This window comes from Kitasatospora sp. NPDC054795 (assembly GCF_053611565.1).
Genome location: NZ_JBSHAP010000058.1, coordinates 1 through 55383 on the forward strand (window position 1 = coordinate 1; position 55383 = coordinate 55383).

Here is a 55383-nt window from a genome sequence, read left to right on the forward strand (position 1 = left end):
GGGGGGCGGCCTGCTGGGCGCGGCAGCGGGGCAGTAGCCCGGTCCGGGCTCGACCCCGACGGGGGGTGGCGGTCCTCCTGGGAGGGCCCCCACCGCCGTTTTCGTCCGGATCACCGCGGTGTCCGGCCCGCCCGTCGCGCCGTGACCGGCGGCTCGCCCGCCGGGCGGGGGCGCGGACCGTTGCGGGGGCCTCCTCGTCCCGACGGGATCGGTGCGGCAGGATGTCCGGCATGACGTCGAGCGATCGTGACGAAACCGCCGGCCCGGTCGGGTCCGGCGCCGCCGCAGGGCCCCTCCCGGCAGCCGTCGCCACGGCCGCGCCACCGGTCAACACCGTGGTCGTCCCGGCCGACGAGGACCCGGTGGCGGCGGCCGGCAGCGAGGTGTTCGGCGGGCCGCCGGGCCGCCGTGCGCTGCTCGGCGTCTCCTGGTGGATCCCGGCGCGCTTCCTGGCGCTCGCGGTGATCGTGGTGTCGGTGCTCGGCATGGTGCAGAAGCTGCCCTGCTACGAGCAGGCCTGGTTCCAGCCGGGCTCGCCGCAGTACATCCACGCCTGCTACAGCGACATCCCGCACCTGTTCTCCGGACGCGGCTTCGCGGCCGGGCTGCACCCGTACGTGGACCGCATCCCGGGCTCCTCGGGGGATCTCCAGTACCTGGAGTACCCGGTGCTGACCGGCCTGTTCATGCAGGTCGCGGCCTGGCTGACGCCCGGCGGCGGCGACCAGCAGAGCCAGGAGCAGTGGTTCTGGGCGATCAACGCCGGGCTGCTGATGGCCTGCGCCGTGGTCGCCGCGGTGGCGCTCTCGCGCACCCACCGGCGCCGCCCGTGGGACGCGCTGCTGTTCGCGCTCGCCCCGGTCCTGCTGCTCAACGGCACCGTCAACTGGGACCTGCTCGCGGTCGCCCTGGCCGCCGTGGCGATGGCCTGGTGGGCCGGTGCCCGGCCGGGCTGGGCCGGTGTCTTCATCGGTCTGGCCACCGCGGCAAAGCTCTATCCGCTGCTGCTGATCGGCCCGCTGCTGGTGCTCTGCTGGCGGGCCGGCAAGTGGCGCGAGTTCCGGGTGATGCTGGGCGGCGCGGTCGGCGCCTGGCTGGTGGTCAACCTGCCGATCATGCTGGCCAACTGGCGGGGCTGGTCGACCTTCTACGTGTTCAGCAAGCACCGCGGCGAGGACTACGGCTCGTTCTGGCTGATCCTGATGCAGCGCCGCGGCGCCGGGCTGGCCGACCTCGACGTCTACATCGGCGTGCTGATGGTGCTGGGCTGCCTGGCCATAGCGTGGCTCGGCTTCTCGGCCGCGCGCCGGCCGCGCTTCGCCCAGCTGGCCTTCCTGGTGGTCGCGCTCTTCGTGCTGGTCAACAAGGTGTACTCGCCGCAGTACGCGCTCTGGCTGCTGCCGCTCGCGGTGCTGGCCCGGCCGCGCTGGCGGGACTTCCTGATCTGGCAGGCCTGCGAGGTGCTCTACACCCTGGGCATCTGGTCCCACCTGGGCCTGGTCACCGGCTCCAAGCAGCACGGGATCAGCGAGGGCTGGTACCACTTCGCGATCGGACTGCACCTGCTGGGCACGCTCTACCTGGTCGCCCTGGTGGTCCGCGACGTCCTCCACCCGGACCACGACCCGGTCCGCTGGGACGGCAGCGACGACCCCTCCGGCGGGGTGCTGGACCACGCCCCGGACGTGTCCGTGCTGGGCACCGCCCGTCGGCTGCGCGAGGAGGAGAGCTACGCCGCGTACGCGCCGGCCGGCCCCGGGCAGTGGCTCGACGAGCCCGAACTGCCGGAGCCGGCCGAGAAGCCGTAGCTCAGCGGTCCACCACGCGGTCGAAGTGCGTGGTGGTGTGCCGGACCTGGAGACCGAGCTCCTCGCCGATCGCGGGGGGCGTGGTCTCCCCGTCCAGGAACAGCAGCGAGACCTGCATGTGCGGCGGCTCGGCGAACCACAGCTGCTTGCCGGCCCAGTGGAACGGCGACTTGGTCTTGTTGACCGTCGCCAGGCCGGCCCGGGCGATGCCCTTGGCCCGCGCCCCCATGCTCTGGACGTACTTGGGCGCCTCCAGGCCGATGCCGTGCGCGGTGCCGCCGGCGACCACCAGGATGTGGCCGTCGGAGGGCGCCGGGTGCTGGCGGTAGCCGTAGCGGTCGCCCTTCCGCAGCTGGGTGACGTCCAGGACGGTGGCCCGGACCTCCAGCGCGGCGTGGTCGCCCAGCCAGAGCCGGGTGCCGATCCGGGCCCGGAAGACCGTCTGCGGGTAGCGCTGGGCCAGCTGGTCCAGGCCGGCCGCGCCGAGGTGGCTGACGAACACGGTGTGCACCGGGATGCCGGCCGCCCGGGCGGTGTCCACCCAGTACGCGACCTCCTCGACGGGGCTGGAGCCGTCCGGCCGGTCCATCGGCAGGTGCAGCGCCAGGCCCTCGAAGCTCACGCCCTCCAGCTCGGCGGCGACGGTGCGCAGGTCGTCCGCGCTCACGCCGTGCCGGCGCATGGTGGTCATGCACTCCAGCACCACCCGGGCGCCGTGCAGCGCGCGCAGCGCGTCCACGCTGGCCACCGTCCGGATCACCCGGGCGTGCGGCAGCGGCAGCGCCTCCTCGCCGACCCGGTACGGGGTGAGCACCAGCAGCTCGCCGCCGTACCACTCGGCGGCGTCGGCCGCCTCGTACGCGGTACCGACGGCGAGCACCCCGGTGCCCAGCAGCGTCGCCTCCTCGGCCAGCCGGTGGTTGCCCAGGCCGTAGCCGTTCCCCTTGGCGACCGGCACCAGGCCGGGGAACTCGGCGAGGACGGAGCGCTGGTGGGTGCGCCAGCGTTCGGTGTCGAGGTAGAGCGACAGCGTCATCGGGGCAGCCTCCTCAGCGGCGGGACATGTAGAGGTCGAGGGCCTTGTGCAGCAGCTTGTTGAGCGGGAAGTCCCACTCGCCGAGGTACTCGGCCGCCTGGCCGCCGGTGCCGACCTTGAACTGGATCAGACCGAACAGGTGGTCGTCCTCGTCCAGGGTGTCACTGATGCCGCGCAGGTCGTACACCCCGCCGCCGAGGGCGTAGGAGTCGCGCATCATCCGCCACTGGATGGCGTTGGACGGCTTGACCTCGCGCTTGTGGTTGGCCGAGGCGCCGTAGGAGTACCAGACGTGCTCGCCGACCACGAGCATCGTGGTGGCGGCCAGCGGCTCGCCCTGGTGGTAGGCGATGTAGAGCCGCATGCGGTTCGGGTCCTCGGCCACGAGGGCCTTCCACATCCGCTGGAAGTAGGCCAGCGGGCGCGGGGTGAACTTGTCGCGCTCGGCGGTGACCAGGTAGAGCTGGTGGAAGATCGGCAGGTCGTCGTAGCCGCCCTGGACGACCTCGACGCCGCTCTTCTCGGCCTTCTTGATGTTGCGGCGCCAGAGCTGGTTGAAGTTCTTGTGGATGTCGTCCAGCGAGCGGTTGGCCAGCGGCACCTGGAAGACGTAGCGGGGCTGGACGTCGCCGAAGCCCGCGCCGCCGTCCTCGCCCTGGAGCCAGCCGGCCTTGCGCAGCCGGTCGGCCACCTCGAAGGCGCGGGCCTCGTACCAGTCGGCCTCGACGTCGCGCAGCCGCTTGGCCTGCTTGGCGGCGATGGCCTCCTTGATGGTGGGGGCGTTCCAGCGGCGGATGACGATCGGCGGGCCCATCTTCACCGAGAACGCGCCCTGCGACTTGAGGTGCGCCAGCATCGGGGAGAGCCAGCGGTCGAGGTCGCGGTCGAACCAGTCGATGACCGGGCCCTCGGGCAGGTAGGCGAGGTAGCGCTTGAGCTTGGGCAGCTGGCGGTACAGGACCAGGCCGGCGCCGACGAGCTGGTTGGCCTCGTCGAACCAGCCGATCGACTCGGACCGCCACTCGGCCTTCACGTCACCCCACGACGGCACCTGCATGTGGCTGGCCGAGGCGCGGCTCCTGATGAAGGCGAGGTGCTCCTCGCGGGTGATCGTCCTCAGGCGCAGGCTCATTGCTCGGTGCTCCTCGTCGGTCGGGCTGCGGTGGCCCCAGTTCTCGGGCTGACCCTATCGTCCGGGGCTCGGGCACCCGTCGTGGTGGGCACGACGGCGCCCCCGCCGGGTACCTGTCTCCTCTGCAGATACGCGACGGGGGCGGCGAGGGTTCCGGGCGGGCCCTGTGGGCTCGGTCCCAGTGGGGGTGGCGCGGGGCGGGCGCGGGGGAGGGGTCAGCCCCAGAGACCGCCCCGGGCGATGCCGAGGTAGAAGCCGAGCGCGGCGGCGCCGAGCGAGACCATCAGGACGAAGCGCTCGGCGGTGGTGACCGAGACGAACATGCCCCACAGGCCCGTGACGATGCCGAACAGGCCGGTCCACGAGGTCAGCAGGTGCAGGTTGTGGAAGAACGAGGTGGTGAACGCGATCACGCCCAGCAGGGCGGTGACGCCCACCAGGGTGTTCTCGCGGGGGTGCGGGTGGCCGTCGGTGTTCAGCGTGAGGGCGGGCATGCGGTGGACGGACTGGGCCATGGGTCCCACCTCCTGGCGTGGAGACGAACGGGCAGGAATCCCGTTCCGTCCAGATTGCGGTGCTTGGGTCGCTCTCACAACCCCTATGCGTTTTGTTCGGCCGTCCGGGTGCAGGTAGGCTGTGCCGTCTGCACTGGTGTAGTTGTGCCCCCTTTGCGTCCGCTTCCGGGCGACGACCACTTTCGGGTGGAGCAGGGGGTCGACTGTCCGACCCGGCCGCTACGGTGGGCCGGAGTCGTCACTGCTCCGGTGCCGACGCTACGCACAACCCTCCTGCCACGGAGAGACCGTGGCCGCTGAGTCCAAAGGAGGTGGGTTACTCATGCGTCACTACGAGCTGATGGTCATCCTCGACCCCTCGGTCGAGGAGCGCGCTGTCTCCCCCCTGATCGAGAACTTCCTCGCCGTCGTCCGCAACGCGGGTGGCAAGGTGGAGAAGGTCGACACCTGGGGTCGCCGCCGTCTGGCTTACGAGATCAACAAGCAGTCCGAGGGCATCTACTCGGTCATCGACCTCAAGGCCACGCCTGAGGTCGTCAAGGAGCTCGACCGCCAGCTGGGCCTGAGCGAGTCGGTTCTGCGGACCAAGGTCCTGCGCCCGGACACCCACTGAGCCACCTCTGAGGCCTTCGGGTCTCGGGTAGCTCGCGTCCGCTGTTTCACGTGAAACAGCGGCGAACGGACATCTTCCCGAGAGGTCATCACCACCATGGCAGGCGAGACCGTCATCACCCTCGTCGGCAATCTCGTCGACGACCCCGAGCTGCGCTTCACCCCGTCGGGTGCGGCGGTCGCGAAGTTCCGCATCGCGTCCACCCCCCGCACCTTCGACCGTCAGACGAACGAGTGGAAGGACGGCGAGAGCCTCTTCCTCACGTGCAACGTCTGGCGGCAGCCGGCGGAGAACGTGGCCGAGTCGCTGCAGCGCGGCATGCGCGTCATCGTGCAGGGCCGACTGCGCCAGCGGTCTTACGAGACCAAGGAAGGCGAGAAGCGGACGGTCTTCGAGGTCGAGGTCGACGAGGTCGGTCCGAGCCTGCGCTCGGCGACCGCCAAGGTCACCCGGGCCAACCGGTCCGGCGGCCCCGGTGGCGGCTTCGGCGGCCAGCAGGGCGGCGGCCAGCAGGGCGGCGGTAACTGGGGCGGCGGCGGTGGCGGCCAGCAGGGCGGCGGCAACTGGGGTGGAAACTCCGGTGGCGGCCAGTCCGGTCCCTCCGACGACCCCTGGGCCTCCAGCGCCCCGTCCGGTGGAAACCAGGGCGGCGGCTGGGGTGCCCCGTCCGGTGGTAGCGGTTTCTCGGAAGAGCCCCCGTTCTAAGAGCTGACAGATTTCGTGCGGCCCGGCGGCCGGCGTCCCCGGACGCCCGCCGGGCCGTGAACCCCAAATGGAGCACACAATGGCGAAGCCGCCTGCTCGCAAGCCGAAGAAGAAGGTTTGCGTCTTCTGCAAGGACAAGGTCAACTACGTTGACTACAAGGACACGAACCTGCTGCGGAAGTACATCTCCGACCGCGGCAAGATCCGTGCCCGTCGGGTGACCGGCAACTGCACCCAGCACCAGCGCGACGTCGCCACGGCCGTGAAGAACAGCCGTGAGATGGCGCTGCTGCCCTACACCAGCACCGCGCGCTAAGAGAGGGTGACCAAGTAATGAAGATCATCCTCACGCACGAGGTGCCGGGTCTCGGCTCCGCCGGCGAGGTCGTCGAGGTCAAGGACGGCTACGCCCGCAACTACCTGGTCCCGCGTGGCTTCGCCATCCGCTGGACCAAGGGTGGTCAGAAGGACGTCGACGCCATCCGTCGCGCCCGGAAGATCCACGCCATCCAGACCCTCGAGGCCGCCAACGAGGTCAAGGGCAAGCTCGAGGGCGTCCAGGTCAAGCTGGCCGTCCGCTCGGGCGAGGCCGGCCGCCTGTTCGGCTCGGTGACCCAGTCCGACGTCGTCGAGGCCATCAAGGCCGCCGGCGGCCCGGCCGTGGACAAGCGCGCCGTCGCGATCGCCTCGCCGATCAAGACCGTGGGTTCCCACAAGGTCTCGGTCAAGCTGCACTCGGACGTCGTGGCCAACCTCGACGTCGCCGTCGTGGCTGCCTGAGCTCCGTAGCCAAGGCCCGAGGGCCGGACTCCTCCGGGAGTCCGGCCCTCGGTCATGTCCGGACGGGACCCCCGCGGGAGTCCCGTCCGGAGGCGTTTCAGCCGCGCACCGCCCCGGTGACCAGCCACTTGCCGCCGCGGGCGCGCCAGGCCAGGAAGCCGGCCCGCAGCAGCATGAACAGGTTCATCGCCCACCAGAGCCCGGCCAGTCCGGTGCCGGTGGCCGGGACCGCCAGGGCCACCGGGACGAATACCGCCAGGGTCGCGAGCCCCGCCCACGCCAGGTACGGCCCGTCCCCGGCGCCCATCAGCACGCCGTCCAGCACGAATACCAGGCCGGCCACCGGCTGGGTGAGCGCGAGCAGCAGCAGGGCCGTGTCCAGCTGGGCCCGGACGGCCGGATCGGGCGTGAACAGCGGGACGTACAGCGGGCGGGCGAGGACCACCAGCAGGCCGAGCACCAGCCCGGAGACGATGCCCCACTCGACCATCCGGCGGGTGGCGGCCCGGGCGCCGGGGACGTCCGAGGCGCCGAGGTAGCGGCCGATGATGGCCTGGCCGGCGATCGCGATGGCGTCCAGCGCGAAGGCCAGGAAGTTGAACAGCGCCATGGTGATCTGGTGGGCGGCCACCTGGTCGTCGCCGAGCCTGGCGGCCACCGCGGTGGCGGTCATCAGCACCGCGCGCAGGCTGATCGTCCGGACCAGCAGCGGGCCGCCGGCCCTGGCGCCGGCCCGGATGCCTGCCGTGTCCGGCCGCAGCGAAGCCCCCTCCCGGCGGGCGCCGCGGACCACCACGACCAGGTAGGCGGCGGCCATTCCGGTCTGGGCGAGTACGGTGCCCCAGGCCGACCCGGCCACCCCGAGTCCGGCGCCGTACACCAGGCCGACGTTCAGGCCGATGTTGGCGGCGAAGCCGGCGACGGCCACCACCAGCGGTGTGCGGGTGTCCTGGAGTCCGCGCAGCACACCGGTGGCGGCCAGCACCATGAGCATCGCCGGGATGCCCAGGGAGCTGATCCGCAGGTACGTCACCGCGTGCGGCGCGGCGGTCGCCGAGGCGCCCAGCACGTCGGCCGCCCAGGGGGCCAGCAGCAGGGTGAGGAGCACCACCGGGACGGCCAGGGCCAGGGCGAGCCAGATGCCGTCGATGCCCTGCTGCACGGCGCCCCGGCGGTCTCCGGCGCCGATCCGGCGGGCGACCGCCGCGGTGGTGGCGTAGGCGAGGAAGACGAACACGCCGGTCGCGGTGGAGAGCGCGGCGGAGGCGACGCCCACCCCGGCCAGCTGGGGGGTGCCGAGGTGGCCGACGATCGCCGAGTCGGCCATCAGGAAGAGCGGTTCGGCGACGAGCGCGCCGAAGGCCGGGACGGCCAGGGCGAGGATCTCCCGGTCGTGCCGGCGTCGCGAGGGGGCCGGGGCCGGGGTCGTGGGCGAGGCGGTCATGGGCTCCAGGCTACTCATCCACAGGTAATGGATGTAAGTGCTATGTGACCATTACTCGAAATCTTGAGCGGCGCGGTTCGCCCGCTCTGTGCCCACAGCCGTTCGGAGGTGTGTGAAGAATTTCTCATGCACAGGCCCGGAACGAGGTAATCCCAGGTCAACAGGTTGACGGTGGATCGATGGTCCGGTTGTCCACAGGAACGTCCACAGGGGTGTCCACAGCTTTGCGGCAGTTCTCCACAGGAGAGGGCCGGTCATCCACACCCCCTGTGGATAACCGCCTTGGCGCAACGGCGTCCGGCGCCTTAGCGTGGGCCCTCCGCCCGACACTCCCGCCGCACCGGCGTCCGATTTGTCGGAGCCGTGGCGTACAAAGAGGAGCGGATCCGCTCCATCCAGCCACCGGCAAGCCCGCTCCAACTTCGCACCACTCGCTGATCGGGGAACACGCGTGACCGGCCCCCAGTACGACGACCACGACGCCCCGCCGCCGGAGGAGGACTGGCAGACCGCCGAGGACCCCTTCCCGGCCGGCGCCTTCGACGACGCGCCCTTCCCGGACGGCCCGGGAGACCGGCTGCCGGTCTCGCGCGGCCGCGGCGAGGGACGTCAGGGCGGTGGCCGCGACGGCTTCCAGAAGGGCGGCTTCCAGAAGGGTGGCAAGGGCGGCCGGTCGGAAGGCGGCCGACAGCGCCAGGACGAGGGCGACGGCGACGGCGGGGCGGACGGCTTCGAGCGCGTCCCGCCGCAGGACCTGGCCGCCGAGCAGTCCGTCCTGGGCGGCATGCTGCTCTCCAAGGACGCCATCGCCGACGTGGTCGAGGTGCTCAAGCCGGCCGACTACTACCGGCCCGCGCACGAGATGGTGCACGGCGCGATCCTCGACCTCTACGCCCGCGGCGAGCCGGCCGACCCGATCACCGTGGCCGGCGAGCTGACCAAGCGCGGCGAGCTCCAGCGGGTCGGCGGCGCCTCGTACCTGCACACCCTGGTCAACTCCGTCCCGACCGCGGCCAACGCCGAGTACTACGCCCAGATCGTCCACGAGCGCGCGGTGCTGCGCCGGCTGGTCGAGGCGGGCACCCGGATCGCCGGCATGGGCTACGCGGCCGAGGGCGACGTGGACGAGATCGTCAACGCCGCCCAGGCGGAGATCTACGCCGTCACCGAGCAGCGCACCAGCGAGGACTACGCGCCGCTCGCCGACATCATGGAGGGCGCCCTCGACGAGATCGAGGCGATCGGCTCCCGGCAGGGCCAGATGTCCGGCGTGCCGACCGGCTTCGCCGACTTCGACGCGCTGACCAACGGCCTCCACCCCGGCCAGATGATCGTCATCGCGGCCCGCCCCGCCATGGGCAAGTCCACCCTCGCGCTGGACTTCGCGCGGGCCTGCTCGATCCAGCACAAGCTGCCGAGCGTCATCTTCTCGCTCGAAATGGGCCGCAACGAGATCGCCATGCGCCTGCTCTCCGCCGAGGCGCGGGTGGCGCTGCACCACATGCGCTCCGGGAACATGACGGACGACGACTGGACGCGGGTGGCCCGCCGGATGCCCGACGTCAGCGAGGCGCCGCTGTTCATCGACGACTCGCCGAACCTGTCGATGATGGAGATCCGGGCCAAGTGCCGTCGGCTGAAGCAGCGCAACGACATCAAGCTGGTCGTCATCGACTACCTCCAGCTGATGCAGTCCGGCGGCTCCCGGCGGGCCGAGAACCGTCAGCAGGAGGTCTCGGACATGTCCCGTAACCTCAAGCTGCTGGCCAAGGAGCTGGAAGTCCCGGTCATCGCGCTGTCCCAGCTGAACCGTGGTCCCGAGCAGCGCACCGACAAGCGGCCGATGGTCTCCGACCTCCGCGAGTCCGGCTCGATCGAGCAGGACGCCGACATGGTCATCCTGCTGCACCGCGAGGACGCCTACGAGAAGGAGTCCCCCCGCGCGGGCGAGGCCGACCTGATCGTCGCCAAGCACCGAAACGGTCCGACCGCGACCATCACGGTGGCCTTCCAGGGCCACTACTCGCGCTTCGTCGACATGACCCGGGACTGAGCCCGGAGCGCGTGGGGGGCCGGTCAGACGGTGACGGTGGCGCGGAACAGCGTGCTGCCGGTGCCGCTCAGGCGGGTCGGGGCGCCGGTGGCGGGGAGGAAGGCGCACTGGCCGCGGGCCAGGTCCAGGACGGTGCCGTCGGCGGCGGTCAGGCGGGTGGCGCCCTCGGTGCAGAGCAGGATCTGCGGGGTGCGGCCGTCGATCCCGCGCTCCGTGCCGTCCAGGACGAAGCGGGAGAGCCGGAACTCGTCGATCGGGACGGGGTAGAGCTCCTCGCCCGGGGTGCCCGCGACCGGGGACGGTTCCAGCACCTCGGGGGCGCCGGCCTCGAAGACCACGACCTCCAGCAGCTCCGGCACGTCGATGTGCTTCGGGGTGAGACCGGCCCGCAGCACGTTGTCGGAGTTGGCCTGGAGCTCCACGCAGACGCCGGACAGGTAGGCGTGCGGCACGCCGGCGCCCAGGTAGAGCGCCTGGCCGGCCCGCAGCCGGACGTGGTTGAGCAGCATGCCGGCGATCACGCCGCGGTCGTCCGGGAAGTCCTCGGCGATCCGGGCGTACGGGGCGTACTCCCCGTCGGGGTCGGTCAGCGCCAGCACCTCGACGGTCCGCCGGACGGTCTCCCCGTCCAGCGAGAGGGCGGCGGTCAGGGCGCCGCGCAGCGCCTCGGACTCTCCCCCGGCCTTCGGCCGGGAGGTGCCCCCACCGGCGGCCAGCCGCTCGATCACGGGGGCGAGCCCGGGCACCGCGAGTCCGGTCAGCAGCCGGGCCGCCCCGGCCGGTCGGCGGAAGCCGCACAGGCCCTCGAAATCGCCCAGCGCGCAGACCATCTCGGGCTTGTGGTTGGCGTCCCGGTAGTTGCGCTCGGGGGCGTCCAGGGGGATCCCGAGGGCGTTCTCGGCGGCGAAACCGGCCCGGGCCTGGTCGAGGGTGGGGTGGGCCTGGATGGACAGCGGGATGCCCGCGGCCAGGACCTTGAAGAGGAACGGCAGGGCCGGGCCGAACCTGGCGACGCTCGCGGCGCCCAGTTCGCCCTCGGGGTCGGCGGCGATCAGCTCGTCCAGCCGGCGCGGGCCCTCGCCGCGGTCGGCGCGCGACGGTGCCCCGGGGTGGGCGCCCATCCACAACTCGGCCTGCGGTTCACCGGTCGGCCGCTGCCCGAGCAGCTCGGGCAGGGCGGTGAGCGACCCCCAGGCGTACGGGCGGACGGTGTTGACGAGCCTGTCCATGCGCGCGGTCCTACTCCTTCGCTGTCTGGGCGGCCCCGGGTGTCCCGAGTCCGGATCGCCGGGATGGTCCCGGCGGTGCGGGCGGTCCGGGCACGGGCAAGGGAAACGACCCTAGCCGACCGGTGTCACCCAACGGGAAACGGCGGGCATCGGGTGGGAGTGCCACGGTCGGGCGGGTGGTTCCCGGCGCGGTAGTAGGATGCCAGGACGCAGTAGCCTCCGCCCTGCGCGCAGTTCGCCACCGGGACCTCCCCGGCGGGTTGCCGGCGGAGCCGCGTTCCAGAGTGCGGGCGCCGGTGTTCCGAGACCCCCGCCATCGGCCGAGAGGTTTGTACGTGACCGTGAACCAGCAGAGTTTTGCTGATCTCGGCAAGGTCCTGGTGATCATCCCGACCTACAACGAGGCGGAGAACGTCGAGCGGATCGTCGGCCGGGTCCGTGCCGCCGTGCCCGAGGCGCACGTGCTGGTCGCCGACGACAACAGCCCCGACGGCACCGGCGAACTGGCCGACAAGCTGGCCGTCGAGGACGAGCACGTCCACGTCATGCACCGCAAGGGCAAGGAGGGCCTGGGCGCCGCCTACCTCGCGGGCTTCCGCTGGGGCATCGACAACGGCTACGACGTCCTGGTCGAGATGGACGCGGACGGCTCGCACCAGCCCGAGGAGCTCGACCGGCTGCTGGGCGCGCTGCGTGGCGCCGACCTGGTGCTGGGCTCGCGCTGGGTGCCGGGCGGCCGGGTGGTGAACTGGCCGAAGTCGCGGCTGCTGCTCTCGCGCGGCGGCTCGACCTACTCGCGGCTGATGCTGGGCGTGCCGATCCGGGACGTCACCGGCGGCTACCGGGCGTTCCGCAAGGAGACCCTGCTGGGCCTGGGCATGGACGAGGTCGCCTCGGCCGGGTACTGCTTCCAGGTCGACCTGGCCTGGCGCACGGTGAAGGCCGGGTTCAAGGTCGCCGAGGTGCCGATCACCTTCGTCGAGCGCGAGCTCGGCGCGTCCAAGATGAGCCGCAGCATCGTGGTCGAGGCACTGTGGCGGGTGACCACCTGGGGCGTCACCGACCGGCTGTCCCGGCTGCGCGGCGCCCGGCGCTGACCGACCGAACAGCCCTCCCGTGGCCGAAGGGCCCGTCCGCCGGAACCGGTGGCCGGGCCCTTCCGCACGTGCCGCCCGGAGCGCGGTGTGACGTGGAGCGGAGGCGCGCCCCGCCGGGCGCGCCTTCCGCGCATTCGGCCGCCGGTGCTTCCATGCTGTAGGGCGCAGGACATCCGACCGCCGACCAGAGGGAGCAGCCCGTGACGACGTCCCCGTCCGAGGAGAGCGCCGGCGCGGAGCGTGCCCAGGCCGGGCCGGCCGCGGGCGCCGAGCCGCCGGAGGCCGGACAGCCGGCCCGGCCGCTGGAGGTCGCCGTCTTCACCGGCCCCGAGTCGGCCTTCTTCGCCACCTCCACGCTGATCCTCGGCGAGCGGACCGCGATCCTGGTGGACGCCCAGCTGACCCGCAGCGCCGGGCGCGAGCTGGCCGAGTGGGTCGCCGGCAAGGGCAGACGGCTGCTCGCCGTGGTGGTCACCCACCAGCACCCGGACCACTACTTCGGCGCCGAGGAGGTGCTGCGGCTCTTCCCCGACGCGCAGCTGCTGGCCGCCCCGGCCGTGGTCGAGGGCATCCGGCGCACCGTCGCCGCGAAGGTCGCGCAGTGGAAGCCGGTGTACGGCGACGACATCCCGGACCACCCGCTGATCCCCGCCCCGCTGCTGCCGCAGCCGCTGATGCTGGACCGCCAGGTGATCCCCGTGCTGCTGCTCGGCCAGGCCGACTGCGGGGACTCCACGGTCGTCCACGTGCCGAGCGTCCGCACCGTGATCGCTGGGGACTTCGTCCACAACGGCACCCACGTCTGGACCGCCGACACCACCCCGGCCCAGCGCACCGTCTGGGGGCACAACCTCGGCCGGATCGCCGACCTCGGCGCGGACCGGGTGATCGCCGGCCACCGCGCCCCGGGCCAGGGCGACGACGCCGCCCGGGTGCTGGCCTTCACCGGCGAGTACCTCCAGGACTTCGACCGGCTGCTGGCCGAGCACCCGGACGACCCGGAGGCGCTGGTCACGGCGATGAACGAGCGGTACGGGGAGCTGACCCTGCCGTCCATCCTGGAGCTGGGCGCGGCGGCCAACACCGCCCGCGCGGCCGGGGCCGCGCCCGGCGCGGAGGCGCAAGACGCGCAGGAGGCGCAGGAGCGGCCGGAGGACGACGGGACCGCGGCGCGATAGGGCGGATACTGGCCGCATGACGCCGTACGACGTGATCGTTCCGGCGGGCGGGGCCGCCCGGCGCCTCGGCGGCGCCGACAAACCCGGGCTGACGGTGGGCGAGACCACCCTGCTGGACCGGGTCCTCGCCGCCTGCGCGGGCGCCCGTACCGCCGTCGTGGTCGGCCCGGCCCGGCCGACCGTGCTCGGCGGCGTCCAGTGGACCAGGGAGCGGCCGCCCGGCGGCGGACCGGTGGCCGCCGTCGCGGCCGGGCTCGGCCTGGTCACCGCGGACACCGTGCTGCTGCTCGCCGCGGACCTGCCCTTCCTGGACCGGCGGACGGTGGAACGGCTGGTCGCCGCCCTCGACGGGGCCGGCGCGGCCGCGGAGGCCGCCGTGCTGGTCGACGCGGGCGGCCGCGACCAGCCGCTCGCCGCCGCCTACCGCACCGGCCCGCTGCGCGCCGCGCTGGCCGCGCTCGGCGATCCGGCCGACCAGCCGCTGCGCCGCCTGGTCGGCGGGCTGGCCCGGCTGCGGGTGGCCGACACCGACAACGTCGCCTACGACTGCGACACCTGGGAGGACCTGGAGCAGGCCCGCGAGCGCGACCGGACGTGATCCTCACCGGCACCGTCACCGGCGTGTGAGCGAAACGACGCGCGCCGCACACGGGGCGAACACCTCGGCGAACCGGCCATCGGGCAGCATGGGCGCATGGAGCGCACGCTGGATGACTGGATCGCCGAGGTCAAGGCCGACCTGGGCATCGACCTGGACGTCGACGTCCGTGGTCTGCTCGACACGGCCCGGGTGGTCGCGCACGGAGTGGCCCGGCCGGCCGCACCGCTGACCGCCTTCCTGATCGGCTACGCGGCCGCCCGGCAGGGCGGCGGGGAGCAGGCCGTCGCCGAGGCGGCCCGGCGGACCGAGGCGCTCGCCGAGCGCTGGGGCGCCGCCGAGCGGCCGGACGAGTCGTGAGCGCGGTCGGACAGTCCACCGTGGCCGCACCGTCCACCGGTCCCGGCGTGCTGAGCTGGCCCCGGGCCCGGGAGACCGCGCGCCGGGCCGGGCTGCGCCCGCTGCCCGGGGTCCGGGCCCCACTGGCCGAGGCGCTCGGCCGCACCCTCGCCGAGCCGCTCTCCGCGCTGACCGACCTGCCCGCCTTCGACACCTCCGCGATGGACGGCTGGGCGGTCGCCGGCCCCGGTCCGTGGCGGGTCGCCGGCCGGGTGCTGGCCGGCCGGGCCGAACCGGCCGCGCTGGCCGACGGCACCGCCGTGGAGATCGCCACCGGTGCCCAACTCCCGCCCGGAGCCACCGCCGTACTGCGCCGCGAGCACGGGCGGACGGACGGCGTGCTGCTGCGCGACCGCGGTCCGCAGCCGCTGGCCACCGGCCAGGACGTCCGCCCGCGCGGCCAGGAGTGCCGCCGGGGCGAGGAGTTGCTGCCGTCCGGCGTTCCGGTCGGGCCGGCCGTGCTCGGCCTGGCCGCCGCCTGCGGCCACGACCGGCTGTCGGTCCACCGCCGCCCGGAGGTCCAACTGCTCGTCCTGGGCGACGAGTTGCTCACTGCCGGGGTGCCCGGTCCGGGGCTGGTCCGGGACGCGCTCGGGCCGCTGCTGCCGCCCTGGCTGCGGGCGGCCGGCGCCGACCCGGCCGAAGTGGGGTACGTCCGGGACGACTTCGGGCTGCTCCGGGACGCGCTGCGGCACTCCACCGCGGACCTCGTGGTCACCACCGGCGGAACGGCCGCCGGACCGGTCGACTTCCTGCACCGGGCGCTCGCCGACGTCGGCGCCCGGCTGCTGGTGGACGGCGTCGCCGTCCGGCCGGGCCACCCCATGCTGCTGGCCGAACTCCCCGGCGGACGCCACCTGGTGGGCCTGCCCGGCAACCCGCTGGCCGCCGTCGCCGGGACGGTCACCCTCGCCCTGCCGCTGCTGCACGCCCGCAGCGGGCGGACCGTCGGCGCCCCCGTCCTCGCCCCGGCCGCGGCGGCCCTGCCCGGGCACCGGACGGACACCCGGCTCCACCCGGTCCGGCGGACCGCCGAGGGCGTCCTGCCGCTGGCCTTCGACGGACCGGCGATGCTGCGCGGGCTCGCCCGGGCCGACGCGCTGGCCGTGGTGCCGCCCGGCGGGGCGGCGGCGGGGGAGCCGGTCGAACTCCTGGAGGTGCCGTGAACCGATTCCGACGCAACCTGGCCCCGGGGACGGAGCCGTGGGCGGACGCCGGGATCGTGCTGCCCGCCCGGCGGGCCGATCCGGCCGTCCGGCAGGTCGGCTTCCGGCTGCTGCTGGCGCTCGCCGTCCTGGTCGCCACCTCGTTCATCGTCTATGTGGACCGGGCCGGCTACAACGACAACGCCGGGGGCGAGCTCAGCTTCCTGGACGCGGCGTACTACGCCACGGTGACGCTCTCCACCACCGGGTACGGCGACATCACCCCGTTCAGCGACAGCGCCCGGCTCACCAACATCTTCGTGATCACCCCGCTGCGCGTGGTGTTCCTGATCATCCTGGTCGGCACCACCCTGGAGGTGCTCACCGAACGGACCCGCCTGCAATGGCGGTTGAACCGCTGGAGGTCCACCGTGCGCGAGCACACCGTCGTCATCGGCTACGGGACGAAGGGCCGCAGCGCCGTCGACACCCTGCTCGGACAGGGGGTGAAGAAGGAGGAGATCGTCGTCGTCGACCCGCAGCGCAAGGTGATCGACCACGCCGCCCAGCACGGCCTGGTCGGGGTGGTCGGCGACGCCACCCGCACCGACACCCTGGTGCGTGCCGCGCTGCCCACCGCGGCCCGGGTGGTGGTCGCGCCGGAGCGGGACGACACCGCCGTGCTGATCACGCTGACGGCCCGGCAGCTGAACAAGGCCGCCACCGTGGTCGCCGCCGTCCGGGAGGACGAGAACGCGCCGCTGCTGCGGCAGAGCGGGGCCGACGTCGTGGTCACCAGCTCCAGCTCGGCCGGACGGCTGCTCGGGATGTCGATGCTCAGTCCGCACGCCGGGGCGGTGATGGAGGACCTGCTGACGTACGGCAACGGGCTGGACGTGGTGGAGCGCCCGGTCACCCGGGCGGAGGCCGGGCACAGCCCGCGCGAGTGCGCGGACCTGGTGGTCGCGGTGGTCCGGGGCCGACGGGTGCTCAACTACACCGAGCCGGAGGCCGCCGTGCTCCAGCTCACCGACCGGGTGATCGTCATCAAGTCCAGTACGGTCCTGCCGACCGGCTGAGCCGTACCGCGCAACCGCCCCGGCCCCGCAGTAGGTTCGGGGCATGCATGCGATGACGATTCCCGTACCCGGAGGTCCCGAGGCACTGGTGTGGGCCGAGGTGCCCGACCCGGTGCCCGCCGAGGGCGAGGTCCTGGTCGAAGTGGCGGCCACTGCCGTCAACCGTGCCGACCTGCTCCAGCGGCAGGGCTTCTACAACCCGCCGCCCGGCGCCTCGCCCTACCCGGGGCTGGAGTGCGCCGGGCGGATCGTCGCGCTCGGCCCCGGGGTGTCCGGCTGGGCGGTCGGCGACGAGGTGTGCGCCCTGCTGGCCGGCGGCGGTTACGCGCAGCGGGTCGCGGTGCCCACCGGGCAGCTGCTGCCGCTGCCCGCGGGGCTGTCCGTCGAGCAGGCCGCGGCGCTGCCCGAGGTCGCCTGCACGGTGTGGTCCAACGTCTTCCTCACCGCGCACCTGCGGCCCGGCGAGACGGTGCTGCTGCACGGCGGCGCGAGCGGGATCGGCACGATGGCGATCCAGCTGGCCAAGGCGGTCGGCGCGCGGGTCGCGGTCACGGCGGGCAGCAGGGAGAAGCTGGCGCGCTGCGCAGAGCTGGGCGCGGACATCCTGATCGACTACCGCGAGCAGGACTTCGTCGAGGCGCTCCGGGACGCCACCGGCGGGGCCGGGGCGGACGTGATCCTGGACATCATGGGCGCCAAGTACCTCCAGCGGAACGTGGACGCGCTGGCGGTCAACGGGCGGCTGGTGATCATCGGACTCCAGGGCGGGGTGAAGGGCGAGCTCGACCTCAACGCGCTGCTGCGCAAGCGCGGCGCGGTGATCGCCACCAACCTGCGCGGCCGGCCGCTGGCGGAGAAGGCGGCGATCGTGGCGGCGGTGCGGGAGCACGTGTGGCCGCTGGTCGAGTCCGGGGTGGTGCAGCCGGTGGTGGACCGGGTGCTGCCGCTGGCCGACGTGGCCGAGGCGCACCGGGTGCTGGAGCGCGGGGAGCAGGTCGGGAAGGTCGTGCTGCGGGCCTGAGAAGGGGGCGGCCCGGCGCCGGGGCGACGCCAGGCAGGGCGGGAATTCGCCCGAAATGCCGTACCGCCGGGGGCGTGCGAATCTGGTCCGGAGCAGTCCCGCCGCCGATCCCGCCCCCGGGCGCCGTCGGCCGTCGGAAGGACTCCGACCGTGGCCGCATCACCGTACGCATCCCTCGGGCCGCTGCCCGTCACGCCGCACCACCGTCGTACTTCCCGCCGCTCCCCGGGCCGTGTCCAGCGGCTGGTCGCGGCGGCCGTGCTGGGGCTCACGCTCCCACTGGCCGCCGCCTCTGCGGCGATGGCACTGCCCTCGTCCGCGGTGCTGTCCCCGCCGGAGGCCGCTCCCTCGCCGGAGGCGGGGGCGAGCGCCGGGCAGGGCGGGGAACCGGACACCTCCGGGCCGGTGGCCGCGCCGCGGCGACGGCCGGTGCCGCACCCGCATCCGCAGCTGGACGGCGACCTCCCGCAGGCCCACCGGCACCACCCGGCCTCGCTGCCCGAGCGCTCCGACGCCGCCGTGGAGCAGGCCCCCGAGCAGGCCGTCGAGCAGGCTCCCGAGCAGGCGCCGGACCGGGCCCCCGAGCAGGCCGTCGAGCAGGCTCCCGAGCAGGCGCCGGACCGGGCCCCCGAGCAGGCCGTCGAGCAGGCGCCGGAGCAGGCGCCGGACCGGGCCGCCGAGCAGGCCGTCGGGCAGGGCCCGGAACAGAATCCGGAGCAGGCCCCCGACCGGGCCGCCGAGCAGGCCCCGGAGCAGGGCGTCGAGGCCGGGCCGCCGGAGACCGACGGGGAGGCGGCGGAGAACGGGGCCCCCGGCGCTGCCGCCGCCTCGGACCCGGCCGCCGTCGACACCGCAGACGCCGCCACTGCCGCCGGACAGCCGGTCGCGGCCGTCGCCGCCGTGCCCGCGATCTTCCCCGTCCACTGGCAGGACGCCTCCACCACCCAGCTGCCGCTGGGCGTCGGCCTGGGGCTGATCGGCTGCGGCCTGGGACTGGTCGGCGTGCGGCTGCGCAAGGGCTGAGGCGCCGGTGCGGGGCCGGGATTGCGGCGGGCGCGGGGCGGCGGACCAGTGCGGGCCGGGCCGGGGCGCCGTCGGCGGGCGGCGGCCGGGGAGCCGGAACTGAGTATCCGTACGGATTCCCGTGCGGCGGCCGGGGGCGTACCTTCGTCACGGGTGGCGCAGGACGGCGGGACGACCGGGGGCTTCCGCCCGACCAACCCCAGTGAGAGAGAATGTTGTTCATGACGAATCCGATGAACGAGCGCCCGTCGCAGGAGCCCTTCCGGGCCGCCGGCGGGCAGTCGCAGGACGGCCAGAAGGTGCTGATCGTCGGACCGGACGGGCTGCCCGTGGGCCAGGGGTTCGCCGGCACGGCCGGGGACGGGGACGACGAGGGCGGCGTGCCGCGTGAGCTCCCGGTGACCGAGATGGTCGAGCAGCCCGCCAAGGTCATGCGCATCGGCAGCATGATCAAGCAGCTGCTGGAGGAGGTCCGGGCGGCGCCCCTCGACGAGGCGAGCCGGGCCCGGTTGAAGGACATCCACGCGAGCTCGATCAAGGAGCTCGAACTGGGACTGGCTCCGGAGCTGGTCGCCGAGCTGGAACGGCTGTCGCTGCCGTTCACCGACGACACCATCCCGACCGAGGCCGAGCTGCGGATCGCCCAGGCCCAGCTGGTCGGCTGGCTGGAGGGTCTGTTCCACGGCATCCAGACGGCCCTGTTCGCGCAGCAGATGGCGGCGCGGGCCCAGCTGGAGCAGATGCGGCGGGCACTGCCGCCCGGTCTGCACAGCGGAGAGTCGGACGAGGACGAGCCGGGCCCGGGCCGCGGCATCCGCTCCGGTCCCTACCTGTAGCCGCACCCGGCGGGTACGCGCCGGTACCCGCCGGCCGGTCCGCCCGGATCGCCGCCGGACCGGACGTACCACGACGGTCCGCCCCGGCCCGGCCACCGGGACCGGGGGCCGGCGGCCCGGGACCGCTCCCCGGCCCTGGGCCGATCACCGTCGGCGCGAGCCGATACCCTGACCCCTGTCGCCGGCCGGTGGAACCGCCGCGGCAGGGGCCCGCCGGGCCAGCGGGCCGGGCCCACCACGCACGGACGAGACCGAACGTCAGGCTGCGGCGAGCACGTCCGCGCCGAGGGGGAGCAGAGGACCATGAGCGAGCACGGCAACGCGGCGGTCGAGGGCTTCTCGCTGGGCAACGGCCGCTATGTGCTGCAGCGGCTGCTGGGCGAGGGCGGCATGGCCTCCGTGCACCTCGCCCACGACCGCGTGCTGGACCGGCAGGTCGCGCTGAAGAGCATGCACAGCGAGCTGGGCCGGGACGACTCGTTCAAGGAGCGGTTCCGCCGCGAGGCCCAGGCCGTGGCCCGGCTGGAGCACCCCAACATCGTCACGGTGTACGACAGCGGCGAGGACGTCGCCGCGGACGGCTCCAGCACGCCGTACATCGTCATGCAGCTGATCGACGGCAAGGGTCTGCGCGAGGCGATCAACGAGGCGATCGGCCAGTACGGCGCGATGCCGGCCGAGGAGGCCCTGAAGGTCACCATCGGCGTGCTGAACGCGCTGGAGGCCTCGCACGACATGGGCCTGGTGCACCGCGACATCAAGCCCGGCAACGTCATGTTCGACCGCAAGGGCAACGTCAAGGTCATGGACTTCGGCATCGCCCGTGCGCTGGAATCCGGCGTCACGTCGATGACCCAGACCGGCATGGTGGTCGGCACCCCGCAGTACCTCTCGCCCGAGCAGGCGCTCGGCAAGCCGGTGGACGCCCGCTCCGACCTGTACTCGGTCGGCGTGATGCTCTTCGAGATGATCACCGGGCAGCTGGTCTTCGACGGCGACTCGGCGTTCTCGATCGCCTACAAGCACGTCCAGGAGGAGCCGCCGGCCCCCTCCACCCTCAACCGCTCGGTCACCCCCGAGGTGGACGCCTTCGTCGCCCAGGCGCTGCGCAAGGACCCGGCGCACCGCTTCCAGAGCGCGGCGGCGATGCGGGACGAGGCGGAGCGGCTGATCGAGGCCGCCAAGGGCGGCGGCAACGGGCAGTGGCTGCAGGCCAGCACCCCGCTGGTGATCAACGAGGGTCCGCGCTCGGTGCACGCCGCCCCGCAGGCGCCGCACAACCCGCAGACGCCGCAGCCGCAGTACCTCCAGCAGGGCGGGCCGCAGCAGTACCGGACCCCGCCGCCGGCGTACCCGACGCCGCAGCCGCAGCCGCAGACCCCGCACCCCTTCCCGCAGCAGTACCAGACCCCGCCGCCCGCCTTCCAGCCCCCGCGGCCGCAGGCCCCGCACACCCCGCACCCGCAGTTCCTGCAGCAGGGGGTGCCGCAGGCGCACACCCCGCCGCCGCAGCCGATGCCGCCGTACCAGCAGCCCAAGGCGCCCACCGGCGGCGGCTGCTCGACGGCCGTGGTCGTGATCGGGATCATCGTCGGCGTGCTGGTGCTCGCGGGCATCATCATCGCCATCGTGGTCAACAAGGCGGACGTGAAGACCGGCGGCAAGTACAGCCACGGGGAGCGTCCCGCCAACGTGCTGGTCGCCGACCTCCCCGCCGACCGGAATGGCCTGCTCTGACGCATTCCGGCCGGTTCGGGGGTGCCGCGTCCGTCCGCCGGAAGCGGTAGCGTTCGGGGATACGTAAGCGACAGGGCAGCGCGATCCGAGCGAACGCCCGGGGCGAGGAGCGATGGCACAGACGCAGCAGCCGGACGACGACGCGGGTGTCCGAGCGGTCGGCCGGACCGGCGGGACCCCGAGGATTCCCGAGCCCGGCAGCGAGGCCCAGACCTCGGCGCTGCCGCCGTTCGGCGGTCCGCAGACCCCGGGCCGCGGCACCGCCGTGCCGCTGAGCACCGTCGGCGACGGCCGCTACCGGCTGACCTACCGGCTCGGCCGTGGCGGCATGGCCGAGGTGTTCGCCGCCGAGGACGTGCGGCTCGGCCGCACCGTCGCGGTCAAGCTGCTGCGCGGCGAGCTGGCCCAGGACGACGTCGCCCGGCTGCGCTTCACCCGCGAGGCACACGCCGTCGCCGCGCTCAACCACCACTCGATCGTCGCGGTCTACGACACCGGCGAGGAGTACGTCGGGGACGAGTCCACGCCGTACATCGTGATGGAGCTGGTCGAGGGCCGCACCGTCCGCGAGCTGCTGGCGGACGAGGCGGCGCCGCCGGTCGACCAGGCGCTGATCATCATCGCCGGGGTGCTGGAGGCGCTCGCCTACAGCCACCGCAACGGCATCGTCCACCGTGACATCAAGCCCGCCAACGTGAGCATCACCAACGCCGGCGCGGTCAAGGTGATGGACTTCGGCATCGCCCGGGCGCTCACCGGCGGGGCGACCACGATGACCCAGACCGGCATGGTCATGGGCACCCCGCAGTACCTCTCGCCCGAGCAGGCGCTCGGCAAGCCGGTCGACCACCGCTCGGACCTGTACGCGGCCGGCTGCATGCTCTACGAACTGCTCACGCTGCGCCCGCCGTTCACCGGTGACACCCCGCTGTCCGTGGTCTACCAGCACGTCCAGGACCCGCCGCTGCCGCCCTCGCAGGCCAACGGCCGGGTGCCGACCGGGCTCGACCCGCTGGTGCTGCGCTCGCTCGCCAAGAACCCGGACGACCGCTTCCAGGACGCCGACGAGTTCCGTGCCCACGTGCAGCACGCGCTGCGCGAGATGCACGGCGCGGGCGGGGCCGACTGGGCGGGCGCGACCGCGGGCGACACCGGCGCGACCCAGGTGCTCCGGCCGGACCAGGCCGCGGCCACCGCGGCCTTCGGCGCGGTGCGCCCCGGCGACCAGACCTCCGTGCTGCCGTACCCGACGGGTGGCCCGCACACCCCCTCGTCGCCCTATCCGGCGGCCGGCGGCCCGTACGGCGACGGCGCGGGCGAGGAGGACGGCGGCGGTCGGCGGCGCGGGCCGTGGGCCTGGGTGGCCGGTGCGATCGCCGTGCTGGTCGCGGCCAGTGCGGGCATCGCCTTCGCGCTCAGCGGCACCGACAAGGTCGACCCCACGGTGTCCCCGACGCAGCCCCCGGCGGTCACCAGCAGCGACACGCCCGTGCCGGTCCAGAGCGGCCTGACGCCTCCGCCCACCTCGGGCTCCGGCAGCAAGAAGCCGCAGCAGCCGACCGACCCCAACACCGCCGGGAACAACACCGGGAACAGCGGCAACAACATGTCGCCGTCGCCCGGTTGGGGCAAGCACACGCCGACCCCGACGCCGACCGGGAGCGCGAGCCGCACGCAGACGCCCGCCTCGACGGCGCCCACGACCGGTGGCGCGACGCCCGGCGGCGGGGGCGGCAACACGCCGCCGCCGAACCCGCTGCCGACCAGGACGAACCCGCCGGTGACGCCGCCGCCCTCGCTGCCCGCGCAGTCCGGGAACGGCTGACCGGCCGACCGACCGACGGGCCCCGGCCGGTCCTGCCGACCTCGCGGGTCGGCCGGACCGGCCGGTGGCCGCGGTCAGTTGGCGAAGGCGTCCAGGACCTGTTCGTACTCCTGGCACCACCACGCCAGCTGCCCCGCGGAGGCGGGGTAGAGCGGGTCGGCCCGGAGGTCGGCCCGCTGGTAGCGCCACTGCAGCATCCAGAAGTCGTTCAGCCGCTCCCACCAGACCCGGTGGACGGCGGCGGCCAGGTGCTCGGCGGTGGCGGCGCCGGAGGCCCGGTAGGCCTGTGAGTAGCGGCGGACCCGGACCAGGTCGAGGACGCCGGACGAGCGGTCGTTGAAGAGCAGTGTGGCGGCCCGGACCGCCTCCTCGGCGCGTGGCTGCGGGCCGAGCTTGTCCCAGTCCAGGATGGCCGTCACCCGGCCGCCCCGCGGGCCGTCGCCGTACAGCAGGTTGAGTCCGTGGAAGTCGCCGTGGGTCCAGCCGGTGGGGGGCGCGGCCGCCGGGGCGGGGCGGCGGTGGGCGTGCTCGGCGAGCAGTTCCAGCCGTTCCGTGAGCCGTTCCACCACCAGGGCGTCCAGCTCCCCGGCGGGGTGCTGCTCGCGGGCGCGGCGCCGCAGGTCGCGGGCGAGGGCGGCGCTGTCGACGGCGTCGGCGCTCCGGTATCCGGCGGGTTGTTCGAGGGGGGCGCAGACATCGTCGAGTGCGCCGTGCAGCCGGCCGAGCAACGTGCCGAGCGCGTCGCACTGCGACGGTTCGAGCTCGCCGCCGTGCCGGTGCCGGCCCTCGACCCAGGGGAACAGCGCGAACAGCCGGCCGCCCCACGAGGCCACCGTGCCGGACCGTTCGGCGCAGGCCAGCGGGGGTGCGACAGGCAGTCCGAGGGCGTTCAGCGCGGCCATCGCGCGGTGGTGGGCGACGATCTTCGGGCGGCTGGCGGTGGCGGAGTCGACGTAGCACTTCAGGAAGTACGGACCGGCCTCGGTGGTGACCAGGTACCCCCGGTTCAGCAGGCCCTCGGCGACCGGTTCGGCGGTCAGCAGCCGTCCTGTCCGGTAGCGGGCCAGTACCTCGGCGAGCGCGTCCAGTGGGACGGGTGGGCTGAGGGTCCCCATCGGCGGTGCGGAGAGGTCGGGGCGGGCCGGGGCGCAGGCGAGGGTCTGGCTGAAAGTCACGTGCAGAGGTTATGGCCCCCTTGCGGGGGCCCTTGACAAGCCGTCAGTTCTGTGCAGTCGCGCGGTCAGTACTGGTGGTCGGCCTGGTGCCGTGCCACGAAGGCGGCCGCCTGGGTGCGCCGCTCCATGCCCATCTTGGCGAGCAGACTCGAGACGTAGTTCTTCACCGTCTTCTCTGCCAGGTGCAACTCGTTGCCGATCTGACGATTTGTCATACCTTCGCCGATCAAATCCAGGATTCGCCGCTCCTGCTTGGTGAGCTGGGCGAGCCGCTCGTCCTCCTTCTCCCCGCCGTCGCGCAGCCGGGCGAGCACCCTGCTGGTGGCGATCGGGTCGAGCAGCGAGCGGCCGGCCGCGACGTCCCGGACGGCGGTGATCAGGTCGGTGCCGCGGATCGCCTTCAGCACGTAGCCGGAGGCGCCGGCCATGATCGAGTCGAACAGCGCCTCGTCGTCCGAGAACGAGGTCAGCATCAGGCACTTGATCTCCGGCAGCCTGGACCGGATCTCGCGGCAGACCTCGACCCCGTTGCCGTCCGGCAGTCGGACGTCGAGCACCGCCACGTCCGGGTGGACCGCCGGGATCCGGGTGAGCGCCTCGGCGGCCGTGCCGGCCTCGCCGACCACCTCGATGTCGTCCTCGACCGAGAGCAGATCGTGCACGCCCCGCCGGACGACCTCGTGATCGTCGAGCAGGAATACCCTGATTTGTCCGTTATCAGTCACGTCCAAAGCCTCCCATACCACCGTACGAAAGACCTATCACCCTTACCCCGGTCACGACGTGATCCGGCCAGGGCCGTCCGAAACCGATACCGAGAACCCCCTTACGCACGGGCTTCCGCCCGGATAACGTGCGCTGGTGTCCTGAAGGCGCTCGAATTGAGAGCTGCGTCACGCCGACCGTCACCCCCACCCTTCCGACGGCGAGCCGATCGCGGCACCCTCGGGGTTGTAGGCCCTGAACAAGTAGGACGTCCTAGCGCAAGCGCGCCGAGGGCGGACGCTGGGTAACGTTCTCGTGAGGGACGCCGTCGGAACAGGATCACCACCTGCCCCGCAGTGGGAGCGCACACCCACGCGCGCCCCGCGAGGCGGTGACCGGACCGGTCACCGGCGACCCCGGGCGGCCGGACAGACCGAGGAGTGAACGTGACCGTCAAAAGCACGGCGAGGGCTCGCAAGAAGGCGGCCCCCGGCGTCCCTGACACCCTCCGCGCCAAGGGCAAGGACGCCCAGCCGGAGCTCGTCCAGCTGCTCACGCCGGAAGGCGAGCGGGTCGAGCACCCGGACTACCCCCTCACCACCACTCCCGAGGAGCTGCTCGCCCTCTACCGCGACCTGGTGCTGGTGCGCCGGTTCGACGGCGAGGCCACCGCGCTCCAGCGCCAGGGCGAGCTGGGCCTGTGGGCCTCGCTGCTCGGCCAGGAGGCCGCCCAGGTCGGCTCCGGCCGCGCCATGCGCCCCGGCGACTACGCCTTCCCCACGTACCGCGAGCACGGCGTCGCCTGGTGCCGCGACGTCGACCCGCTGAACCTGCTCGGCATGTTCCGCGGCGTGAACCACGGCGGCTGGGACCCGAACGAGAAGAACTTCCACCTGTACACCATCGTGATCGGCGCGCAGGCCCTGCACGCCACCGGCTACGCGATGGGCATCACCAAGGACGGCGCCGACGACGCGGTGATCGCGTACTTCGGCGACGGCGCCTCCAGCCAGGGCGACGTCAACGAGGCCTTCACCTTCGCCTCGGTCTACAACGCGCCCGTGGTCTTCTTCTGCCAGAACAACCAGTGGGCGATCTCCGAGCCCACCACCACCCAGACCAAGATCCCGCTGTACCGCCGCGCCTCCGGCTTCGGCTTCCCCGGCGTCCGGGTCGACGGCAACGACGTGCTGGCCTGCCTGGCGGTCACCCGCTGGGCGCTCGACCACGCCCGCAGCGGCAACGGCCCGGTGCTGATCGAGGCGTTCACCTACCGGATGGGTGCCCACACCACGTCCGACGACCCCACCCGCTACCGGCACGCCGAGGAGACCGAGGCCTGGAAGGCCAAGGACCCGATCAGCCGGCTCCGCGCCCTCCTGGAGAAGGAGGGCCTGGCCGACGAGGCGTTCTTCGCCGCCGTCGACGCCGAGAGCGAGCAGCTGGGGCTGCGGGTGCGCGAGGGCGTGCGCGGCATGCCGGACCCGGACCCGACCCTGATCTTCGACCACGTGTACAGCGAGCCGCACACGCTGGTCGATGAGGAACGGGCCGAGTACGTCGAGTACGCGGCCTCCTTCGAGGCGGGGGAGAACCACTGATGGCCGGTCAGCTGAGCATCGCCAAGGCGCTGAACGGAGCGCTGCGCAAGTCGCTGGAGAACGACCCGAAGACCGTCCTGATGGGCGAGGACATCGGCAAGCTCGGCGGCGTCTTCCGGATCACCGACGGCCTCCAGAAGGACTTCGGCGAGGACCGGGTGATCGACACCCCGCTCGCCGAGTCCGGCATCATGGGCACCGCGATCGGTCTGGCGCTGCGCGGCTACCGTCCCGTCGTGGAGATCCAGTTCGACGGCTTCGTCTACCCGGCCTTCGACCAGATCGTCTCCCAGCTGGCCAAGATGCACGCCCGTGCGCTGGGCCACGTCAAGCTGCCGGTCACCGTGCGCATCCCCTACGCGGGTGGCATCGGCGCGGTCGAGCACCACAGCGAGTCGCACGAGGCCTACTTCGCGCACACCGCCGGCCTGCGCGTGGTCACCCCGGCCAGCGCGCACGACGCGCACTGGATGCTGCGGCAGTCGATCGAGTCCGACGACCCGGTCATCTTCCTGGAGCCCAAGCGCCGTTACTGGGACAAGGGCGAGGTCGGCGACGCCGCGGACCTGGGCCTGCACGACGCCCGGATCGTCCGGCCCGGCACCGACGCGACGCTGATCGCGTACGGCCCGATGGTCAAGGTCTGCCTGGAGGCCGCCGCGGCCGCCGAGGAGGACGGCCGCCGGCTGGAGGTCGTCGACCTGCGCTCGCTCTCCCCGGTGGACTTCGCCGCCCTGGAGGAGTCGGTCAAGCGCACCGGTCGGGCCGTCGTGGTGCACGAGGCACCGGTCTTCCTGGGCATGGGCGCCGAGCTGGCCGCCCGGCTGACCGAGAAGTGCTTCTACCACCTGGAGGCACCGGTCCTGCGGGTCGGCGGCTACCACGCGCCGTACCCGCCGTCCCGGGTCGAGGAGGCCTTCCTGCCCGACCTGGACCGCGTGCTCGACGCCGTCGACCGCGCGTTCGCGTACTGAACCGGGGAGCGAAGATGACCACCGAAGTTCGCTCGCTCCGCGAGTTCAAGATGCCCGACGTGGGCGAGGGCCTCACCGAGGCCGAGATCCTCAGCTGGTACGTCAAGCCCGGTGACACCGTCACCGACGGGCAGGTCGTCTGCGAGGTGGAGACCGCCAAGGCGGCCGTGGAGCTGCCCATCCCGTTCAACGGGGTGGTCGAGAAGCTGCACTTCCCCGAGGGCGAGACGGTCGACGTCGGCACCGTGATCATCTCGATCGCGGTCGCCGGGGAAGCGGGGGCCGCGGCTCCGGCCGCCCCCGCCGCGGCTCCGGCGCAGGCTCAGGCTCCGGCTCCGGCCGAGGAGGCCGAGCCCGAGCGGCGCGAGGTGCTGGTCGGGTACGGCCCGCGCACCGGCACCGCCCAGCGCCGGGCGCGGCGGACGACCACCACCAGGGTCGCCGCGACCACGCCGGCTCCGGCGGCCGCTCCGGCCCCGGTCGCCGCCCCGGCTCCCGCCGCGCCCGCGCAGGTCGCCGAAGTGCCCGGCGGGGAGCGGCCGTTGGCCAAGCCGCCGGTGCGCAAGCTGGCCAAGGACCTCGGCGTCGACCTGCGCGCGGTCACCCCGACCGGCCGGGACGGCGTGATCACCCGCGAGGACGTGCACGCCCACGCCGCGGCTCAGGCCGCTCCGGCGGCTCCGGCCGCCGCGGTGGCGGAGGTGGCCGGAACGGCCGTGGCCGAGCCGGCCGCGCCGCAGGTGCCGGTGCCCGCCGCGGGCGACGTCCGGGTGCCGATCAAGGGCGTCCGCAAGGCGACCGCGCAGGCGATGGTGGCCTCGGCCTTCACCGCCCCGCACGTCACCGAGTTCGTGCAGGTCGACGTGACCCGCACGATGAAGTTCGTCCGCCGGCTCAAGGAGAGCGGGGAGCTGGGCCGGGACGTCCGGGTCAGCCCGCTGCTGATCGTCGCGAAGGCGCTGCTCACCGCGATCAAGCGGCACCCCGGGATCAACGCGCAGTGGGACGAGGCGGCCCAGGAGATCGTCCTCAAGGGACAGGTGAACCTCGGCATCGCCGCGGCCACCCCGCGCGGCCTGATCGTCCCGAACATCAAGGACGCCGGGTCCAGGACCCTCGCCGGGCTGGCCGTTTCGCTCGGTGAACTGGTCGAGACCGCCCGTCAGGGCAAGACCTCGCCGGCCGACATGCAGGGCGGGACGGTCACCATCACCAACGTCGGCGTCTTCGGCGTCGACACCGGCACCCCGATCCTCAACCCGGGCGAGGCCGCCATCCTGGCCTTCGGGGCGGTCCGGGAACTGCCGTGGGTGCACAAGGGCAAGGTGGTCCCGCGTCAGGTGACCACGCTGGCGCTCTCCTTCGACCACCGCCTGGTGGACGGGGAGCTGGGCTCCAAGGTGCTGGCCGACGTGGCCGCGCTGCTGGAGCGCCCGAAGCGCCTGATCACCTGGGGCTGACGGAACCGACGGAACCGACGGAACCGACGGAACCGACAGGACCGAAGAAGGGGGCCTCCTCCGCACCGCCGTGCGGAGGAGGGCCCCTTCGGTGTACCGCCCGTCGACTAGCGCTGGGGACGGAGTCGACGGACGGCGACCAGGACGCCCGCTCCGAGGGCGAGGAGGAGGGCGGAGCCGAGGGCGAGGAAGGTGTTGCTGGAGGAGGAGCCGGTCTGGGCCAGCTCGGGGGTGCCGGCGGGGGCGGTGGTGGCCGGGGCCGACGGCTTCGGGGGCCGGGTGGCGGAGGCGGTCGGGGCGGTGTCCCCGGTCCGGTCGACGGCGGGCTCGGCGTCCTTGGTGGGCGCGGGCTTGGCGGGCGCGTCCTTGGTGGGCGCGGGCTTGGGCTTGGCCGGGGTGGTCGGCTTGGCGGTGGCGGTGCCCTGGGGGTGGGTCACCTTGACCGCCTTGAAGTCCGAGCTGCCGGCGCCCTGGGAACCGGCCATCTCCGCCGAGGCGAACAGGTTGATCGTGGTCACGCCGGCGGGGGTGGCGGCGGCCAGCGAGTAGCGGAACTTGAAGGTGGTGGAGCTGTTGGCGGCCATGCGCTGGCGCTGGGAGCCGGTGACCTCGACGGAGCGCATGCAGCCGTCCTGCAGCTGGAGGTTCTTCCAGGCGCCGGTGTAGTCCAGGTACTGGATCCTGACGTCCTTGAGGCGGGCCGCGGCGCCCTGGCCCGGGGTGACGAGGCCGAGGAAGGGCTCCATGCCGTGGGCGTCCTCGGCGGCCTTGTTGGTGACCTTGAGGGAGACCTCGTTCCAGCTGCCGTCCGCGGCCACCGAGGACTTGGCCGAGGTGATGGCGGTGTCGGGGGAGAGCCCGGGAACGTTGGCCGGGGCCTCGTAGGCGCCGCCGAGCCGGTGGTCGCCGCAGGCCCAGGCGGTGTCGGTGGCGAGGAACTGGACGCCGCCGGCGAGGACGACGGTGGCGGCGACGGTGGCGATGCGGCGGCGGCCGGAGAGCGCGCGGTCGTTCTTCGCAAAACGGGTGATAACGGGCATGCGCATGACGTGAGTCCCCAGGGTCGACGTGCTGATGGTGTGAGTGGGTGAAGACGACCGGCTCCGCTCCTCGTGAGCGGAAGCGCCCCCCGGCTCCGCCGGTCTCGCTCTCCGTGCCTTCACCCGTATAGACGCGCATCCCCGCGGGGGGTTGCAGACGGGTTCCGAAATTTTTTTCGGGCTTCTCCGGCGGGTCCCGAAGGCGGCCCGAGGAATGGTTGGTATGACCTGGATGATCCGAAATGTTCGGATCGTTCGGCCAGGTCGGTGACTTTTTCGCGGCCGGATAGGGGAGTCCCGGCCGCCCGGGTACGTCTCCGCTCCATCACCCGGGCGACACCGGGCGACCGGCTCCCGGAGGACGCACCCGTATGCCGCCTGGCAACCCTGGCCGTCTCGTCCGGAGTCTGGCCGCACTCGTGCTGGTGTCCGCCGCCGCTCTCCCGGCCGCCCTGGAACTGACCGGCCCGCCGCCGTTCGGGGTGATCGGTCCGGGGGCCCCGGCCGACCGCGCGGTGCCGCCGCACACGGCCCTCCAGGCCGACCAGCGGATATCCGCGGCCGCCCCGACGGTCGACATACGCCGCACCGGGGACCCGGCCAACCGGATCACCCTGGTGCTGCTCGGCGACGGCTACACGGCCGACGAGCAGGAGCTCTTCCGGCAGCAGGCCGACAAGGCCTGGCACGCGCTGATGGACATCGAGCCCTTCCGCACCTACCAGGGCTTCTTCAACATCAGGCGGGTCGAGGTGGTCTCCCCGGTCTCCGGGATCGCCGAGTCCGAGAGCCGCGGCCGCAGGACCGCCACCCCGCTCGGCATGCACTTCTGGTGCGAGGGCACCGCCCGGCTGCTCTGCGCCGACGAGTCCGCCACCGCCCGCTACGCGGGCAACGGCTCCGGGCCGCAGTACCTGATAGCGCTGGCCAACTCCACCGAGTACGGCGGCGCCGGCGGCACCGGGGTGACCACCCTGGCGGGCGGCAGCCCGGACGCCGGGCGGATCATCCAGCACGAGATCGGGCACACCGTGGGGGACCTCGGAGACGAGTACGACAGCGCCCCGGACGACGCCGACTACCCGAACCTCGCCACCCTCAACGCCGACGACATGCGCAGGAAGCAGACCAAGTGGTGGCGCTGGCTGGGCGCCGAGTCCCCGGACGGGGCCGGCGTGATCGGGGCGTACCGCAGCGCCAACGGCCTCTACCGGCCCACCCCGGACTCGGTGATGCGCACCCTGGGCAGCGCGTACAACCTCCCCTCGCGCGAGGCGATCATCGAGGAGCTGTACCGCAGGGTCCGGCCGACCGACGCCCCGGTGCCGGCTCCCGGCGAGGTGTCCGGGCGGCCCCGGCTCGACGTCCGGCCGCTGCCGCTGACCGGCCCGCGGCAGCTGAAGGTGGAATGGAAGGTGGACGGCGTCCCGGTGGCCCCGCAGTCCGCCGACGGCTCCTGGCTGGACACCGCCCGGCTGGAGCTGGCCCCGGGCCGGACGGCCACCGTGACGGCGACCGTCCGGGACACCACCGACTGGGTGCGGGACGAGGCCTTCCGGGAGCGCTCCATGACCCGCTCGGTGTCCTGGACGCTGACCGGCTGACCGGCTGACCGGCTGACCGGCTGACCGGCTGACCGGCTGACCGGCTGACCGGCCGACCGGCCGACCGGCCGACCGGCCGAGGCCCGGTAGCGCGCCCCCGGGTCCGAGCATCCCATCATGGGATGACTAATCTGGTCGGACTATGACCGTGGAGCCCGCTCGCCCAGCCCCGTCCCCGTCCGTCCCCGCTCCCCGGCTCATCGCCGACCCCCCGGCCGCGCCCGCGCCCGCGCCCGTGCTCGCGTCCGCGCCGCCCGGCGGCAGGGCGGCCTGGCTCGCCTGGTCCATCGGGGTCAGTGTCTACATCCTGGCCGTCATCCACCGCACCAGCCTCGGGGTGGCCGGACTGGACGCCGCCGACCGCTTCGGCATCGGCGCCTCGGCGCTCTCCACCTTCTCGATCCTCCAGGTGCTGGTCTACGCGGCCATGCAGATCCCGGTCGGCCTGCTGGTCGACCGGTACGGGCCGCGCCGGGTGCTGCTGTCCGGCATCGTGCTGCTGAGCGCCGGCCAGCTGGCCTTCGCGTTCAGCTCCGACTTCGGCCCCGCGCTGGCCTCCCGCGCGGTGCTCGGCTGCGGCGACGCGATGACCTTCATCAGCGTGCTGCGGATCGCCGCCCGGTGGTTCCCGGCGGCCCGGAACCCGTTCGTGGCCCAGCTGACCGGCCTCGCCGGGATGGGCGGCAACCTGGTCACCACCGTGGTGCTCGCCAGGGCGCTGCACAGCGAGGGCTGGACGCCCACCTTCACCGCGATCGCACTGCTGGGCGCGGTGGTGTTCGCGCCGGTCGCGTTCCTCCTGCGGGACGCGCCCCACCAGGAGGCCGCCGTCCGGCCCGGGGCGGCCGCGGCGCGGCCGAAGGTCGGCCGGCAGGTCCTCGCCTGCTGGCGGGAGCCGGGCACCCGGCTCGGGCTCTGGATCCACTTCACCACCCAGTTCCCCGGCAACGCCTTCGGCCTGCTCTGGGGCCTGCCCTACCTGGTGCAGGCCCAGGGGATGTCCCGGGCCGGGGCCGGCGGGCTGCTGACCCTGCTGGTGCTCAGCAACATGACCTTCGGCTTCGTCTTCGGCCGGCTGCTCTCCGTCTCGGCGCGGGCCCGGATGCCGATCGTGCTGACCGTCGTCGCGACCACCGCGCTCGGCTGGGCGCTGGTGCTGGCCTGGCCCGGCGGCCACCCGCCGGCCTGGCTGCTGGTCGGGATCATCCTGGTGATGGGCAGCAACGGCCCGGCCTCGCTGGTCGGCCTGGACTACGCGCGCTCCCGCAACCCCGCGGAGCGGCTCGGCACCGCCTCGGGGATCGTCAACATGGGCGGCTTCATCGGCACGATGATCACCCTGTTCGGCATCGGCGTGCTGCTGGACGCGCTCTCCCCGGACGGCGCCGGGTCGTACTCGGCCACCGCCTTCCGCTGGGCGTTCTGCTGGCAGTACGTCCCGCTGGCGGTGGGCACGGCGATGATCCTGCGGCTGCGCCGGAAGGTCGCGGCGCAGGCGGGCTGAGCCCGGGGCCGGACGGGCCCCGGGCGACGGACCGTACGGCCCCGGGCCTCAGATGGTGACCGAGAAGTTGGCCAGCACCCGCTCGGCCAGCTCCCGGTCGCCCTCGACGGAGACCGGGCCGGGCCGGCCGCGGCCGCAGGCGAGCCGCAGGTAGGTCTCCCAGTCCATGGTGAGCTGGACGTCGGGGGCCAGGCTGATCGACTCGTCCACGGTGCAGTGGCCGGTGGCGTCCACCCGGACGGTGCGCAGGAACTCCACCGGGCCGGTGACGTCCAGCACCAGGGCCGTCCCGGCCGGGGCCCCGGCCTTGTTGGCGACGGCCTTGGGCAGCAGTTCCAGCAGCAGGTCCCGGGTGATCAGCGCGGCCGGGGCGTCCAGGTTGCCCGGGGTCTCCAGGGCCCGGCGCAGGTCCTGCTCGTGCACCCAGACGTCGAAGGCCCGCATCCGCAGCAGCTCGTGGTACGGGACGTCCCTGGCCAGCGGTCCGGCCGGCCAGCGCACCGGCTCCTCCGGCGTCTGCTTGGCGTTCCGCAGCGCCCGGGAGCGGCGGATGATCGTGTACTCCAGCTCGCCGGTCATCTCCAGTGCGGTGTGGCAGCGGCGCTTGTCGACCGGCAGCTCGACGTAGCGGGCGAACTCGGTGGTGACGTGACGGAGGTCACGCGGCAGCGAGTGGATCGGGCGCGGGTCGCCGAGCAGGTCGGACTCGACCGCGATCACGTGCGAGACGACGTCGCGGACGGACCAGCCGGGGCACTCGGTGGCCCGGTTCCAAGAGCCCTCGGGAAGGGGGGCGACCAGCTCCGATATGGACTCGATGGTCTGGGTCCACGCCTCGGTGTAAGCCTGCACGGTCTGGTTGTCCGTCACGGGAATCTCCGGCCCTCCGTCAGCTTCCTTGCCGCCTGCGCCCCGCCGTCACGGCCGACCGGGATGGTCCGGCTTTCCGGGCGCGCACGCTAACCGCACGTTACGCTGCCGGGAGACAGCTGGGCAGCGCTTTCGGGTGACGATCGTAGGTCTCTTGCCGTGGACGGTGGTACTGTGCGCGCTTCATTGATCCAACTCGCGGTCTCCGACGAGGAGCCGCCCGCCGAGCGGAGGGCTCGGGCGGCGGCCCTGGTACGGGCACAGCAGGGCGCCGACCTGGTGGTGCTCCCGGAGCTGTGGCCGCTCGGCGGCTTCGCCTACGACCTCTGGTCGGACGGCGCGGAGACGCTGGACGGGCCCACCTCGGACGTGATGTCGGCCGCCGCGCGGGCCGCCGGGGTCTGGCTGCACGCCGGTTCGGTCGTCGAACGCGATCCGGACGGGCCGATCTACAACACCTCGCTGCTGTTCTCCCCGGACGGCGAGCTGGTGCACACGTACCGCAAGATCCACCGCTTCGGCTTCGACAGCGGCGAGGCGGTGGTGATGGGCGCCGGGCAGGAGATCGTCACCGCGCCCACCGACTTCGCCACCCTGGGCCTGGCCACCTGCTACGACCTGCGCTTCCCGGAGCTGTTCCGGGCGCTGCTGGACGCCGGGGCGCAGCTGCTGGTGGTGCCGGCGGCCTGGCCCGCCCGGCGGCGCGAGCACTGGACGCTGCTGGCCCGGGCCCGGGCGGTGGAGGAGCAGGCCTTCGTGCTGGCCTGCAACACCGCCGGGACGCACGCCGGGGTCGAGCAGGCCGGGCACAGCATTGTGGTGGACCCGTGGGGCCGGGTGCTGGCCGAGGCGGGGGCGGGCGAGGAGGTCCTGACGGTCGAGTTCGATGCGGCCGAGGTGGCGAAGGCGCGCGCGGAGTTCCCGGTGCTGCGGGACCGTCTGCTGGGGATTCCGGCGCCGGTCCAGCGCTGAGCGGGGGTGGGCGGGGCGCCGGGGACGGCGTTCCGGAGGGTTGGTTCGTACCTGGGTCGGTCGGGTTTGAGAAGATGAGCACTCGTCGTGTTCCCCGCCGGCCCGGACGAGGGCCGGCACGGTAGGCCGCCCGAGGAGGTCGCCCCATGCCTGACAACGGCGCAGGCGACACCCCCCGCCCCGTCATCCACCGCAACAGCCTGCGCGAGCAGATCGCCGGCGCGCTGCGCGAGGAGATGATGGCCGGCCGGCTCGCGGCCGGCCGCAACTTCACCGTCAAGGAGATCGCCGAGCTGTACGGCGTCTCCGCGACCCCGGCCCGCGAGGCCCTGGTCGACCTCGGCGCGCAGGGCCTGCTGCGGGCCGAGCACCACCGCGGCTTCACCGTGCCCGAGCTGGGGTGGGACGACTTCCTGGAGATCTTCGAGTCCCGGGTGCTGATCACCGACAGCTTCCACCGCCAGTACGCCACCCGCCGGGCACTGCCCGACCTCGGCCGGCTGCCCTCGCTGCACCGGCGGGCCGACGCGGCGGTGCGGGCGGCCCGGGCCGGGAACCTGGACGTCATGGTCGGCTGCGACCGCCGGTTCTGGCAGGAGGTCGGCGCGCTGCTCGGCAACCGCCGGATCGCCGACTACCTGGACTGGCTGCGGGTGCAGTCCTGGATGTTCGCCGCGCCCTACCTGCGGGAGCTGCCCGCGCTGGGCGGGATCTGCTGGGAGCGCCACCCGGACCTGGTCGCGGCGATCGAGGCCCGCGATGCGCTCGGCGCGCACCGGATCATCTGCGAGTACAACCTGTACACCGTCCGGCTGCTGGCCGGGCTGGCCGGGCAGCCGCTGGAGTCGGTGACCGTGCTGGACCTGCTCACCGAGTTCGTCGGGGAGGAGCCGGCGCCGGCGCCGGCCGAACCGCCGCCCGCGCCGGCGGCCCCGCCGGAGCCGGGCGACGAGCCCGAGCCCGGTGCCGCGGCCGGTGCCGGGCCCGGTGCGCCCCGCACCGGACGGACCCGCAGCGCCGAGGTGGGCCGGGAACTCGGCCGTGAGCTGGGACTGGGCCTCGGGCTGGTGCCGCAGCCGCGCACGGTGCCGTACGGCCGGTTCGGCCGACGGCTGTCCGAACCGCCCCCGGAGGCCTCTCGGGGACGGCCCGACCCGCACGCCGCGCCGGGCCGGTAGGGTGGGCGGTCATCGGACCGGGCGCCTCCTGAAGGGCCGTCCGGTTACCGACCCGACCCCCGTCGTCGCCCCGCCCGCGCGGGCGATCCCCGCCTCCGGAGAGGAACTGCCGGCCATGGCCTGCGACCTCTGGCTCGTCCCGCTGGTGGACGCGCTGAGCCACAGCCCCGACAACCCCTTCCGGGACGACCTCGCGCTCTACAACTCGGTGCTGGCCTCGCGCGGGCTGCCCGAGGTGCCGGTCTACCGGTTCGTCCCGGGCATCAGCGGCGCGGTCGAGCCGATAGCCGCCTTCGACTACGACTCGCTGCACTTCCTGCGCCGCGCCTACCTGTTGGGCCTCACCGGCCTGGACATCACCCCGGTCGACGCGCTCGGCGGCGACTACGAGCAGTTGCTGGAGATGTTCGAGAGCAGCGCCGAACAGTCGCACCTGGTCTGGCACTTCGACCACGCCGGCGCGTACGTGCCGGTCGAGTTCGCGGTGCCGCTGGTGGACGACACGCTGCTCGCCGCCGGCGGCCCGCTCGGCTCCAGCCACGGGCTGCTGCGCGAACTCCAGGCCGTCGCACCGGCGCTGGGCATCGACCCGCTCAACCCGCCGGACCCGACCCGGCCGCTCGGCCCGACCGGCCTGGAGCAGCCGTTCGGGCCGCCGATCGACGACGTCCACCCCTTCGCCCGGGAGCGGCACGCCTGGTCGGGCCTGTACGCGGCGGCGACCAGGAGCGTCACCCAGGGCTCGATGATCGTCTTCGCCTGACCCCGGGCGGACACGCCTCAGCGCAGCGGCCCCTCCGGCGGCCGCTGGCGCGGCATGGTGGGCCGGGTGCCCGGCGGCGGCAGCACCCGCACCTGGGCGCCCACTCCGGGCTCGCTGCGCCCGCCCCAGGCCCCGCCGGACTGGGTGGGCAGCTGGGTCATCGAGGCGCGGAACTCCAGCATCCACTCCGAGGTCTCGGAGCGGACCATGTCCGAGACGTCCTCGCAGAACCGGCGCAGCACGCCCAGGCAGCGCTCGGCGGCCTCGCCCGCGGTGCCCTCGGTCGGGCCGAGCACCTCGCGAACGCACTCCGACGCCCAGTCGAACTGGAAGGCCTCCAGGCGGCGTTGCAGGGCCTGGCCGGTGGAGACGTCCCGCATCCAGCCGGAGGTGAGACCGAAGACCCGGTCGGTGGCCAGGCAGGCGGCGGAGAGCGCGAAGCCGACGTAGCCCCAGCCGGTGCCGTGCGCGAAGGCGCCGGCCAGGTCGACCAGCGGGGCGGTCACCCCGCCCACCGCGAAGCCGGCCGCGCCGAACCGCAGCACGCGGGCCCAGCGGCGCTTCCAGACGCGGTCCCGGCGGTACCACTCGATCGCCTCGACCGCCCGCTCCTCGGACCAGCGGTAGAGCTCCTCCAGCCGTTCGGCGGGCTCGCCCCAGTCCCCCAGCGGGAACTGGCGGGTGCTCAGATCGGCCCGCTGGCGGGTGGAGGCCCGTCGGACGACGGCGGCGGCGGCGGGCGGGTCCTCCTCACCGATCTCCTTGCCCCAGGCACTCTCCTCGGGCTGCATTTCCGGCTGGCTCACCTGTGGGGCTCCCTGTGGCGGGCGGACTGCTGGCTCTGTCGGCGCAACGGCTGACGTGGTGTCCGCCGGTGGTTCTCCAACAGCACTTCTTACCGCCAAATGGCTGACCGTGGGGGCGCTTCTCCGCTGATCGTTACCGGTTTCGGCCAACGGAACCCGAGGTGGGCGGGTTGCGGGAGGCGGCGAGATTTCACCCGTCCGAGCGAGGGCCCGGTGACCCGACGTCGTGACCCGACCACCCACCGCCGAACCGGTCCCGTCGGGCTTGGAGGATCCTCCGACATCCTCGGCGTACGGAGCTCCTCCGCTGGAGGATCCGACGGGACCGGAGAGCGGCCGGAACAGGCCACCGACTACGCTGCCAGGCGTGAAGGTCCTCGTCATCGGCGGCGGCGCCCGCGAACACGCCCTGTGCCGCTCCCTGTCCCAAGATCCCGCAGTGACCGAACTGCACTGCGCCCCCGGCAACGCCGGGATCGCGCGGGTCGCGACGGTCCACCCGGTCGACCAGCTGGACGGCGCGCAGGTCGCCGCGCTGGCCGGCCGGCTCGGTGCCGACCTGGTGGTGGTCGGCCCGGAGGCCCCGCTGGTGGCCGGCGTCGCGGACGCCGTGCGCGCGGCCGGCGTCCCGGTGTTCGGTCCGTCCGCCGCGGCCGCCGAACTGGAGGGCTCGAAGGCCTTCGCCAAGGATGTGATGGCCGCGGCCGGCGTGCCCACCGCCCGGTCCTACGTCTGCACCACCGCGGCCGAGGCCGCCGAGGCGCTGGACGCCTTCGGCGCCCCGTACGTGGTCAAGGACGACGGCCTGGCCGCCGGCAAGGGCGTCGTGGTCACGTCCGACCGCGAGGCCGCGCTGGCGCACGCCGCCGGCTGCGAGCGCGTGGTCATCGAGGAGTACCTGGACGGCCCCGAGGTCTCGCTGTTCGCGATCACCGACGGCACCACCGTCGTCCCGCTCCAGCCCGCCCAGGACTTCAAGCGCGCGCTGGACGGCGACGAGGGCCCGAACACCGGCGGCATGGGCGCCTACTCCCCGCTGCCGTGGGCGCCCGCCGGGCTGGTCGAGGAGGTCCTGGAGACCGTCCTCCAGCCGACCGTGGACGAGCTGCGCCGCCGCGGCACCGAGTTCTCCGGCCTGCTGTACGCGGGCCTGGCGCTCACCTCGCGCGGCACCCGGGTGATCGAGTTCAACGCCCGTTTCGGCGACCCGGAGACCCAGGTCGTGCTGGCCCGGCTGCGCACCCCGCTGGCGGGCGTGCTGCTCGCCTCCGCCACCGGAAGCCTGGACCAGCTGGAGCCGCTGCGCTGGGACGAGGGCGCGGCCGTCACCGTGGTCGTCGCCTCCGAGGGCTACCCGGACGCCCCGCGCACCGGCGACCCGATCGAGGGCCTGGCCGAGGCGGAGGCGGACGGCACCGCGTTCGTGCTGCACGCCGGGACGAAGGCGGACGAGGACGGCCGGGTGCTGAGCGCCGGCGGCCGCGTCCTGTCGGTCACCGCGACCGGCACCGACCTGGCCGAGGCGCGCGAGCGCGCGTACGCCGCGGTGGACCGGATCTCCCTCAAGGGCGGCCAGCACCGCACCGACATCGCGCTGAAGGCGGCCACCGCCTGAGCCCCCCGCCCGCTCTGCCCGCGGCCCCCGTGCGAACCGCTCGCACGGGGGCCGCGGTGCGTGCCACCGCGGTACGGGCGGCGGCCCGCAGCCGGCCGTACCAGCAGGGGCGAGCGGGATTCGAACATCCGCGCCCACCGGTCAACCCCATGGGCGCAGCGTTCCCGGCGTTTCGGGGCTGGAGCGGCTGCGGGGGCCGACGCACCGTTCGGCCGACGGATTCCAGCCCATCGGGTGACAGCACCCGCATCCGGCTGACGCAACCGGCCGCGCGGCCTTATGGTGCGCTGGATCGCGGTGCGCGGGGCCCGTGCGCCGGGGTCGCCGCCGGGTAGCGGTGCTCCCACGGGGGGATGCTGGACGGCGTCCGGCCGGTCGGTCGTCGGGGTGCTTCGCACCGGACCGGTCGCCGGCGTCCGGGCGGTGTCACCGGAGCAACCGGAACAACCGGGCGGCGTCACCGGAACGACCGGGCGGTGTCACCGGGACGAGTGGAAACCGGGGTGATCCGGAACGCCCACCCGGACCGGGGCGTCGAAAATGTCAGTAGCGCCACGCAGCATGCACTACCGGGATCGGACGCCTCCGCTTCCCGGTCGGAACTGATCGTTTCGAGTCGGCTCAGGGCCCGAAGCCGGGCGCCCGAGGGCTCCGAAGGGGGTGCCGCACCGTATGGCCGCAATCGACATCGCGCGCGCTCACGCCCAGGTGGTGCTGCGGATCCGAGGCCTCGCCCGGGCCGCCGCCGCCCTGCCCGCCGCCGTGGCGGTGGTCCTGCTCGCCGGCCGGTTCACCGGCCGGATCGGCGCGCCCGGGGCCGCCGACGCCGCGGGCTGGGACGCCGCCCGCTGGGCGGTCTGCGCGGTCGCCGCGCTGACCCTGGCGGTGGCCGGGCTGACCGCCCGGGCCCTGCACCGGACCGTCCCGCCGCGTACCCCGGCCGTCCCGCTGGAGCGCGCCGAGGCCCCCGAGCTGTACCGGTTGATCGGCGAGCTGGCGGACCGGCTGGAGGTGCCCGCGCCCTCCGCCGTGGCCCTCACCCCGGACTGCGACAGCTGGCTGGAGGACGTCCCGCGGAGCCGGCGGACGGCTTCGGCCCGGCCCGAGCCCGGGGCGCCCGCCCCCGTCCTGGTGATCGGCTCGCCCTTCCTGTGGTGGATGCGGGCCGGCGAACTGCGCGCCCTGCTCGCCCCCGTGGTGGCCGGCACCGCCGCCTCCGCCGACCCGGAGATCGCCGCCGCCCGGCGCTTCCTGCGCAGCCTGGACGCCTGTCTGGACTCCGGGGCCGGCGCGGCCCCCGGTCTCGGCGGCGCCACCCTGGCCGCCCCGCCCCGGCCGCCCCGGCGCGGTCCGGCCGCGCTCGCCGACCGGATCGTCCGCAGGGTCGTGCGCCGCCTGCTCGGCGCCTGCCGGGGCCACTCCGCCGAGCTGGAGCGCTCGGTCGCGAGCTGGGCCTCCGAGCAGGCCAGGACGGTCGACTACGGGCTGCGGATCGCTGCCCAGGAGCAGGTCGGCCTGGCCTACGCGGGCTGGGACCGGCTGCTCACCCGGGTCGCGCTGCCCGCCTGGCGGCTCGGCCGCCACCCGGCCCACCTCAACGCCGGCGTGGTCGCCGCACTCACCGAGCTGTCCCGGCGCGACCGGCTGGCCGACGGCTACGGCAGCCGGCTCGGCGACCGCCCGGCCTGCGACCTGCTGGAGGAGCCCGGCACCGTCGACCGGGCGGTCTCCCGGCTCGCCGCCGACCTGTTCTTCGGCCGCCCGGCGGCCGGCGCCTGGCGCGAGCTGGAGTGGGCCGACTACCCGGCCGAGGTGGTGGACGCCGGCTGGCGGGCGGGCGCCGCCATCCTGCAGACGGCCCTGGACCGGCTCGCCCCGCAGTCCCGCCCCGGCGCCCCGACCCTCACCCGGCTGCTGGGCCGGCTCGCCGAGGGCGACGGAGAGCTGCTGGCCGCCGCGCTCGCCGCCCAGCCGGCCCGCACCACCGCCCCGGCCCCGCTGCTCGAACCCGTCCGCAGCGGCCGCGACCTGCTGGTCGACCGCGTCACCGCGATGGTCTGCTGCGCCGCCGTGGACACCGCCGGCGGCGCCCCCGGCCTGGACTGGCTGGACGGCCCGGTGCTGCTGCTCGGCGGGGTGCGCCGCACCGACCTGGCCGGTCCGGTCGCCCAGGCCGTCGAGCAGGGCCAGGACGGTCCGCTGCGTGCCTGGCTGGACGCCGCCGACGTCCGTCTTGAGAAACCCGTGCGCCTCTGACGTCCCGGGAGTCACAGGAGGGCGCTCGGCGCCACAGCACGCGCCCCCAAAAGGGCCGGCCACCGGGCGTCTTCGCAGGCCGGAGGCCTCTCCCGGGAGGCGCGCGAGATTCCCCGCACCAATCGCTACCGGAGGGTGACGCTGCGAGAGCAGTCTGTGGTGTATTAGACCGCACGCACATCCGGGGGGCACGTGCCAACCGGGCGGAAGTGCACCTGGGAGGGGCGCGTGGGGACCGAACTCAACCGCCGCTGGGAGTCGGGGACGCACGCCTACAGCGTCTCCGACCCCTTCGGCCAGGGCCCGCTGCCCTGGCTGCGCAGCCCGGACCAGTACCTGGCCGGGGCGGAGGGCGCCGTGCCCTGGTACGTCTCGGTGGGCGCGCCGGGCCAGCAGTCGCTGACGGCCGGAGTCCGCAGGAAGCCGTCCGTCGGAACCCCGCAGGGCGCCAACGACGTGGACCAGCAGATCAAGGGCTTCGCCTCGGCCGGGGTGGTCCGCCCCGGCGGCTCGGTGGACTTCCGGGTTACCGTCAACCCGCCCCGCGAGTTCACCGTGAACATCTTCCGGATCGGCCACTACGGCGGCGACGGCGCCCGCCACATGACCTCCAGCCCGCTGATCGCCGGCCTCGCCCAGCCCGCCCCGCTGGTGGTCGACCGGACGGTCTCCTGCCACCACTGGTGGCACTCCTGGCGGCAACAGATCCCGGCGCACTGGAAGCCCGGCGCCTACGTCGCCGTGCTGACCACCGCGGACATGCTGCACCGCAGTCACATCCCCTTCACCGTCCGGGACTTCGAGGACCGGGCGCGCACCGCCGAACTGCTCCTGGTGCTCCCGGACGTGACCTGGCAGGCGTACAACCTGTTTCCCGAGGACGGCCGGACCGGCGCCAGCCTCTACCACGCCTGGGACGGCCGGGGCGGCCTGGTCGGCGAGCCGGAGGCGGCCGTCACCGTCTCCTTCGACCGCCCGCACGCCACCGCCGGACTGCCGCTGCACGTCGGCCACGCGTACGACTTCATCCGCTGGGCCGAGCGCTTCGGCTACGACCTCTCCTACGCCACCGCCACCGACCTGCACGCCGGCCTGGTGGCCCCGTCCCGGCACCGGGCGCTGGTCTTCCCCGGCCACGACGAGTACTGGTCCGAGCCGATGCGCCGGGCCGCCGAGCGGGCCAGGGACGGCGGCACCTCGCTGGTGTTCCTCTCCGCCAACACCATGTACTGGCGGGTCGAGCTGACCGCCGCCGCCTCCGGCGAGCCCAACCGGCTGCTCAACTGCCGCAAGCGGCAGAAGGTCGGCGCCGGCAGCCCGGCCGTTGGGGCGCCCGGCGCGGCCAGCGCGCTGTGGCGGGACGCCGGGGAGCCCGAGCAGCACCTGCTCGGGGTGCAGTACTCGGGGCGGGTCGCCGCGCCCGTCCCGCTGGTCGCCCGGCACACCGCGCACTGGCTCTGGGACGGCACCGGCCTCCAGGAGGGCGACGAGCTGCCCGGGCTGGTCGCCGGCGAGGCCGACCGCTACTACCCCAAGGTGGCGCTGCCCGAGCACGTCGAGCGGGTGCTGCTGGCGCACTCGCCGTACCAGGACCCGGCCGGCCGCACCCGCTACCAGGAGACCTCGCTGTACCGCGCGCCCAGCGGCGCGTACGTCTTCGCGGCCGGCACCTTCGCCTGGTCGCCCGCGCTGGGGCGCCCGGGCCTGACCGACGAGCGCATCCAGCGGGCCACCGCCAACCTGCTGGACCGGGTCTGCAAGAACCAGCTGCACTGACCACGGTGGCCGAGAACCGGCGCGCGGCAGCCGAGAACCGGCGCGCGGTGGCCGGAGAACCGGCGTTCCGGCGGGCGTGAAAGACTGCGGGGGCAGTGACCTCCCCTTTCGCGGTGCCCCCGCCCGTGAACGACCCCTGAGGACTGAACACCTTGAGCGGATTTGTCACCAAGCCCGAGCCGGTCCAGGTACCCGGCCTGGTCCACCTGCACACCGGCAAGGTGCGCGACCTCTACCGCACCGGTTCGGGCGAGCTGGTCATGGTGGCCAGCGACCGGACGTCCGCCCACGACTGGGTGCTGCCGAACGAGATCCCGGACAAGGGCCGCATCCTCACCCAGCTGTCGCTGTGGTGGTTCGAGCGGATCGCCGACATCGTTCCCAACCACGTGATCTCCACCGAGGTCCCGGCCGGCGCCCCGGCCGACTGGAAGGGCCGCACGCTGGTCTGCCGCAGCCTGGAGATGATCCCGGTCGAGGCGGTCGCCCGCGGCTACCTGGCCGGCTCCGGCCTGGCCGAGTACCAGGAGAGCCGCACGGTCTGCGGCATCGCGCTGCCCGAGGGCCTGGAGAACAGCTCCGAGCTGCCCGCCCCGATCTACACCCCCGCGCTCAAGGCCGAGGTCGGCGAGCACGACGAGAACGTCTCCTACGAGGAGACCGCCCGCCGGATCGGCGCCGAACTCGCCTCGCATTTGCGCCGCACCACCCTGGACGTCTACGCCCGGGCCCGGGACATCGCCCGCGAGCGCGGCATCATCCTGGCCGACACCAAGTTCGAGTTCGGCCTGCTGGACGGCGAGCTGGTGATCGGCGACGAGGTGCTCACCCCGGACTCCTCCCGCTACTGGCCGGCCGACGAGTACCAGGCGGGCCGCTCGCAGTCGTCCTTCGACAAGCAGCTGATCCGCGACTGGCTGGTCTCCCCGGACTCCGGCTGGGACCGCTACAGCGAGCAGCCGCCGCCGGCGCTGCCGGCCGAGATCGTCGAGCTGACCCGCGCCAAGTACATCGACGTGTACGAGCGGCTGACCGGGACCACCTGGGCCTGACCCGCTCGACCGCCCGCGGGTACGGCCTCAGATCCAGCCGTGCTCGCGGGCGATCCGCACCGCCGCGTGGCGGTTCTCCGCGCCCAGCTTGGTGGCCGCCGACGACAGGTAGTTGCGCACGGTGCCCTGGGAGAGCGAGGCCCGTTCGGCGATCTCGGCGATCGGGGTGCCGTCGGCGGCCAGCTCCAGGACGTCCGTCTCGCGCGGGGTCAGCGGGGTCTCGCCGGCGCTGATCGCGTCCGCCGCCAGCTCCGGGTCCACGTACCGGCCGCCGGAGCGCACGGTGCGGATGATGCCGGCCAGGTCCGCCGCCGAGACGGTCTTCGGCAGGAAGCCGCGCACCCCGACCTCCAGCGCCCGCTTCAGGTAGCCGGGGCGGCCGTGGCCGGTGACGATCATGCAGCGGCAGTCCGGCAGCGCCAGCCGCAGCTGGGTGGCCACCTCGATGCCGTCCTTGCCCGGCATCTGGAGGTCCAGCACCGCGACGTCCGGGCGGTGGGCCAGCGCCATCGCCAGCGCCTCGGTGCCGGAGCCGGCCTGGGCGACCACCTCGATGTCGTCCTCCAGCGAGAGCAGCGCGGCCAGCGCTCCCCGGATCAGGTGCTCGTCGTCGGCGAGCAGGACGCGGACGGGCGCGGCGTTCTCGGTCATCGGGCGGTCTTTCTTCCTCAGCGGGGGAGCGGGACGGTGGCGAGCATCCGGAAGACGCCCGCCTCGGCGGTCGACACGGTCAGTTCGCCGTCGTGGGCGGCGAGCCGCTCGCGCAGTCCGCGCAGCCCGGTGCCGCTGCCCTGGGAGGGGAACGGGATATCGGGCACCCCGTCATTCTCCAGTTCCAGTACGGCCCGTCCGTCCTCGGTCCGCAGCCGGATCAGGCAGCGGCCGGCCTCGCTGTGCCGCAGCACGTTGGTGGTGGCCTCGCGGATCACCCAGCCGAACACCGACTGGACCGGGCCCGGCAGCCGGTCGGCCTGCTCGCCGAGGTCGATCTCGCAGGAGACGTCGGCCGAGCGCAGCACCGCCCGGGCACCGATCGCCTCGGCGTGCAGGTCGGCGGTGCGGTAGCCGCGGATGACGTCCCGGACCTCGCGCTGCGACTCCTGGGCGATCTTCTGCACCTCGGCCATCTGGTCGGCGGCCTCCTCGCGCCCCCGGCGGGCGAGCTGGACGGCGAGCTCGCTCTTCAGCGCGATGGTGGTGAGGTTGCGGCCCATCACGTCGTGGAGGTCGCGGGAGAAGCGCAGCCGCTCCTCGGCGACGGCCAGCCGGGACTGGGCCTCGCGGGCGGCGTCCAGCTCCCAGACGATCGAGGTCAGCCAGGCGAAGCTGCGGCAGCTGGGGCCGAGGAAGGCCATCCCGAGGATCAGTCCGGTCAGGTAGCCGGCGGTGCCGGCGGGGTCGATCCCGGCGAGTACCGCGGCCGGGAAGACGGCCAGCAGCATGCCCAGCCCGACGACGGCGGCCCGGCGGGGAGCCAGCGCCACGCACACCGGGCCGTGGGCGAACAGCAGCAGGCTGCTGGTGACGAACAGGGTGAAGGGGAGGCCGCCCGGGCTTTCCGGTCCGCCGTCGGCGGGGCCGAACAGCAGGACGGTCCAGGAGCCCGCCACCGCGAGGCCGACCGAGAGGGCGAGCCAGAGCCGGGGGTCGGTGGGGCGGCCGAGGTAGTGGTCCATCGCGACGCGGTAGGTCCGCAGCAGGACCAGGGTGGTGGCGAGCCCGATCAGCACGGAGATCCGGATCACCGGGATGTTCCCGGGCTGGCCGACGGCGCTCCCGGCGCCGAGCAGGACGCCGGGGAGGACGAACAGCGCCATCAGGTAGAGCGACCAGCGCAGGTACAGCTCGGTGCGCTGGGGTTTGCTCAGGCTGCTCCAGTGCCGATGCGGCGACCGCATTCTCAATTCTTCCGCCCCCAGTTCGACCACGATCCTGCTTGCTGCCTTCATATCAGAGGCCGTACCGGGGGCGTTCCTTCGGATTACTGCTCGATGCTCAGCGGCGCGGTTCCCAGCGGAAGTAGCGCACCGCGCCCCAGACCGCCAGGCCCAGCCAGATCGCCCCGGTGACCAGGTGCGAGCCGGCGGCGCCCCAGGAGCCGGCGAAGCCGGTCGCGGCGGCCGAGCCGTCGGTGCCGAACCAGCCGACGCGGATCAGCTGGAAGGCCGGGGTGGTCGGCAGCAGGCGGCAGATGTCGGCCAGCTGCTTGGGCATGACCTCCAGCGGGATGAACAGCCCGGAGCCGAGCTGCATCACCAGCATGATCGGCAGGGTGGTGATGCCCGCGCTCTCCACGGTCCTGGTGAAGGCGCTGGACAGCGCGGCCAGGGCGATCATGGTGGCCAGCGCCAGGAGCAGGCCGACCAGCATCAGCACCGGGTTGACCGGCACGGCCAGGTGGAGGCCGAGGCTGCCGCCGATCCCGATCAGGGCGGCCATCATCAGGCCGAGCGCGACCGAGGGGACGGCCGTGCCGAGCAGGATCTCGACGTCCCGGGCCTCGCCGGTGCGCAGCCGCTTGAGGACCAGCTCGCCGCGCCGCCCGACGTACGCGGCGGTCAGGTTGTAGTACACGACGAAGGCCAGGATCATCCCGACCGAGCCGTAGACCAGCAGCGAGTCGACGTCCAGTCCGGGGTTGGACTCGGCCTGCTGGGAGAGCACGCCCTTCAGGGTGAAGACCAGGAACAGCGGCAGCGCCAGGGCGGTGAACAGGGCCGTGCGGTTGCGCAGCAGCAGGGTGGCCTCGGCCCGGCCGAGGGCGAGCAGCCGACGGGCGGCGGTGCTCTGCGGACCGGTGGCGACGGTGGCGACGGTGGTGGTCATCGGGCGGATCCGATCAGGCGGCGGCGGGCGGGGCGGTCGGCGGCGGGCGCCTGCGGGGGGTTCTGGTGGGCGGCCTCGGAGGCGATCGCGAGGAAGGCCTCCTCCAGCGAGGCGCTGCGGGCGTCCAGGGCGCCGAGAGCGATCCCGTGGTGCCGGGCCCAGCCGAGCAGGTCGGTGAGGGTGTCCTGGAGCGCGAGGGTCTGCACGGTGACCTTGCGGCCGTCGAGCGCGAGTTCGGCCCCGGCCAGGACGGGCAGTGCGGCGCCGGTGAACTCGGGAAGCTCGAAGCCGATCCGGGCGGGCCGGTCGGCGATCACCTCGGCGACGGTGCCCGAGGTGACGACCCGGCCGCTGTGCATGATGGCCAGCCGGTCGGCGAGCTCCTCGGCCTCCTCCAGGTAGTGGGTGGTGAGCAGCACCGTGGTGCCCTGGGCGCGCAGCTCGCGGACCAGCTGCCAGACGGCGGCGCGCGCCTCGGGGTCGAGACCGGTGCTGGGCTCGTCCAGGAAGAGCACCTCGGGGCGGCCGAGCAGGGCCATCGCGAGGTCCAGCCGGCGCTTCTCGCCGCCGGACAGCTGCTTGACCCGGACGTTCGCCCGGTGGCCGAGGCCGACCAGCTCCAGCGCCTCCGCCACCGGGCGGGCGCCGCTGGTCATCCCGGCCCAGACGCGGCCGGTCTCGGCGGCGGTGAGCTCGCCGGGGAAGCCGCCCTCCTGGAGCATGATGCCGATCCGCGGGCGGACGGCGGCGCGCTCCTTGTGGGGGTCCAGGCCGAGCACCCGGACGGTGCCGCCGGTGGGCGCGGCCAGGCCCTCGATGACCTCCATGGTGGAGGTCTTGCCGGCCCCGTTGGTGCCGAGCAGGGCGAACAGCTCGCCGCGGCGGACGGTCAGGTCGACGCCTCGCACGGCGTGGTACCCGGTGGTGCCGCCGCCGTAGTGGCGGTGCAGGTCGGTGACCTCAATCACGTCTTCGCTGGGGCGGGGGGCCCGGCTCGTCTCCATGCCCCAAGCCTTCCGCCGACCGGGCCGCGCGGGCAGTGCGGGCCGTCATGACATCGCGGTGGGGATCCACGGGTCGGCGATGACAAATGTCATGGCCGATATCGCCGGCGCCCGGGGCACCGTCGTGCGGGGAGTGCGGGGAGTGCGGGGAGGAATGCCGAAGGGCCCCCTCAAACGAGGGGGCCCTTCGTATCGGAGCGGACGACGAGATTCGAACTCGCGACCCTCACCTTGGCAAGGTGATGCTCTACCAACTGAGCCACGTCCGCAGGTCAAACTATTGAGTTGTGCTGTGCTCGCGCACTGCGAGCGGACGACGAGATTCGAACTCGCGACCCTCACCTTGGCAAGGTGATGCTCTACCAACTGAGCCACGTCCGCATGGTGCCTGGTGGGGCACCCGCCGCCTCTTCGGATCTCTCCGTTGCGGCGACGAGGAATACTCTACAGCATCGTTCGGGGTGGTCGCCCCACCCTTTCGGCCAGGGCGGGCGGGGCGACCGGGGAGCGGACTCCCGCGAGGCTCAGTTCGCCTCGGCGAACGCCTCGTACACGTGCTTGGGGATGCGGCCGCGGGCCGGCAGTTCCATCCCGCGGGACAGGGCCCAGGCGCGGACGGCGGCCGGGTCCGGGGTGAGGGCGGTGCGGCGGAAGGACTTTCCGGTGCGGCTCTGGCGGCGGCCGGCGGCTACGAACGGAGCGAGGGCCTCCCGCAGCTTTTCCGCGTTGTCCACGGACAGGTCGATCTCGTACGACTTCCCGTCGACGCCGAAGTGGACGGTTTCCGCGGCGGAGCCGCCGTCCAGGTCGTCGGAGAGCGTGACAACTACACGCTGTGCCATGGGTGTCAATCCTCTCGGGCAATTCGGCCGCCGGTCCGAGGGGGTACCGGGGCCTGATGTGCACCAACTCGCGCAAGCGCGTACGGGCGGGCCGGACGGCTCGCCTGATACGCAGCACTTGCCGCGACAGGTGGCCCTATTCTGCACCCGAAGGGGGCAGAAATCGAAGAGTCCGGCATTCTTTTCCGGATATTCACGTCTCTTCGCGGGACTCCTGGATACCGATGTGCGGGACGGGCGGTTCTGTCCCCAAGTGCCGTATTCGGGTGTTCTCCGGGCGGGGCCGTTCCGAGTGCCGAATCCACGGAAACCGGTCGGCCCGGTCGGCGGGTGAGGGGTCCGGATCCCTTGTGGCGTAAGGGTCTCGGGTCTACGCGCGTCGCTATCCCCGGCCAGCAATCCTGCCCGAAACCACCGGTAGTCTGGAGTTCCCCCGCCTCACCGAAGACACCACCGGGAGTGCCAGTGGCACGCGTCGTAGTCGACGTCATGCTCAAGCCGGAGATCCTCGACCCCCAGGGACAGGCGGTGCAGCGTGCACTGCCCCGCCTCGGATTCACCGGGATCGCCGACGTCCGCCAGGGCAAGCGTTTCGAGCTGGATGTGGAGGGCCCGGTCGACGACGCGGCGCTCGCCCGTATCCGCGAAGCCGCCGAGACCTTTCTCGCCAACACCGTGATCGAGGACTTCACCGTCCGGGTCGAGGAGGAGGGCAAGTGACCACCCGCGTCGGCGTCGTCACTTTCCCCGGCTCCCTCGACGACCGCGACGCCCAGCGGGCGGTCCGCCTCGCCGGCGCCGAGCCGGTCGCCCTGTGGCACCGTGACAAGGATCTCCACCAGGTCGACGCCGTCGTCCTGCCCGGCGGATTCAGTTACGGCGACTATCTGCGCTGCGGTGCGATCTCCCGCTTCTCGCCGGTGATGGAGACCGTCATTGAGCAGGCGAAGCTCGGAATGCCGGTGCTCGGTATCTGCAACGGCTTCCAGGTGCTCTGCGAATCGCACCTGCTGCCCGGGGCGCTCACCCGGAACGACTCGCTGCACTTCATCTGCCGCGACCAGAAGCTGAGCATCGAGAACGCCGGCACCGCCTGGACCCGGGATTACTCGGTCGGCCAGGAAATCGTCGTCCCGCTGAAGAACGGCGAGGGCCGCTTCGTCGCCGAGGAGCGGGTGCTGGACGAACTGGAGGCGGAGGGCCGGGTCGTCGCCCGTTACCTGGACGTCAACCCGAACGGTTCGTACCGCGACATCGCCGGCATCACCAACGCCGCCGGCAATGTCGTCGGCCTGATGCCGCACCCGGAGCACGCCGTGGAGCCGCTCACCGGCCCGACCACCGAGGGCCTGGGCTTCTTCACTTCCGTCCTGAAGCAGCTGGTGAACGCCTGATGAGCCTCGACACCGTCAAGAACGCCGAGCAGACCCCGGACGCCGCCCAGCCCTGGGCCGAGCTCGGCCTCAAGGAGGACGAGTACGCGCGCATCCGGGAGATCCTCGGCCGCCGCCCGACCGGCGCCGAACTCGCCATGTACTCGGTCATGTGGTCGGAGCACTGTTCGTACAAGAGCAGCAAGGTCCACCTGAAGCAGTTCGGCGAGAAGAAGCCGGATTCGGACGCGATGCTCGTCGGCATCGGCGAGAACGCCGGCGTCGTCGACGTCGGCCAGGGGTACGCGGTCACCTTCAAGGTCGAGTCGCACAACCACCCGTCGTACATCGAGCCCTACCAGGGCGCGGCCACCGGCATCGGCGGCATCGTGCGCGACATCCTGGCGATGGGCGCCCGCCCGGTCGCCGTGATGGACCCGCTGCGCTTCGGTGCGGCCGACCACCCGGACACCCGGCGCGTGCTGCCCGGGATCGTCGCGGGCATCGGCGGCTACGGCAACTGCCTGGGCCTGCCGAACATCGGCGGCGAGGTCGTCTTCGACTCCTGCTACCAGGGCAACCCGCTGGTCAACGCGCTGTGCGTGGGCGTCATGAAGCACGAGGACATCCACCTCGCGCAGGCCTCCGGCGCCGGCAACAAGGTCATCCTGTACGGCGCCCGCACCGGCGGCGACGGCATCGGCGGTGTCTCGGTGCTCGCCTCCGAGACCTTCGACGACAGCAAGCCGGCCAAGCGCCCGGCCGTCCAGGTCGGCGACCCGTTCCAGGAGAAGCTCCTGATCGAGTGCACCCTGGAGATCTTCCGGGAGAAGCTCGTCAAGGGCATCCAGGACCTCGGCGGCGCCGGCCTGTCCTGCGCCACCAGCGAGCTGGCCTCGGCCGGCTCCGGCGGCATGCGGATCGAGCTCGATACCGTGCACCTGCGCGACCACACGCTCTCGCCGGAGGAGATCCTCATGAGCGAGTCGCAGGAGCGCATGTGCGCGATCGTGGAGCCCGACAAGGTCGACCGCTTCCTGGAGATCTGCGAGAAGTGGGACGTCATCGCCAACGTCATCGGTGAGGTGACCGACGGCGAGCGCCTGGAGATCTTCTGGCACGGCGAGCTCGTGGTGGACGTCCCGCCGCGCACCGTCGCCCACGAGGGCCCGACCTACGAGCGCCCGTACGCCCGCCCGAGCTGGCAGGACGCGCTGCAGGCCGACGCCCCGACCGCCGAGCGGCTGGCCCGCCCGACCACCGGCGAGGGCCTCAAGGCCGACCTGCTGAAGGTCGCGAGCCACCCGAACCAGGCCTCCAAGTCCTGGATCACCGACCAGTACGACCGCTACGTGCTCGGCAACACCGTGCTCTCGCACGGCGAGGACTCGGGCATGATCCGGATCGACGACGAGACCAACCTCGGCGTCTCGGTCGCCACCGACGGCAACGGCCGCTTCGCCAAGCTGGACCCGTACACCGGTGCCCAGCTGGCCCTGGCCGAGGCGTACCGCAACGTCGCGGCCGGCGGTGCCAAGCCGCTCGCCGTCTCCGACTGCCTCAACTTCGGCTCCCCCGAGGACCCGGACGTGATGTGGCAGTTCGCCGAGGCCACCCGCGGCCTGGCCGACGCCTGCCTGGTGCTCGGCACCCCGGTCACCGGCGGGAACGTCTCGCTGTACAACCAGACCGGCGAGGTCGCCATCCACCCGACCCCGGTGGTCGCGGTGCTCGGCGTCATCGACGACGTCACCCGGCGCACCCCGCTGGCCTTCGCCGAGGAGGGGCAGCTGCTCTACCTGCTCGGCGACACGGCGGACGAGCTCGGCGGCTCGGCCTGGTCGCAGGCCGTCCACGACCACCTCGGCGGCCTGCCGCCCGCGGTGGACCTGGAGCGCGAGCGGCTGCTCGGCGAGATCCTGATCGCCGCCTCGCGCGACGGCATGATCGACGCCGCGCACGACCTGTCCGACGGCGGTCTCGGCCAGGCGCTGGTGGAGAGCTGCCTCAAGGGCGGCCACGGCGCGCGGATCGTTCTGCCCGAGGGCCAGGACCCGTTCGTCCTGCTGTTCTCGGAGTCGGCCGGCCGCGCCGTCGTGGCGGTGCCGCGCAGCGAGGAGCTCCGGTTCAACGACATGTGCACCGCGCGCGGCCTGCCGGCCACCCGGATCGGTGTCGTGGACGGCGAAAGCCTGGACGTCCAGGGCCAGTTCAGCGTCTCGCTGGCCGAGCTGAAGGACGCCCGCACCGGTGTCATCGAGGCCCTGCTGGCCTGACGCGCGGTCGACGAGGGGCGGGTGGTTCTCTGGTGAACCACCCGCCCCTCGGCGTATGTTGACGCCCATGCCTGCCAAGTCCCGTACGTATCAGCCGCAGAAGGTGAGCGCCGCGTTGACGGCGCAGAGCGAGGCGGTGCGCGTGGTCGTGCACCAGCTGACGGAGTCCGATCTGGAACGGCCGACCCGGCTCGGCGCCTGGAGGGTGCGGGAGCTGGTGACCCACCTGAGCCTGGCGCTGAGCCAGCTGTCCGTCGTGCTGGACCTGCCGGAGGTGGACGGGCCGGTGCTCCCGCTGGCCGACTACGCGGCGCTGGCCGGGACGATGGCCGGCTTCGTCGACGCCGCGACCACGGAGCACACGGCGGCCGGGTTCGCCGGCCCGCCCAAGGAGGTGGCCGCCGAGTTCGACCGGTCGCTCGACGCTGTGCTGGCCGTGCTCGAACGCCGGGCCGCGGCGGAACCGGAGCGGCGGGTGACCTTCCTGAGCGGTCATCCGATGCTCCTGAGCGACTACCTGGTGACCCGGCTGATCGAGGCCGTGGTGCACGCCGACGACCTGGCCGACGCGCTCGGCCTGGGCGCCTTCCCGCACGACCGCGAGGCCCTCGCCACGGTCTCCCGGATGCTGGCCGACGCCCTCGCCGGGCAGGTGCCCGGCGGCGCCGTCGAGCTGCGCGTCCCGCCGTTCGCGGTCGTCCAGGCGGTGCCGGGGCCGAAGCACACCCGGGGCACCCCGCCCAACGTGGTGGAGACCGATCCGCTGACCTGGATCCGGCTGGCCACCGGCCGGGCCGACTGGGCGGCGGCGGTGGAGGCGGCCGAGGTGTCCGCCTCGGGGGAGCGCAGCGACCTGCGGGAGTACCTGCCGGTGCTCTGTTAGGACGGCTGCCAGGACCCGCCCCCGCCGCCGCGGTTCTACGGGACGGACGGCCCGCCCACGTACGTGCCCTGTGCCGAGTACGGCCAGGCGTTGGGCGTGCAGCCCTTGAGGCCGTAGATCTGCTGCATCATCGCGGGGGCGGGCTTGCCCTCGCCCGGGCAGCCCTCGTGCCCGTGGCCGATCCGGTGGCCCACCTCGTGGTTGACGATCAGCGCCCGGTACTCCTCCAGCGGTCCGCTGAACTGCGGTGAACCGGTGTTCCAGCGCTTGGAGTTGACGAGCACCTGGTTGCCGACGTTGCAGTTGACCTCGCCGTGGGTGTCCAGCCCGGAGGCGCCGCAGATCCGGTCCACGGTGGCCGGCGAGGCGATCTTCACGGCGAAGTCGTACGGGCCGTCGGCGACCAGCTGGAAGCCGTTCTTGCGGTCGTTGGTCCAGCCTCTTCTGTCGCCGAGGATGGCGTGGATCTGTGTGGCGGCGGTCGGGGCGTCGATGCCGATGCCGTCCTCGACCTCGACCCGGTAGCGGCGCACGTTGCCCCGTCCGACCGGCTTGGCGGTGGCCGGGGCGGCGGTGAAGGTGCCCGTGCCCTTGGTGGGGCCGGGGTCCGGCGCGGCGGGGGCGGGCGGCGGGGTGTCGGCCGGGGCGGGAGCCGGGGGCGGCGCCTGCTCCGCCGTCGGTGCCGCCGTGGTGGCCTGCTCGCCCGGCGGGGCGACCCTCGCCTGGGCGGTCGGGGCGGCGGCCGGGGTTCCCGCTGGGCGGTACAGCATGATCGCCGCGGCCCCCAGGACCACTGCGGAGACCACGAATGCCGTGAGCATGCCAGGACCGGGTCCGCGTCGCGGCTTGCGGCGTCGACGACCGCCCTTCCGGGGCGGTGCGGTGCGCCGGCCGACGGATCGGGCTGCGGACATGATCTTCACAGTGGCAGGCGAACGGGTGAATGTCCACACGCCTCGTATGTGACTTCGGCGTCGCGGGACGGGCGCCCGCCGGGGACGGCGGTTGACCCCTGCGTCTCGGGTGGCAGACTTCAGGGCATGGCGATTCACAGGAACCTACTCGACGGTCCCGAACCCACTCTCCTCCCGGAGGAGGAGCGGCCCTACCGGATGCTGGCGGAGGAGTCGGCCTCCCCCACCCAGGTGGCGGCCGAGTTCCCGGTCTTCTGCCTGGCCTGGGCCATGCTCGCCGACGACGCCTACGCGGCCGGCCGGTACGTCGAGTCGTACGCCTACGCCCGTACCGGCTACCACCGTGGCCTGGACGCGCTGCGGCGCAACGGGTGGAAGGGCCACGGCCCGGTGCCGTGGGAGCACCGCGGCAACCGCGGCTTCCTGCGCTGCCTGGCGGCGCTCGCCCGGGCGGCCGGCGCGATCAAGGAGACCGAGGAGGAGGCCCGCTGCTGGCAGTTCCTGAAGGACAGCAGCGCGGAGGCGTACGCGGAGCTCAAGCAGTAGACACCCCCGGACCGACGGGTGACCCCGCCGGTGAACACCCGGGGGACCCGGGCCGCACAGCAAGGGCCGGGCGCCGGGCACGCGCCGCCGGGGGCCCCCCCGGCGGGCGGGGGCA

General features: G+C 73.5%; 48 protein-coding genes, 2 tRNA genes and 1 pseudogene. 33 read left to right on the plus strand and 18 right to left on the minus strand.

Translation table 11 applies throughout. The features are described from left to right. Window positions 1-230 precede the first annotated feature (230 nt). The gene (locus tag ACWGJO_RS21375) at window positions 231-1808 is read left to right on the plus strand and encodes a glycosyltransferase family 87 protein (RefSeq protein ID WP_380541294.1); all 1578 of its coding nucleotides are present in this window, start codon (window positions 231-233) and stop codon (window positions 1806-1808) included. Between the two features lies 1 nt (window position 1809). Here ACWGJO_RS21375 and ACWGJO_RS21380 read toward each other — a convergent pair whose 3' ends face one another. The 3 genes from ACWGJO_RS21380 to ACWGJO_RS21390 all read right to left on the minus strand — a co-directional run bounded on the left by ACWGJO_RS21380 (window position 1810) and on the right by ACWGJO_RS21390 (window position 4491). Beyond that, the gene (locus ACWGJO_RS21380) at window positions 1810-2844 is read right to left on the minus strand and encodes an alanine racemase (RefSeq protein WP_359909474.1); all 1035 of its coding nucleotides are present in this window, start codon (window positions 2842-2844) and stop codon (window positions 1810-1812) included. Window positions 2845-2857: 13 nt separating this feature from the next. Beyond that, window positions 2858-3976 (minus strand): lipid II:glycine glycyltransferase FemX, encoded by a 1119-nt coding sequence (locus tag ACWGJO_RS21385; RefSeq protein WP_359909471.1) that lies wholly within the window; start codon window positions 3974-3976, stop codon window positions 2858-2860. 215 nt (window positions 3977-4191) lie between these two features. Continuing rightward, window positions 4192-4491, minus strand: a complete 300-nt coding sequence (locus ACWGJO_RS21390) for a hypothetical protein (protein WP_359909468.1) — start codon at window positions 4489-4491, stop codon at window positions 4192-4194. Window positions 4492-4813: 322 nt separating this feature from the next. On the opposite strand from ACWGJO_RS21390, the gene rpsF reads away from it, so the two are divergent. The 4 genes from rpsF (at window position 4814) to rplI (ending at window position 6589) form a co-directional block, all read left to right on the plus strand. After that, entirely contained in the window at window positions 4814-5104 is a 291-nt protein-coding gene (rpsF, locus tag ACWGJO_RS21395; RefSeq protein WP_452185900.1) for a 30S ribosomal protein S6, read from the plus strand. Between the two features lie 96 nt (window positions 5105-5200). Continuing rightward, entirely contained in the window at window positions 5201-5809 is a 609-nt protein-coding gene (locus tag ACWGJO_RS21400; protein ID WP_359909464.1) for a single-stranded DNA-binding protein, read from the plus strand. Between the two features lie 79 nt (window positions 5810-5888). Then, window positions 5889-6125 (plus strand): 30S ribosomal protein S18, encoded by a 237-nt coding sequence (rpsR, locus tag ACWGJO_RS21405; protein ID WP_030059640.1) that lies wholly within the window; start codon window positions 5889-5891, stop codon window positions 6123-6125. A 17-nt stretch (window positions 6126-6142) separates the two neighbouring features. Further along, window positions 6143-6589, plus strand: a complete 447-nt coding sequence (rplI, locus tag ACWGJO_RS21410) for a 50S ribosomal protein L9 (protein WP_452185902.1) — start codon at window positions 6143-6145, stop codon at window positions 6587-6589. Between the two features lie 97 nt (window positions 6590-6686). On the opposite strand, the gene ACWGJO_RS21415 is transcribed toward rplI, so the two are convergent. Beyond that, window positions 6687-8033, minus strand: coding sequence for an MATE family efflux transporter (locus tag ACWGJO_RS21415; protein WP_452185904.1), 1347 nt, complete (start codon window positions 8031-8033; stop codon window positions 6687-6689). Window positions 8034-8610: 577 nt separating this feature from the next. Between ACWGJO_RS21415 and dnaB the strand changes: the two genes are divergently transcribed. Next, entirely contained in the window at window positions 8611-10086 is a 1476-nt protein-coding gene (dnaB, locus tag ACWGJO_RS21420; protein WP_452185955.1) for a replicative DNA helicase, read from the plus strand. 23 nt (window positions 10087-10109) lie between these two features. Here dnaB and manA read toward each other — a convergent pair whose 3' ends face one another. Continuing rightward, window positions 10110-11315: a mannose-6-phosphate isomerase, class I gene (manA, locus tag ACWGJO_RS21425; protein WP_452185906.1), complete on the minus strand. Its 1206-nt coding sequence runs from the start codon at window positions 11313-11315 to the stop codon at window positions 10110-10112. Window positions 11316-11650: 335 nt separating this feature from the next. Here manA and ACWGJO_RS21430 point away from each other — a divergent pair, with 335 nt between their 5' ends. The 10 genes and pseudogenes from ACWGJO_RS21430 to ACWGJO_RS21475 all read left to right on the plus strand — a co-directional run bounded on the left by ACWGJO_RS21430 (window position 11651) and on the right by ACWGJO_RS21475 (window position 23253). Further along, a complete protein-coding gene (locus tag ACWGJO_RS21430; RefSeq protein ID WP_452185908.1) occupies window positions 11651-12412 on the plus strand; it encodes a polyprenol monophosphomannose synthase in 762 nt (253 codons plus the stop codon). 200 nt (window positions 12413-12612) lie between these two features. Next, window positions 12613-13590, plus strand: a complete 978-nt coding sequence (locus ACWGJO_RS21435) for an MBL fold metallo-hydrolase (protein WP_452185910.1) — start codon at window positions 12613-12615, stop codon at window positions 13588-13590. 16 nt (window positions 13591-13606) lie between these two features. Then, window positions 13607-14548, plus strand: a pseudogene (locus ACWGJO_RS21440) (NTP transferase domain-containing protein). Continuing rightward, window positions 14545-15753: a molybdopterin molybdotransferase MoeA gene (locus ACWGJO_RS21445; protein WP_452185912.1), complete on the plus strand. Its 1209-nt coding sequence runs from the start codon at window positions 14545-14547 to the stop codon at window positions 15751-15753. Before ACWGJO_RS21440 ends, ACWGJO_RS21445 begins: the two are co-directional and overlap by 4 nt. Continuing rightward, window positions 15750-16811 (plus strand): potassium channel family protein, encoded by a 1062-nt coding sequence (locus ACWGJO_RS21450; RefSeq protein WP_387691328.1) that lies wholly within the window; start codon window positions 15750-15752, stop codon window positions 16809-16811. Before ACWGJO_RS21445 ends, ACWGJO_RS21450 begins: the two co-directional genes overlap by 4 nt. Before the next feature lie 43 nt (window positions 16812-16854). Continuing rightward, the gene (locus ACWGJO_RS21455) at window positions 16855-17832 is read left to right on the plus strand and encodes an NAD(P)H-quinone oxidoreductase (RefSeq protein WP_387691330.1); all 978 of its coding nucleotides are present in this window, start codon (window positions 16855-16857) and stop codon (window positions 17830-17832) included. Window positions 17833-17982: 150 nt separating this feature from the next. Further along, a complete protein-coding gene (locus ACWGJO_RS21460) occupies window positions 17983-18855 on the plus strand; it encodes a hypothetical protein (RefSeq protein WP_452185915.1) in 873 nt (290 codons plus the stop codon). Window positions 18856-19088: 233 nt separating this feature from the next. Further along, window positions 19089-19691: a bacterial proteasome activator family protein gene (locus ACWGJO_RS21465; RefSeq protein ID WP_452185957.1), complete on the plus strand. Its 603-nt coding sequence runs from the start codon at window positions 19089-19091 to the stop codon at window positions 19689-19691. Between the two features lie 303 nt (window positions 19692-19994). Beyond that, the gene (locus tag ACWGJO_RS21470) at window positions 19995-21428 is read left to right on the plus strand and encodes a protein kinase domain-containing protein (RefSeq protein WP_452185917.1); all 1434 of its coding nucleotides are present in this window, start codon (window positions 19995-19997) and stop codon (window positions 21426-21428) included. 328 nt (window positions 21429-21756) lie between these two features. Further along, the gene (locus tag ACWGJO_RS21475) at window positions 21757-23253 is read left to right on the plus strand and encodes a protein kinase domain-containing protein (protein ID WP_452185959.1); all 1497 of its coding nucleotides are present in this window, start codon (window positions 21757-21759) and stop codon (window positions 23251-23253) included. 74 nt (window positions 23254-23327) lie between these two features. Here ACWGJO_RS21475 and ACWGJO_RS21480 read toward each other — a convergent pair whose 3' ends face one another. Further along, on the minus strand, window positions 23328-24428 hold the full coding sequence (locus ACWGJO_RS21480) for a phosphotransferase (RefSeq protein ID WP_452185919.1): 1101 nt from the start codon (window positions 24426-24428) through the stop codon (window positions 23328-23330). A 65-nt stretch (window positions 24429-24493) separates the two neighbouring features. Continuing rightward, window positions 24494-25153, minus strand: coding sequence for a response regulator transcription factor (locus tag ACWGJO_RS21485; RefSeq protein ID WP_359897693.1), 660 nt, complete (start codon window positions 25151-25153; stop codon window positions 24494-24496). Between the two features lie 426 nt (window positions 25154-25579). Here ACWGJO_RS21485 and pdhA point away from each other — a divergent pair, with 426 nt between their 5' ends. The 3 genes from pdhA to ACWGJO_RS21500 are packed head-to-tail and all read left to right on the plus strand — an operon-like array spanning window position 25580 to window position 29168. Beyond that, window positions 25580-26734: a pyruvate dehydrogenase (acetyl-transferring) E1 component subunit alpha gene (pdhA, locus tag ACWGJO_RS21490; RefSeq protein WP_452185921.1), complete on the plus strand. Its 1155-nt coding sequence runs from the start codon at window positions 25580-25582 to the stop codon at window positions 26732-26734. Next, window positions 26734-27708, plus strand: a complete 975-nt coding sequence (locus tag ACWGJO_RS21495) for an alpha-ketoacid dehydrogenase subunit beta (protein ID WP_387691343.1) — start codon at window positions 26734-26736, stop codon at window positions 27706-27708. Before pdhA ends, ACWGJO_RS21495 begins: the two co-directional genes overlap by 1 nt. Before the next feature lie 14 nt (window positions 27709-27722). Further along, window positions 27723-29168, plus strand: a complete 1446-nt coding sequence (locus tag ACWGJO_RS21500) for a dihydrolipoamide acetyltransferase family protein (protein ID WP_452185923.1) — start codon at window positions 27723-27725, stop codon at window positions 29166-29168. 107 nt (window positions 29169-29275) lie between these two features. On the opposite strand, the gene ACWGJO_RS21505 is transcribed toward ACWGJO_RS21500, so the two are convergent. Continuing rightward, window positions 29276-30214, minus strand: coding sequence for an LAETG motif-containing sortase-dependent surface protein (locus ACWGJO_RS21505; protein WP_452185925.1), 939 nt, complete (start codon window positions 30212-30214; stop codon window positions 29276-29278). A gap of 419 nt (window positions 30215-30633) precedes the next feature. On the opposite strand from ACWGJO_RS21505, the gene ACWGJO_RS21510 reads away from it, so the two are divergent. Together ACWGJO_RS21510 and ACWGJO_RS21515 are read left to right on the plus strand one after the other, a co-directional pair. Then, window positions 30634-31812: a M64 family metallopeptidase gene (locus ACWGJO_RS21510; protein WP_452185927.1), complete on the plus strand. Its 1179-nt coding sequence runs from the start codon at window positions 30634-30636 to the stop codon at window positions 31810-31812. 142 nt (window positions 31813-31954) lie between these two features. Then, window positions 31955-33316, plus strand: coding sequence for an MFS transporter (locus tag ACWGJO_RS21515; RefSeq protein ID WP_452185929.1), 1362 nt, complete (start codon window positions 31955-31957; stop codon window positions 33314-33316). A 48-nt stretch (window positions 33317-33364) separates the two neighbouring features. Here the strand turns inward: ACWGJO_RS21515 and ACWGJO_RS21520 are convergent, their stop codons facing one another. After that, on the minus strand, window positions 33365-34186 hold the full coding sequence (locus ACWGJO_RS21520) for a maleylpyruvate isomerase family mycothiol-dependent enzyme (protein WP_359897700.1): 822 nt from the start codon (window positions 34184-34186) through the stop codon (window positions 33365-33367). Between the two features lie 174 nt (window positions 34187-34360). On the opposite strand from ACWGJO_RS21520, the gene ACWGJO_RS21525 reads away from it, so the two are divergent. The 3 genes from ACWGJO_RS21525 (at window position 34361) to ACWGJO_RS21535 (ending at window position 37099) form a co-directional block, all read left to right on the plus strand. Next, a complete protein-coding gene (locus ACWGJO_RS21525) occupies window positions 34361-35158 on the plus strand; it encodes a carbon-nitrogen family hydrolase (RefSeq protein ID WP_452185931.1) in 798 nt (265 codons plus the stop codon). Between the two features lie 146 nt (window positions 35159-35304). Further along, window positions 35305-36336: a GntR family transcriptional regulator gene (locus tag ACWGJO_RS21530; protein WP_452185933.1), complete on the plus strand. Its 1032-nt coding sequence runs from the start codon at window positions 35305-35307 to the stop codon at window positions 36334-36336. 115 nt (window positions 36337-36451) lie between these two features. After that, on the plus strand, window positions 36452-37099 hold the full coding sequence (locus tag ACWGJO_RS21535) for a hypothetical protein (protein ID WP_359897704.1): 648 nt from the start codon (window positions 36452-36454) through the stop codon (window positions 37097-37099). A gap of 17 nt (window positions 37100-37116) precedes the next feature. On the opposite strand, the gene ACWGJO_RS21540 is transcribed toward ACWGJO_RS21535, so the two are convergent. After that, the gene (locus ACWGJO_RS21540) at window positions 37117-37905 is read right to left on the minus strand and encodes an SLATT domain-containing protein (protein WP_452185935.1); all 789 of its coding nucleotides are present in this window, start codon (window positions 37903-37905) and stop codon (window positions 37117-37119) included. 367 nt (window positions 37906-38272) lie between these two features. Between ACWGJO_RS21540 and purD the strand changes: the two genes are divergently transcribed. The 4 genes from purD to ACWGJO_RS21560 all read left to right on the plus strand — a co-directional run bounded on the left by purD (window position 38273) and on the right by ACWGJO_RS21560 (window position 44604). Further along, window positions 38273-39520: a phosphoribosylamine--glycine ligase gene (gene purD, locus ACWGJO_RS21545; RefSeq protein ID WP_452185937.1), complete on the plus strand. Its 1248-nt coding sequence runs from the start codon at window positions 38273-38275 to the stop codon at window positions 39518-39520. Between the two features lie 672 nt (window positions 39521-40192). After that, window positions 40193-41776, plus strand: coding sequence for a hypothetical protein (locus ACWGJO_RS21550; protein ID WP_452185939.1), 1584 nt, complete (start codon window positions 40193-40195; stop codon window positions 41774-41776). A gap of 228 nt (window positions 41777-42004) precedes the next feature. Continuing rightward, window positions 42005-43552, plus strand: coding sequence for a N,N-dimethylformamidase beta subunit family domain-containing protein (locus tag ACWGJO_RS21555; RefSeq protein ID WP_452185941.1), 1548 nt, complete (start codon window positions 42005-42007; stop codon window positions 43550-43552). A 152-nt stretch (window positions 43553-43704) separates the two neighbouring features. Continuing rightward, on the plus strand, window positions 43705-44604 hold the full coding sequence (locus tag ACWGJO_RS21560) for a phosphoribosylaminoimidazolesuccinocarboxamide synthase (protein ID WP_452185943.1): 900 nt from the start codon (window positions 43705-43707) through the stop codon (window positions 44602-44604). 27 nt (window positions 44605-44631) lie between these two features. Here ACWGJO_RS21560 and ACWGJO_RS21565 read toward each other — a convergent pair whose 3' ends face one another. The 7 genes from ACWGJO_RS21565 to ACWGJO_RS21595 all read right to left on the minus strand — a co-directional run bounded on the left by ACWGJO_RS21565 (window position 44632) and on the right by ACWGJO_RS21595 (window position 49276). After that, window positions 44632-45255 carry a response regulator gene (locus tag ACWGJO_RS21565; RefSeq protein ID WP_401052050.1) on the minus strand — a complete coding sequence of 208 codons (624 nt, stop codon included), beginning with the start codon at window positions 45253-45255 and terminating at the stop codon, window positions 44632-44634. A gap of 17 nt (window positions 45256-45272) precedes the next feature. Next, on the minus strand, window positions 45273-46502 hold the full coding sequence (locus tag ACWGJO_RS21570; RefSeq protein WP_452185945.1) for a sensor histidine kinase: 1230 nt from the start codon (window positions 46500-46502) through the stop codon (window positions 45273-45275). Between the two features lie 97 nt (window positions 46503-46599). Then, window positions 46600-47430, minus strand: a complete 831-nt coding sequence (locus tag ACWGJO_RS21575) for an ABC transporter permease (RefSeq protein WP_452185947.1) — start codon at window positions 47428-47430, stop codon at window positions 46600-46602. Further along, window positions 47427-48434, minus strand: coding sequence for an ABC transporter ATP-binding protein (locus ACWGJO_RS21580; protein WP_452185949.1), 1008 nt, complete (start codon window positions 48432-48434; stop codon window positions 47427-47429). Before ACWGJO_RS21580 ends, ACWGJO_RS21575 begins: the two co-directional genes overlap by 4 nt. Before the next feature lie 196 nt (window positions 48435-48630). After that, window positions 48631-48703 (minus strand) — tRNA-Gly (locus ACWGJO_RS21585). A 39-nt stretch (window positions 48704-48742) separates the two neighbouring features. After that, window positions 48743-48815: transfer RNA gene (locus tag ACWGJO_RS21590), tRNA-Gly, on the minus strand. Between the two features lie 143 nt (window positions 48816-48958). Further along, complete coding sequence (locus ACWGJO_RS21595; protein ID WP_359897715.1) at window positions 48959-49276, minus strand: histone-like nucleoid-structuring protein Lsr2; 318 nt, start codon at window positions 49274-49276, stop codon at window positions 48959-48961. A gap of 465 nt (window positions 49277-49741) precedes the next feature. Between ACWGJO_RS21595 and purS the strand changes: the two genes are divergently transcribed. The 4 genes from purS to ACWGJO_RS21615 all read left to right on the plus strand — a co-directional run bounded on the left by purS (window position 49742) and on the right by ACWGJO_RS21615 (window position 53808). Next, complete coding sequence (gene purS, locus ACWGJO_RS21600; RefSeq protein ID WP_049654013.1) at window positions 49742-49996, plus strand: phosphoribosylformylglycinamidine synthase subunit PurS; 255 nt, start codon at window positions 49742-49744, stop codon at window positions 49994-49996. Beyond that, entirely contained in the window at window positions 49993-50670 is a 678-nt protein-coding gene (purQ, locus tag ACWGJO_RS21605) for a phosphoribosylformylglycinamidine synthase subunit PurQ (protein WP_359897716.1), read from the plus strand. Before purS ends, purQ begins: the two co-directional genes overlap by 4 nt. Next, on the plus strand, window positions 50670-52925 hold the full coding sequence (gene purL, locus ACWGJO_RS21610) for a phosphoribosylformylglycinamidine synthase subunit PurL (RefSeq protein WP_387726658.1): 2256 nt from the start codon (window positions 50670-50672) through the stop codon (window positions 52923-52925). The genes purQ and purL overlap by 1 nt, the downstream gene beginning before the upstream one ends. 67 nt (window positions 52926-52992) lie before the next feature. Beyond that, window positions 52993-53808, plus strand: coding sequence for a sterol carrier family protein (locus tag ACWGJO_RS21615; RefSeq protein WP_452185951.1), 816 nt, complete (start codon window positions 52993-52995; stop codon window positions 53806-53808). 35 nt (window positions 53809-53843) lie between these two features. On the opposite strand, the gene ACWGJO_RS21620 is transcribed toward ACWGJO_RS21615, so the two are convergent. Next, on the minus strand, window positions 53844-54629 hold the full coding sequence (locus ACWGJO_RS21620) for a DUF3152 domain-containing protein (protein WP_452185953.1): 786 nt from the start codon (window positions 54627-54629) through the stop codon (window positions 53844-53846). 219 nt (window positions 54630-54848) lie between these two features. Here ACWGJO_RS21620 and ACWGJO_RS21625 point away from each other — a divergent pair, with 219 nt between their 5' ends. Continuing rightward, window positions 54849-55268, plus strand: a complete 420-nt coding sequence (locus ACWGJO_RS21625) for a DUF3151 domain-containing protein (RefSeq protein WP_049659647.1) — start codon at window positions 54849-54851, stop codon at window positions 55266-55268. Window positions 55269-55383: the final 115 nt, after the last annotated feature.

Coding starts and splice junctions, on each gene's coding strand:
- ACWGJO_RS21375 (WP_380541294.1), top strand. CDS start 231: ATGACGTCGAGCGATCGTGACGAAACCGCCGGCCCGGTCGGGTCCGGC.
- ACWGJO_RS21380 (WP_359909474.1), bottom strand. CDS start 2,844: ATGACGCTGTCGCTCTACCTCGACACCGAACGCTGGCGCACCCACCAG.
- ACWGJO_RS21385 (WP_359909471.1), bottom strand. CDS start 3,976: ATGAGCCTGCGCCTGAGGACGATCACCCGCGAGGAGCACCTCGCCTTC.
- ACWGJO_RS21390 (WP_359909468.1), bottom strand. CDS start 4,491: ATGGCCCAGTCCGTCCACCGCATGCCCGCCCTCACGCTGAACACCGAC.
- rpsF (WP_452185900.1), top strand. CDS start 4,814: ATGCGTCACTACGAGCTGATGGTCATCCTCGACCCCTCGGTCGAGGAG.
- ACWGJO_RS21400 (WP_359909464.1), top strand. CDS start 5,201: ATGGCAGGCGAGACCGTCATCACCCTCGTCGGCAATCTCGTCGACGAC.
- rpsR (WP_030059640.1), top strand. CDS start 5,889: ATGGCGAAGCCGCCTGCTCGCAAGCCGAAGAAGAAGGTTTGCGTCTTC.
- rplI (WP_452185902.1), top strand. CDS start 6,143: ATGAAGATCATCCTCACGCACGAGGTGCCGGGTCTCGGCTCCGCCGGC.
- ACWGJO_RS21415 (WP_452185904.1), bottom strand. CDS start 8,033: ATGACCGCCTCGCCCACGACCCCGGCCCCGGCCCCCTCGCGACGCCGG.
- manA (WP_452185906.1), bottom strand. CDS start 11,315: ATGGACAGGCTCGTCAACACCGTCCGCCCGTACGCCTGGGGGTCGCTC.
- ACWGJO_RS21455 (WP_387691330.1), top strand. CDS start 16,855: ATGCATGCGATGACGATTCCCGTACCCGGAGGTCCCGAGGCACTGGTG.
- ACWGJO_RS21465 (WP_452185957.1), top strand. CDS start 19,089: ATGAACGAGCGCCCGTCGCAGGAGCCCTTCCGGGCCGCCGGCGGGCAG.
- ACWGJO_RS21470 (WP_452185917.1), top strand. CDS start 19,995: ATGAGCGAGCACGGCAACGCGGCGGTCGAGGGCTTCTCGCTGGGCAAC.
- ACWGJO_RS21475 (WP_452185959.1), top strand. CDS start 21,757: ATGGCCGAGGTGTTCGCCGCCGAGGACGTGCGGCTCGGCCGCACCGTC.
- ACWGJO_RS21495 (WP_387691343.1), top strand. CDS start 26,734: ATGGCCGGTCAGCTGAGCATCGCCAAGGCGCTGAACGGAGCGCTGCGC.
- ACWGJO_RS21500 (WP_452185923.1), top strand. CDS start 27,723: ATGACCACCGAAGTTCGCTCGCTCCGCGAGTTCAAGATGCCCGACGTG.
- ACWGJO_RS21505 (WP_452185925.1), bottom strand. CDS start 30,214: ATGCGCATGCCCGTTATCACCCGTTTTGCGAAGAACGACCGCGCGCTC.
- ACWGJO_RS21515 (WP_452185929.1), top strand. CDS start 31,955: ATGACCGTGGAGCCCGCTCGCCCAGCCCCGTCCCCGTCCGTCCCCGCT.
- ACWGJO_RS21530 (WP_452185933.1), top strand. CDS start 35,305: ATGCCTGACAACGGCGCAGGCGACACCCCCCGCCCCGTCATCCACCGC.
- ACWGJO_RS21535 (WP_359897704.1), top strand. CDS start 36,452: ATGGCCTGCGACCTCTGGCTCGTCCCGCTGGTGGACGCGCTGAGCCAC.
- ACWGJO_RS21550 (WP_452185939.1), top strand. CDS start 40,193: ATGGCCGCAATCGACATCGCGCGCGCTCACGCCCAGGTGGTGCTGCGG.
- ACWGJO_RS21565 (WP_401052050.1), bottom strand. CDS start 45,255: ATGACCGAGAACGCCGCGCCCGTCCGCGTCCTGCTCGCCGACGACGAG.
- ACWGJO_RS21570 (WP_452185945.1), bottom strand. CDS start 46,502: ATGCGGTCGCCGCATCGGCACTGGAGCAGCCTGAGCAAACCCCAGCGC.
- ACWGJO_RS21575 (WP_452185947.1), bottom strand. CDS start 47,430: ATGACCACCACCGTCGCCACCGTCGCCACCGGTCCGCAGAGCACCGCC.
- ACWGJO_RS21580 (WP_452185949.1), bottom strand. CDS start 48,434: ATGGAGACGAGCCGGGCCCCCCGCCCCAGCGAAGACGTGATTGAGGTC.
- ACWGJO_RS21595 (WP_359897715.1), bottom strand. CDS start 49,276: ATGGCACAGCGTGTAGTTGTCACGCTCTCCGACGACCTGGACGGCGGC.
- purL (WP_387726658.1), top strand. CDS start 50,670: ATGAGCCTCGACACCGTCAAGAACGCCGAGCAGACCCCGGACGCCGCC.
- ACWGJO_RS21615 (WP_452185951.1), top strand. CDS start 52,993: ATGCCTGCCAAGTCCCGTACGTATCAGCCGCAGAAGGTGAGCGCCGCG.
- ACWGJO_RS21620 (WP_452185953.1), bottom strand. CDS start 54,629: ATGCTCACGGCATTCGTGGTCTCCGCAGTGGTCCTGGGGGCCGCGGCG.
- ACWGJO_RS21625 (WP_049659647.1), top strand. CDS start 54,849: ATGGCGATTCACAGGAACCTACTCGACGGTCCCGAACCCACTCTCCTC.